Source organism: Mycolicibacter heraklionensis (assembly GCF_001021505.1).
Taxonomy (GTDB): domain Bacteria; phylum Actinomycetota; class Actinomycetes; order Mycobacteriales; family Mycobacteriaceae; genus Mycobacterium; species Mycobacterium heraklionense.
Map to the genome: position 1 here is coordinate 167634 of NZ_LDPO01000005.1, position 57671 is coordinate 225304.

General features: G+C 68.5%; 54 protein-coding genes (2 of these 54 cut by a window edge). 31 read left to right on the forward strand and 23 right to left on the reverse strand.

The window, feature by feature from the left end:
- Together ABW16_RS08910 and ABW16_RS08915 are read left to right on the forward strand one after the other, a co-directional pair.
- Positions 1-741 carry the 3' portion of a serine/threonine-protein kinase PknD gene (locus ABW16_RS08910; protein WP_047318789.1) on the forward strand. Its footprint begins 1251 nt before the window's first position, so 741 of the gene's 1992 nt are visible here — the last part of the coding sequence; the start codon falls outside the window, past its left edge; the stop codon is at positions 739-741.
- Positions 742-961: 220 nt separating this feature from the next.
- Complete coding sequence (locus tag ABW16_RS08915; protein ID WP_233424731.1) at positions 962-1543, forward strand: cation transporter; 582 nt, start codon at positions 962-964, stop codon at positions 1541-1543.
- Positions 1544-1629: 86 nt separating this feature from the next.
- Here ABW16_RS08915 and ctpC read toward each other — a convergent pair whose 3' ends face one another.
- The 5 genes from ctpC to ABW16_RS08940 form a co-directional block, all read right to left on the reverse strand.
- Positions 1630-3843, reverse strand: a complete 2214-nt coding sequence (ctpC, locus tag ABW16_RS08920; RefSeq protein WP_047318790.1) for a manganese-exporting P-type ATPase CtpC — start codon at positions 3841-3843, stop codon at positions 1630-1632.
- Positions 3844-3874: 31 nt separating this feature from the next.
- On the reverse strand, positions 3875-4156 hold the full coding sequence (locus ABW16_RS08925; protein WP_047318791.1) for a DUF1490 family protein: 282 nt from the start codon (positions 4154-4156) through the stop codon (positions 3875-3877).
- 116 nt (positions 4157-4272) lie between these two features.
- Complete coding sequence (locus ABW16_RS08930) at positions 4273-5694, reverse strand: PE-PPE domain-containing protein (protein ID WP_233424732.1); 1422 nt, start codon at positions 5692-5694, stop codon at positions 4273-4275.
- Positions 5695-5862: 168 nt separating this feature from the next.
- On the reverse strand, positions 5863-6585 hold the full coding sequence (locus ABW16_RS08935; protein WP_047318793.1) for a TIGR03089 family protein: 723 nt from the start codon (positions 6583-6585) through the stop codon (positions 5863-5865).
- Positions 6586-6595: 10 nt separating this feature from the next.
- On the reverse strand, positions 6596-8071 hold the full coding sequence (locus tag ABW16_RS08940; protein ID WP_233424728.1) for an LCP family protein: 1476 nt from the start codon (positions 8069-8071) through the stop codon (positions 6596-6598).
- A 132-nt stretch (positions 8072-8203) separates the two neighbouring features.
- On the opposite strand from ABW16_RS08940, the gene rfbD reads away from it, so the two are divergent.
- From rfbD to manB, 3 genes are read left to right on the forward strand one after another with little or no spacing between them, the layout of a single operon-like run.
- Positions 8204-9061 carry a dTDP-4-dehydrorhamnose reductase gene (rfbD, locus tag ABW16_RS08945; RefSeq protein WP_047318795.1) on the forward strand — a complete coding sequence of 286 codons (858 nt, stop codon included), beginning with the start codon at positions 8204-8206 and terminating at the stop codon, positions 9059-9061.
- 10 nt (positions 9062-9071) lie between these two features.
- A complete protein-coding gene (locus ABW16_RS08950) occupies positions 9072-9959 on the forward strand; it encodes a glycosyltransferase family 2 protein (RefSeq protein ID WP_047318796.1) in 888 nt (295 codons plus the stop codon).
- On the forward strand, positions 9956-11029 hold the full coding sequence (gene manB / locus ABW16_RS08955) for a mannose-1-phosphate guanylyltransferase (RefSeq protein ID WP_047318797.1): 1074 nt from the start codon (positions 9956-9958) through the stop codon (positions 11027-11029). Before ABW16_RS08950 ends, manB begins: the two co-directional genes overlap by 4 nt.
- A 104-nt stretch (positions 11030-11133) precedes the next feature.
- Here manB and ABW16_RS23840 read toward each other — a convergent pair whose 3' ends face one another.
- Together ABW16_RS23840 and ABW16_RS08965 are read right to left on the reverse strand one after the other, a co-directional pair.
- Positions 11134-11523 (reverse strand): type II toxin-antitoxin system VapC family toxin, encoded by a 390-nt coding sequence (locus tag ABW16_RS23840; RefSeq protein ID WP_052956820.1) that lies wholly within the window; start codon positions 11521-11523, stop codon positions 11134-11136.
- Positions 11508-11747: a hypothetical protein gene (locus tag ABW16_RS08965; protein WP_047318798.1), complete on the reverse strand. Its 240-nt coding sequence runs from the start codon at positions 11745-11747 to the stop codon at positions 11508-11510. The genes ABW16_RS23840 and ABW16_RS08965 overlap by 16 nt, the downstream gene beginning before the upstream one ends.
- A 112-nt stretch (positions 11748-11859) precedes the next feature.
- On the opposite strand from ABW16_RS08965, the gene ABW16_RS08970 reads away from it, so the two are divergent.
- Entirely contained in the window at positions 11860-12333 is a 474-nt protein-coding gene (locus ABW16_RS08970) for a hypothetical protein (protein WP_047318799.1), read from the forward strand.
- Positions 12334-12416: 83 nt separating this feature from the next.
- On the opposite strand, the gene ABW16_RS08975 is transcribed toward ABW16_RS08970, so the two are convergent.
- Genes ABW16_RS08975 through cofD form a run of 3 tightly spaced genes read right to left on the reverse strand, consistent with a single transcriptional unit; the run spans position 12417 to position 15294 of the window.
- Positions 12417-12956, reverse strand: coding sequence for an NUDIX hydrolase (locus ABW16_RS08975; protein ID WP_047318800.1), 540 nt, complete (start codon positions 12954-12956; stop codon positions 12417-12419).
- Positions 12953-14293: a coenzyme F420-0:L-glutamate ligase gene (locus tag ABW16_RS08980; protein ID WP_047318801.1), complete on the reverse strand. Its 1341-nt coding sequence runs from the start codon at positions 14291-14293 to the stop codon at positions 12953-12955. The genes ABW16_RS08975 and ABW16_RS08980 overlap by 4 nt, the downstream gene beginning before the upstream one ends.
- Complete coding sequence (cofD, locus tag ABW16_RS08985) at positions 14290-15294, reverse strand: 2-phospho-L-lactate transferase (protein ID WP_047318802.1); 1005 nt, start codon at positions 15292-15294, stop codon at positions 14290-14292. Before cofD ends, ABW16_RS08980 begins: the two co-directional genes overlap by 4 nt.
- Before the next feature lie 347 nt (positions 15295-15641).
- Between cofD and ABW16_RS08990 the strand changes: the two genes are divergently transcribed.
- On the forward strand, positions 15642-16028 hold the full coding sequence (locus tag ABW16_RS08990) for a WhiB family transcriptional regulator (protein WP_047318887.1): 387 nt from the start codon (positions 15642-15644) through the stop codon (positions 16026-16028).
- A 33-nt stretch (positions 16029-16061) separates the two neighbouring features.
- Here ABW16_RS08990 and ABW16_RS08995 read toward each other — a convergent pair whose 3' ends face one another.
- Positions 16062-16517 carry a metallopeptidase family protein gene (locus ABW16_RS08995; RefSeq protein WP_047318803.1) on the reverse strand — a complete coding sequence of 152 codons (456 nt, stop codon included), beginning with the start codon at positions 16515-16517 and terminating at the stop codon, positions 16062-16064.
- A 91-nt stretch (positions 16518-16608) separates the two neighbouring features.
- On the opposite strand from ABW16_RS08995, the gene ABW16_RS09000 reads away from it, so the two are divergent.
- Genes ABW16_RS09000 through ABW16_RS09025 form a run of 6 tightly spaced genes read left to right on the forward strand, consistent with a single transcriptional unit; the run spans position 16609 to position 22936 of the window.
- The gene (locus ABW16_RS09000) at positions 16609-17049 is read left to right on the forward strand and encodes a DUF3499 domain-containing protein (RefSeq protein WP_082134020.1); all 441 of its coding nucleotides are present in this window, start codon (positions 16609-16611) and stop codon (positions 17047-17049) included.
- Between the two features lie 58 nt (positions 17050-17107).
- Complete coding sequence (locus tag ABW16_RS09005; protein ID WP_047318805.1) at positions 17108-18523, forward strand: phosphomannomutase/phosphoglucomutase; 1416 nt, start codon at positions 17108-17110, stop codon at positions 18521-18523.
- Positions 18520-19653: a hypothetical protein gene (locus ABW16_RS09010; RefSeq protein ID WP_047318806.1), complete on the forward strand. Its 1134-nt coding sequence runs from the start codon at positions 18520-18522 to the stop codon at positions 19651-19653. The genes ABW16_RS09005 and ABW16_RS09010 overlap by 4 nt, the downstream gene beginning before the upstream one ends.
- An 8-nt stretch (positions 19654-19661) precedes the next feature.
- Positions 19662-20915 (forward strand): mannose-6-phosphate isomerase, class I, encoded by a 1254-nt coding sequence (gene manA / locus ABW16_RS09015; protein ID WP_047318807.1) that lies wholly within the window; start codon positions 19662-19664, stop codon positions 20913-20915.
- Complete coding sequence (locus tag ABW16_RS09020; protein WP_047318808.1) at positions 20916-21857, forward strand: cation diffusion facilitator family transporter; 942 nt, start codon at positions 20916-20918, stop codon at positions 21855-21857.
- A gap of 5 nt (positions 21858-21862) precedes the next feature.
- Positions 21863-22936, forward strand: a complete 1074-nt coding sequence (locus ABW16_RS09025; protein ID WP_047318809.1) for a type I-U CRISPR-associated protein Cas7 — start codon at positions 21863-21865, stop codon at positions 22934-22936.
- 56 nt (positions 22937-22992) lie between these two features.
- Here ABW16_RS09025 and ABW16_RS09030 read toward each other — a convergent pair whose 3' ends face one another.
- Genes ABW16_RS09030 through ABW16_RS09040 form a run of 3 tightly spaced genes read right to left on the reverse strand, consistent with a single transcriptional unit; the run spans position 22993 to position 25863 of the window.
- Complete coding sequence (locus tag ABW16_RS09030; RefSeq protein ID WP_047318810.1) at positions 22993-23388, reverse strand: PaaI family thioesterase; 396 nt, start codon at positions 23386-23388, stop codon at positions 22993-22995.
- Positions 23385-24305 carry an alpha/beta fold hydrolase gene (locus tag ABW16_RS09035; RefSeq protein WP_047318888.1) on the reverse strand — a complete coding sequence of 307 codons (921 nt, stop codon included), beginning with the start codon at positions 24303-24305 and terminating at the stop codon, positions 23385-23387. Before ABW16_RS09035 ends, ABW16_RS09030 begins: the two co-directional genes overlap by 4 nt.
- The gene (locus ABW16_RS09040; protein WP_082134021.1) at positions 24295-25863 is read right to left on the reverse strand and encodes an adenylate/guanylate cyclase domain-containing protein; all 1569 of its coding nucleotides are present in this window, start codon (positions 25861-25863) and stop codon (positions 24295-24297) included. Before ABW16_RS09040 ends, ABW16_RS09035 begins: the two co-directional genes overlap by 11 nt.
- A 167-nt stretch (positions 25864-26030) precedes the next feature.
- On the opposite strand from ABW16_RS09040, the gene ABW16_RS09045 reads away from it, so the two are divergent.
- The 7 genes from ABW16_RS09045 to lpqB all read left to right on the forward strand — a co-directional run bounded on the left by ABW16_RS09045 (position 26031) and on the right by lpqB (position 34404).
- Entirely contained in the window at positions 26031-27245 is a 1215-nt protein-coding gene (locus ABW16_RS09045; RefSeq protein ID WP_047318811.1) for an alkane 1-monooxygenase, read from the forward strand.
- A gap of 97 nt (positions 27246-27342) precedes the next feature.
- Complete coding sequence (alkX, locus tag ABW16_RS09050; protein ID WP_047318890.1) at positions 27343-27948, forward strand: TetR family transcriptional regulator AlkX; 606 nt, start codon at positions 27343-27345, stop codon at positions 27946-27948.
- Positions 27949-28021: 73 nt separating this feature from the next.
- Positions 28022-29482 (forward strand): adenosylhomocysteinase, encoded by a 1461-nt coding sequence (gene ahcY / locus ABW16_RS09055; RefSeq protein WP_109519533.1) that lies wholly within the window; start codon positions 28022-28024, stop codon positions 29480-29482.
- Positions 29483-29588: 106 nt separating this feature from the next.
- Positions 29589-30230 carry a dTMP kinase gene (locus tag ABW16_RS09060; RefSeq protein ID WP_047318813.1) on the forward strand — a complete coding sequence of 214 codons (642 nt, stop codon included), beginning with the start codon at positions 29589-29591 and terminating at the stop codon, positions 30228-30230.
- A gap of 52 nt (positions 30231-30282) precedes the next feature.
- On the forward strand, positions 30283-30969 hold the full coding sequence (gene mtrA, locus ABW16_RS09065; RefSeq protein ID WP_019737852.1) for a two-component system response regulator MtrA: 687 nt from the start codon (positions 30283-30285) through the stop codon (positions 30967-30969).
- 22 nt (positions 30970-30991) lie between these two features.
- Complete coding sequence (gene mtrB / locus ABW16_RS09070) at positions 30992-32641, forward strand: MtrAB system histidine kinase MtrB (RefSeq protein ID WP_047318814.1); 1650 nt, start codon at positions 30992-30994, stop codon at positions 32639-32641.
- Positions 32638-34404: an MtrAB system accessory lipoprotein LpqB gene (lpqB, locus tag ABW16_RS09075; RefSeq protein WP_047318815.1), complete on the forward strand. Its 1767-nt coding sequence runs from the start codon at positions 32638-32640 to the stop codon at positions 34402-34404. Before mtrB ends, lpqB begins: the two co-directional genes overlap by 4 nt.
- 18 nt (positions 34405-34422) lie before the next feature.
- Here lpqB and ABW16_RS09080 read toward each other — a convergent pair whose 3' ends face one another.
- On the reverse strand, positions 34423-35850 hold the full coding sequence (locus ABW16_RS09080) for a WS/DGAT/MGAT family O-acyltransferase (RefSeq protein WP_047318816.1): 1428 nt from the start codon (positions 35848-35850) through the stop codon (positions 34423-34425).
- Between the two features lie 205 nt (positions 35851-36055).
- Here ABW16_RS09080 and ABW16_RS09085 point away from each other — a divergent pair, with 205 nt between their 5' ends.
- Entirely contained in the window at positions 36056-37132 is a 1077-nt protein-coding gene (locus ABW16_RS09085; RefSeq protein ID WP_047318817.1) for an Acg family FMN-binding oxidoreductase, read from the forward strand.
- A gap of 15 nt (positions 37133-37147) precedes the next feature.
- Here ABW16_RS09085 and ABW16_RS09090 read toward each other — a convergent pair whose 3' ends face one another.
- Together ABW16_RS09090 and dosR are read right to left on the reverse strand one after the other, a co-directional pair.
- Positions 37148-38857, reverse strand: coding sequence for a GAF domain-containing sensor histidine kinase (locus ABW16_RS09090; protein ID WP_047318818.1), 1710 nt, complete (start codon positions 38855-38857; stop codon positions 37148-37150).
- Entirely contained in the window at positions 38850-39491 is a 642-nt protein-coding gene (gene dosR / locus ABW16_RS09095; RefSeq protein ID WP_047318819.1) for a hypoxia response regulator transcription factor DosR/DevR, read from the reverse strand. Before dosR ends, ABW16_RS09090 begins: the two co-directional genes overlap by 8 nt.
- Positions 39492-39635: 144 nt before the next feature.
- Here dosR and ABW16_RS09100 point away from each other — a divergent pair, with 144 nt between their 5' ends.
- On the forward strand, positions 39636-40406 hold the full coding sequence (locus tag ABW16_RS09100) for an SDR family NAD(P)-dependent oxidoreductase (protein ID WP_047318820.1): 771 nt from the start codon (positions 39636-39638) through the stop codon (positions 40404-40406).
- A 26-nt stretch (positions 40407-40432) separates the two neighbouring features.
- On the opposite strand, the gene ABW16_RS09105 is transcribed toward ABW16_RS09100, so the two are convergent.
- The 3 genes from ABW16_RS09105 to ABW16_RS09115 are packed head-to-tail and all read right to left on the reverse strand — an operon-like array spanning position 40433 to position 44201.
- Positions 40433-41209, reverse strand: a complete 777-nt coding sequence (locus ABW16_RS09105) for a slipin family protein (protein WP_396872779.1) — start codon at positions 41207-41209, stop codon at positions 40433-40435.
- Between the two features lie 8 nt (positions 41210-41217).
- On the reverse strand, positions 41218-41865 hold the full coding sequence (locus ABW16_RS09110; protein ID WP_047318821.1) for a hypothetical protein: 648 nt from the start codon (positions 41863-41865) through the stop codon (positions 41218-41220).
- 2 nt (positions 41866-41867) lie between these two features.
- Positions 41868-44201, reverse strand: a complete 2334-nt coding sequence (locus ABW16_RS09115; protein ID WP_109519534.1) for a nitric-oxide reductase large subunit — start codon at positions 44199-44201, stop codon at positions 41868-41870.
- A gap of 164 nt (positions 44202-44365) precedes the next feature.
- On the opposite strand from ABW16_RS09115, the gene ABW16_RS09120 reads away from it, so the two are divergent.
- The 4 genes from ABW16_RS09120 to secA all read left to right on the forward strand — a co-directional run bounded on the left by ABW16_RS09120 (position 44366) and on the right by secA (position 49449).
- Complete coding sequence (locus ABW16_RS09120) at positions 44366-45019, forward strand: carboxymuconolactone decarboxylase family protein (protein WP_047318892.1); 654 nt, start codon at positions 44366-44368, stop codon at positions 45017-45019.
- 47 nt (positions 45020-45066) lie between these two features.
- On the forward strand, positions 45067-45714 hold the full coding sequence (locus ABW16_RS09125) for a ComF family protein (RefSeq protein ID WP_047318822.1): 648 nt from the start codon (positions 45067-45069) through the stop codon (positions 45712-45714).
- A gap of 131 nt (positions 45715-45845) precedes the next feature.
- Positions 45846-46547 (forward strand): ribosome hibernation-promoting factor, HPF/YfiA family, encoded by a 702-nt coding sequence (hpf, locus tag ABW16_RS09130; RefSeq protein WP_047318823.1) that lies wholly within the window; start codon positions 45846-45848, stop codon positions 46545-46547.
- Between the two features lie 109 nt (positions 46548-46656).
- Positions 46657-49449: a preprotein translocase subunit SecA gene (gene secA, locus ABW16_RS09135; RefSeq protein WP_047318824.1), complete on the forward strand. Its 2793-nt coding sequence runs from the start codon at positions 46657-46659 to the stop codon at positions 49447-49449.
- 11 nt (positions 49450-49460) lie between these two features.
- Here the strand turns inward: secA and ABW16_RS27150 are convergent, their stop codons facing one another.
- Complete coding sequence (locus ABW16_RS27150; protein WP_233424729.1) at positions 49461-50003, reverse strand: Rv3235 family protein; 543 nt, start codon at positions 50001-50003, stop codon at positions 49461-49463.
- A gap of 206 nt (positions 50004-50209) precedes the next feature.
- On the opposite strand from ABW16_RS27150, the gene ABW16_RS09145 reads away from it, so the two are divergent.
- The 5 genes from ABW16_RS09145 (at position 50210) to ABW16_RS09165 (ending at position 55545) form a co-directional block, all read left to right on the forward strand.
- Positions 50210-51604 (forward strand): WS/DGAT/MGAT family O-acyltransferase, encoded by a 1395-nt coding sequence (locus ABW16_RS09145; protein ID WP_047318826.1) that lies wholly within the window; start codon positions 50210-50212, stop codon positions 51602-51604.
- Complete coding sequence (gene ppk2 / locus ABW16_RS09150; RefSeq protein ID WP_047318827.1) at positions 51601-52431, forward strand: polyphosphate kinase 2; 831 nt, start codon at positions 51601-51603, stop codon at positions 52429-52431. Before ABW16_RS09145 ends, ppk2 begins: the two co-directional genes overlap by 4 nt.
- Before the next feature lie 50 nt (positions 52432-52481).
- Entirely contained in the window at positions 52482-52991 is a 510-nt protein-coding gene (locus ABW16_RS09155; protein ID WP_047318828.1) for a DUF6912 family protein, read from the forward strand.
- Positions 52992-53057: 66 nt separating this feature from the next.
- Positions 53058-54203: a ferredoxin reductase gene (locus ABW16_RS09160; protein WP_047318829.1), complete on the forward strand. Its 1146-nt coding sequence runs from the start codon at positions 53058-53060 to the stop codon at positions 54201-54203.
- 82 nt (positions 54204-54285) lie between these two features.
- Complete coding sequence (locus tag ABW16_RS09165; RefSeq protein ID WP_047318830.1) at positions 54286-55545, forward strand: fatty acid desaturase family protein; 1260 nt, start codon at positions 54286-54288, stop codon at positions 55543-55545.
- 24 nt (positions 55546-55569) lie between these two features.
- On the opposite strand, the gene rsgA is transcribed toward ABW16_RS09165, so the two are convergent.
- Positions 55570-56559, reverse strand: a complete 990-nt coding sequence (rsgA, locus tag ABW16_RS09170; protein WP_047318831.1) for a ribosome small subunit-dependent GTPase A — start codon at positions 56557-56559, stop codon at positions 55570-55572.
- Positions 56556-57671, reverse strand: partial view of a 3-phosphoshikimate 1-carboxyvinyltransferase gene (gene aroA, locus ABW16_RS09175; RefSeq protein ID WP_047318832.1) — the 3' portion only. Its footprint extends 177 nt past the window's final position; only the last 1116 of its 1293 coding nucleotides appear in the window; its start codon lies off the right edge, out of view; it ends in the stop codon at positions 56556-56558. The genes rsgA and aroA overlap by 4 nt, the downstream gene beginning before the upstream one ends.

Consider the following 57671-nt stretch of genomic DNA (forward strand, 5'->3'; position numbering starts at 1 on the left):
CTGGACTACCGGCTCTCACCGGGCGGGGTGGCGCTGGACGGCGACGGCAATGTCTACGTCACCAGTGAGGGCATGCACGGGCGGGTGGTGCGACTGGCCGCCGACTCGACCGCCTCGACGGTGGTGCCCTTCAGCGACCAGTACCAGCCGCGCGGGGTGGTGGTCGACAGCATCGGCAACGTGTACTTCTCCGATGTCAACAGCCGGGTGGTCAAGCTCGGGGCGGAAGACGACACCCACACGGTGTTGCCGTTCGCCGGCCTGGACGACCCCGACGGGGTGGCGGTGGACTCCGACGGCGGCAACGTCTATGTCGCCGACCGCGGCAACGACGCGGTGTTGCGCCTGGACACGGTCACCAACGCCCAGACCACAGTGCCGTTCGTCGGCCTCAACAAGCCCGACGGGGTGGCGGTGGACTCCGCCGGCAATGTCTATGTCACCGACACCGGCAACAACCGGGTGCTCAAGCTGGTGGCCGCCACCAACGAACAGGTGGTGTTGCCCTTCACCGGGATCGTCGCGCCGTGGGGTATCGCGGTGGACGAGGCCGGCGACGTCTACGTCACCGAGCACAACCGCAACAAGGTCGTGAAACTGGCAGCCGGTGCCGCGATCCCGGTGGTGTTGCCGTTCACCGGTCTCAACGCCCCGTTGGACGTCGCAGTCGACAAGCACGGCAACGTCTATGTCGCCGACCGCGGCAACGACCGCGTCGTCAGGGTGGACGCGAACAGCTAAGGGCCGCCTGAGGGGCCGGCGCTGTGACGGCTGCCTCACCGAAACGCCAGGTAGCATTTTTTGGGTGGACAGCAGCGTCGTGGGCCCCGCAGCGGGCGTCACCGATCCGGTGACCGACGCCCCGGCCACGACCATCGGGCACCACGATCACGATCATGATCACGCTGGGCATACCCATCGCGTTCATGTCGTTCGCGACGGGGGTTGGCACCGCGCAGCGATCTGGGCTCGGCGGCTTGCCTGGGTGAGCCTGGTCCTGGTGGGAATCGAAGGAGTGGTGGGCCTGTGGCAGGGCCTGACCGCCGGTTCGATCGCCCTGACCGGCTGGGCGCTGGGCGCCATTCCCGAGGCGCTGGCCGGTGCCGTGGTGATCTGGCGGTTCACCGGCGCCCGCACGCTGTCCGAGACGGCGGAGCGGCGCGCTCAGATCGGCGTGGCGATCTCGTTCTGGATCAACGCCCCCTATATCGCCGCGGAGTCGGTACACCACTTCTTCGGCGACCAGCGCAGCGAAGGCACCGCCATCGGGATCGCGGTCACCGCCGCGGCCGCGCTGGTGATGCCGATTCTGGGCCGTGCCCAGCGACGGCTCGGCACCCGGCTCGGCTCGGCGGCGACCGTCGGTGAGGGAGTGCAGAACTATCTGTGTGCGATCCAGGCCACCGCGGTGCTCGTCGGGCTGACCCTCACCACGCAGTGGTCCGGCAGCTGGTGGCTGGACCCGCTGATCGGTCTGGGGGTGGCCGCCGTCTCGGTGTGGCAGGGCTTCCGTTCCTGGCGCGGCGAGGGCTGTGGCTGTTGACGGCCGTTGAAGGCTACCGACGCTAAGTCCCGACTGCCCTGGAGCTGGTGGTGGTGCTCGACAGGAACAGTCGGGACGTCGACAGATTACGGCACAGACGGCACGGACGCCATCGGCGTCGCCGCCTCGGCGCCCAGCCGGTAGCGAATCAAGCGTGAGCTGTTGGCGACGACGGCCACCGACGACGCGTTGTGCAGGATCGCCGCGAGCACCGGTGACAGCGCACCCCCGGCGCCGATCAACAGGCCGGCGGCGTTGACCGCGATCGACATGCCGTAGTTCTGCCGGATCACCTCGACGGCGCGCCCGCCCAGGTCCCGGACGTCGAGCAGCCGGCGCAGGTCGTCGTTGGCCAGGGCCACGTCGGCGGTCTCCACCGCAACGTCGGTGCCGGCCAGACCCATCGCGATCCCGATGTCAGCGGCGGCCAACGCCGGAGCATCGTTCACGCCGTCACCGACCATGCCCACCACGTAGCCCTCGTCCTGCAGCTCGCGGACCACCTGCAGCTTGTCCTCCGGCAGCACCTCGGCTCGCCATTCATCGATGCCGAGTTCGGTCGCCACCGCTGCCGCGGTCTCGGGGTGATCGCCGGTGAGCATGACGATGCGGCGAATACCTTTGGCACGCAATGCCTCAAGTACTTCGCGTGACTCTGGGCGTACCTCGTCGCGCAGGCTGATCAACCCGACCAGGGTGCCGTCGACCGCCAGCAGCAGCGGGGTCTCGGCCTGGGCCCGCAGTTTAGTGACCCAGGCCGCCGCCTTCTTGGAGATGCGGACCTTCTCCGAGCGCAGCAGGTTCGGGCTGCCCAGCAGCAGGGTGCGGCCGTCGGCCCAGGTGCGGATGCCCAGCCCCACCAGGACTTCGCACTCCTCGTGCGGCGGGATAACGATGTGGCGTTCCTCGGTGGACCGGATCACCGCTTCGGCCAGCGGGTGACGCGAGTGCAACTCCGAGCTGGCGGCGTAGGCAAGAACCTGCTCGGGCTGCCAATCCTTGTGGATGGCAACAATATTGGTCACCACGGGACGGCCCACGGTCAGCGTGCCGGTTTTGTCGAACACGATCGCGTCCACCCGGCCGGCCTGCTCCAGATGCGAGCCGCCCTTGATCAGGATGCCGCGCCGGGCGCCGTTGCCGATCGCCGCGCTGATCGCCGTCGGCGTGGCCAGCCCCACCGCGCATGGGCAGGCGATCAGCAGCATCGTCATCGCGCGACGGACATCGCCGGTGAGCACCAAGGTGATAGCCGACAGGATGAACGAGGCCGGCACGAAGCGGCCGGAGAAGTTCTCGCCGACGGTCTGGATCGGTGCCCGGTCGTGCTGCGCCTGCTCCACGCGGCTGATGATGCGGCCGATCACGGTCTGGTTTCCCACCGCGGTGGCCCGGACCACCACCCGGCCGCGCACCACCACCGAACCGGCATGCACGCGCGCCCCGGCGATCACGCTGACCGGCAGGGTTTCGCCGGTGATCGCGGACTGGTCGACGATGGCCTCCCCGTCGACGATCTCGCCGTCGACCGGGATCGCCACGTGGTCGTGGACGATCACCTCGTCGCCGATCTGCACCGTGTCGATCGGCACCTGAACCTCAGTACCGTCGGCCAACCGGACCCAGGCGGTGTCCTGGTTGCCGCGCAGCAGATCCGAGATGGCGCGGCGGGTGCGGCGCAGCGTCAGATCCTGCAGGTACTCACCGATGTTGAGCAACCACAGCACGGTCAGCGCGACCACGTTCTCCCGGAGCACCAGGCTGGCCACGGTCGCTGCCGTCACCAGTGCGTCGGTGCCGGCCTTGCCGGACCGGATCGAGCGCAGCGCGCCCCGCAGGAAGGGATAGCCCATGAAGACCGTGGCGCCGGTCGCGACGAGTTGGCCGCTGGGCCCGAGCAGCGGCGGCCGGGCCAAGACGTAGCGGCGCATGCCCAGCAGTGCCAGCGCCGCGCCGCCGATCACCATGCGCAGCACGTCGGTGTTGCTGACGTCGGCCGAGCGGGGCGTGCGGGCGGGGATCAGCTCGGCCGCGACGGTGGCCGCAGAACCGATTGCCGCGAGGATCTCCGCGGTGTCGCTTCGTTTGGGGGAGTACCAGACCACGACCGAGCCGGTGCGCGGATAGGCGTGCACGGTGCGTACGCCGTTGACGCGGCCGGCGGCCTCTTCGGCGGCCACCGCACGCCGTGAATCGCCACGGACCCACGGAACCTGCACCCGCATCCGGCCGGCCGCGTCGGAAACGACGGTCAAATCATCGTCGACGGGCACCGTTGCTATGGCGCCGCTGCTGTTCATCGCTGCGCTCCCCATCGTCGGCGCCGGGCGATCAGTGGTCGTGGTCGTGCTCGACGGCCGCTGCCGGCGGGGTGGCCTCCTCGCCGATACGCTCGCGAGCTTCGGCGACCACGTCGGCGACCTTCAGTCGCGCCGACTCGGCAACCTCCTCGGCTCGCCGGGTTCCGCGCAGACTCCACTCAGTGGCCGTCACCGCTGCCTCGTGCAGCGGAGCTTTCGCCAATGCCCGGCGCGCCACCTCGTAGGCGCTCACTCCGACCAGCCCGGTGAACACCGTCGACGCCGCTTTCGCCAGCAATCCCTGCACCGCCATGAGCCTCTCCTGTTCCTCTCGCTGCCACTCGCAGAAACATTAGCATATCCGCATATCAGCATGTATATGTCGAAGTGGCGGCAGAATCGGGCCGCCGTGGCGCGCCGAGCAGTGCCTCAGAAGAGCGGGAGCAGATCCGCTGGTTCACCGATGCCCAGAAGCGGGCTGATCGCTTGCAGGACGGCACCGATCTCGACCATGCCCGCCAGGCTGCCCAGGCCGACCGTGGCCGCGATCGGCAGACCGATGGCGTCGAGGAGGTCACCCGACATCAGTTCCTGCATGAACAGGCTGATGTCATAGGCTGGCAGGCTGGTCAGCAGCGCGTTGATGACGTCTGCGGTGGGCAGCAGGCCGGAATACGCCGACGAGAGCACGCCGGAGAACGTGTTGACGATATCGAGCAAGCTGGGTAGCGAATCCGTCGCGTTGCCGTTGGCGATCTCGTTCACGATGTTCGGCAGCGACAGCGACTCTAGGTCGTGAATGAAATCTTGGACGCCCTGTTGAGCGCCGTTGACCAGGGCGGTGAACACATCGGCCGGGTTGATATCGGTCGGAAACAGTGCGAACGGGGTGGACACATTCGCGGGCCCGTGGTCCCAGCCTTCATCGATGCTGCCGTAGCCCAGGTTGACCAGCACGCGTAAGGCCGGCTGCAGCAGGTCGGCAAGTGGGTCTCCCAGCACCGGGATGGCGCGCAGCGGTACCAGTAGCGGCAGATTCTCGGTGGGAATCATGAAGTATCGGGTGGCGCCGGTGTAATCGTCGGTTACCGGCAACTCGACGGTGGCCGCCAACTGCTCGGCGGTCAGCGAGCCGTAGGAAGTGTGCACAAAGGCGATGCCCAGGAGTGCGTTGATGTCCGACAGCAGGTTGATCGGGTAGCGCGGGAAGTCGGCGAAGCCGTCGTATTCGGCGGTGTAGATCGCGGTCGCCCAGGGTGTGTCGGCGGGCTCCGCTCCGCTGAAGGTGATCCCAAGGCTGGGGATGCTCAGCGGCGGCAGACTCGGATCGCCGAAACGTGACAGCAGGCCGCCGTTGGGATTGCTCTCGTTGCCGAGCAGGACGAACGACAGCTGGTCCGCGGTGGGCTGCTCGCCCAGCGGCAGTGCCAGCAGATCACGCATCTGAAGTGCGGAGATGACGGAGCTCTGCGAGACGCCCACCACGACCAGGTTGTTCCCGGCCGCGATCTGGCCCTTGATCGTGCTGTCCAGAATGGTGAGCCCCTGCGTCACCGACGGATCCAGTTCAAGGACCTTGATGCCGGTCAGCGGGTACAGGCCTTCGGGGGTGAACAGCGAGTGGGTGGCGTCCACGGGGAACTGTGGCTGACCGGCGAAAAACGGCGTCGCTGGATCGACGTAACGGTGCATCAGCGCCGCCATGCCACCCGCTGAGGGGATCGGGTCGCCGCTGCCGCCCATGATCCACGCCTCGGTGCTGAGCAGATCCGCTTCTGCCAGCACCGTTATCACCCCGGTAGCGGCCCCGGGGCTGATCGCCGCCGAGATGCCCACGGCGGTGGCGAGCATCGGTGCCACTACCTCAGGCCACCGAATTGCGCGACAGATCATTGCGGCCCCCTCGATATCTCAAGGACTCTTGGACTGGAATAAGTAAATGCTGTGACAAAAGCTACATAAAATTAATACCTGCTGAGCTGAACGTCAATCAGTTTCTACTGCCCGAAATCCGGCGGTTCAGTCGAACAGGCGGGTGACCTTCTCGCTGGCCCGGCGGCGCTCCTGTAGGCCGGGATCGGGGTTGGCGACCTGCACCAGTGACCCGCCCACGGCGAACACCGTCAACATGTTCTCGATCAGCTCGGTCGGGTTGTTCCAATCCCTGGTCGACCACACCCGATCCGACGACGTCAAACCCAGTGTCGCCGCGCACTTCTCGCACGACGCCAGCACGTCGTCGGCCGACGATCCGGCTAGGGCTGGGCCGGGGGCGCGTTCGGCGATGATCTGGTCGCCGTGCACCCGCACTGCGGTCGCATAGTCGGTGACGCCCACCGGCAGGTCGGGGGCCGGCTTGCCGAACGGGTCCAGCGACAGCACGACCACCTCGCCACCGGTGGCGGCCACCGCCGCGTCGGCCTCATCGAGTCGGTCGGCGGTGCACAGCGCGACGTCGGCGTCTGCGTCCGATCCGGTCAGCACTTCGGCACCGATCCACCACGCGCCGAACAGCACCGCCGCCGTCTGCCAATGCGCGGGCAACAACACCGCGATGCGACTTCCGGCGCCGGCTCCGAGCTCGTCTCGCAGCAGGTTGCCGGTCTTGGCGGCCCAGTTCGCCAGCGTCGCCGCGGACAGCTCGATACGTTCCCCGGTCGCGTCGTCGTAGTAGGTGATTCGTGGCCCCACCGGGTCGGCGCGCAGGAGAGGATCAAGGATCGCCGAGCTGAGGTTGATCACTGCAGCGACGTTAGTTCACGCACTGGGGGTCGTTGGAACCCGCGGTCAGAATCGGTGACGCAACGGGGATTTGGGGCGCCTCGCCGTCGTCGTAGCTGGAGATGCCGGCCACCTGCGCGCTGGCGCCCCCGGAGCCCATGCCCGATCCGGGCCCGGTGTAGTCGTTGGCCAGCACGACGCGCACCGAGCCTGTCGGGACCGACTCGACTGCCACCACCGGCAGTCCGCCGAGGTCCCTGGCCACCGCCTGTGCGCCGGGGTCGTCGGCCGAGGCGGCCTGCACCTGACTGGTGGGCACATGCTCGGACTCGTTGTTACCCACCGATCCGGTGCCGAATCCCTTGGCGTTGAGCACCCCCGAGACCGCGGCGGCCAGGCCGTTGATGTCGGTGTCGTTGAGCACGCTGGCGGTGGTCTGTTCCGGGTTGTAGGCCAGCAGCTCGGTCTTGCCCTCGTCCTGATCGTGCAGCAGCCCGGCCACCCACTCGGCCACCTGGCTGGGGTCGACGCGCACCACGCTCTGCATGCCGTCGTCGCTCCAGCCGGACTCTTCGAGCACCGGGATGGTGGCGAACGCCACCTTGCCCGCGGCCAGGTCTTGGGCCTTCGTGACGAAGTCGATCACGTCCCAGCCGGCCGAAAGCACCACCGACCGTTGTACTGCGGCCTGCAGCCGGGACAGGGTGCCCGGGCTGGACAGCGTCTTGCCGGAGATGACCTGGTGCGCAAGCGATGCCATCACCACCTGCTGGCGACGGACCCGGTCCAGGTCGCCGTGCGGGAGTTCGTGGCGCTGTCGCACGAAACTCAGCGCCTGGGAGCCGCCGAGCCGCTGCCAGCCGGCCGGGAAGTCCGCGCCGGAGAGCTCTTCGTACACCGGCTCCTTGAGGCAGACGTCGACGCCGCCGAGGGCATCGGTGATCAGCGCGAACCCGAGCAGTCCGATCTCGGCGTAGTGGTCGACGGTGACTCCGGTCAGGTCGGCCACCGTCTTGATCAGGGCCTCGCGGCCCGCTTCGGTACCGCGCGCCTGCGCCTGGATCGGATCCATCCCGGATTCCACGAGCGCGTCGGCGGTCTCCAGGCGGGTGGCCCCGTACACGCCGTTGATCTTGGTCTTGTCCAGGCCCGGTGCCGCCACGTAGGAGTCGCGGGGGATCGAGATCGCGGTGGCCGACTTCCCGTTGTTGGGGATCCGGACCAGGATGATCGTGTCGGTGTTGGTGGCCTCGTCGTCCCCAACGCGCAGAGAGGCCAGCTCTTCGGGGGTCAGCGGATTGCCGTGGGCATCGGTGCGGCTGTCCATCCCGACCAGCAGGATGTCGACCGCGCCGTCGGATCCGCCGTTGCCCAGCGCCAGCGACGAGACGTGGAAGATGCCGTCCTCGAAGGACCGGACCTGGCTCCAGGCCACTCCGGTACCCAGGACGATGGCGACGGCTGCCACCGTGGCAATCACACGAACCACACGTTGCGCAGGCATCACTTAAGATTACTTGCGTAACTGCTGTATCGGCGGTAGCCGAGTGCGGCGTGCCAGACCGCGTGCCAGACCGGCGGTTTTGCGAGCCTCGACGGAGGAGAGGCGACGCTGGAACCGCCGCATAAGCTCGAGCTCATGCGGATTGTGATCACCGGCGCCGGCGGCCAAGTCGGCACTTTCCTGGCGAAACGCGCCGCCGAGACCGGTTGTGACGTGCTGGCACTGTCCTCGGCGCAGTGCGACATCACCGATGCCGCCGCGGTGGACGCGGTGGACCTGCGGCCCGGTGACGTGCTGATCAACTGTGCGGCTTACACCCAAGTCGACGCCGCCGAGACCGACTCCGAGCGGGCCGATGCCGTCAACGCGGCCGGACCGGGCCACCTTGCGGCCGCCTGCGCACGGGCCGGCGCGCGCCTGATCCATATCTCCACCGACTACGTCTTCGACGGCGACTTCGGTGGCGGCCCGCCGCGCCCGTACGAACCCGGGGATGCCACCCGGCCGCTGTCCGTCTACGGCCGCACCAAACTGGCCGGTGAGAACGCGGTGCTGGCAGGCTCGCCGGACGCCCTGGTGGTGCGCACCGCCTGGGTTTACACCGGGGCCGTCGGTGGCTCCGACTTCGTCGCGGTGATGCGCGAGCGGGCCGCCAGCGATGCCGGTGTGGAGGTGGTCGACGACCAGATCGGATCCCCGACGTATGTCGGCGATCTCGTCGAGGCGCTGTTGGCGCTGGCTGCCTCACCGCCGAGCGCCCGGATGTTGCACGCCGCCAACGCCGGGGCGGCGAGCCGGTACGAACAGGCCCGCGCGGTGTTCGCCGCGGTCGGCGCCGACCCGGACCGGGTGCGGCCGGTCAGCAGTGCAGCGCATCCGCGCCCCGCGCCCCGGCCCGCCTACTCCGCGTTGTCGGGTGCCGAGTCGGCGCGGGCCGGCCTGGCACCGCTGCGCCGGTGGAGCGATGCACTGTCCGCGGCCTTGGCCAGATAACCTCTACGCCGTGAGTGAGGCCCTACCGGTGGTGACGGTGACCTATTCGCCGGGATGGCATTTGGACCGCTTCCTGGCATCGCTGTCGCTGGCGACCGATCGCCCGGTGCGGGTGGTGATGGCCGACAACGGTTCCACCGACGGTGCGCCCGAGGAAGCCGCGCAGCGCTATCCCAACGTGCAACTGCTGCATACCGGGGCCAACCTGGGCTACGGCGGCGCGGTGAACGCCGGGGTGGCCCTGCTCGACGCCGAGGACGGCGAGCGCAGTGAATTTCTCATCGTGGCCAACCCCGATGTCCAGTGGGGGCCGGGCAGCATCGAGGCGCTGTTGGATGCGGCGGCCCGGTGGCCGCGGGCGGCGACCCTGGGCCCGCTGATCCGGGAACCGGACGGCTCGGTGTATCCGTCGGCGCGCCACCTGCCCAGCCTGATCCGCGGCGGCATGCATGCCGTCGTCGGCCCGGTGTGGCCCAACAACCCCTGGACCCGGGCCTACCGGCAGGAACGGCTGGAACCCAGCGAGCGGCCGGTCGGGTGGCTCTCGGGCGCCTGCCTGCTGGTGCGCCGTGCGGCGTTCGACGCGGTCGGCGGCTTCGACGACCGCTACTTCCTCTATATGGAGGACGTCGACCTGGGCGACCGGCTGGCCAAGGCCGGCTGGCTCAACGTCTACGTGCCGTCGGCCGAGGTATTGCACCAGAAGGGCCACGCCACCGGCAAGGACCCCGCGCGCAACCTGGCCGCGCACCACCGCAGCACCTACACCTACCTCGCCGACCGGCACACCGGCTGGTGGCGGGCCCCGCTGCGCTGGAGCATGCGGGGTGCGCTGGCGGTGCGCTCACACTTGGCGGTGCGTAACGCCCGCCGCAAACTGACGAAGGGACAACCGTGACACTGAGCCAAGTCGACGCGGTCATCCTCGTCGGCGGCAAGGGGACCCGGCTGCGGCCACTCACCCTGTCGGCACCCAAGCCGATGCTGCCGACCGCGGGTCTGCCCTTCCTGACGCACCTGCTGTCGCGGATCGCCGCGGCCGGAATCGAGCACGTGATCCTCAGCACGTCGTATAAGCCGGAGGTGTTCGCCGAGGAGTTCGGCGACGGCTCCGCGCTGGGCCTGCAGATCGACTACGTGACCGAGGAGGAGCCGCTGGGCACCGGCGGCGGTATCGCCAACGTCGCCCCCAAGCTGCGCTATGACACCGCGATGGTGTTCAACGGTGACGTGCTGTCCGGGGCGGATCTGAGCGAGTTGTACGACTACCACCGCGAGCAGGCGGCCGAGGCGACGCTGCACCTGGTGCGGGTCGGTGACCCTCGTGCCTTCGGCTGCGTCCCCACCCAGGACGGGCGGGTCACCGCATTCCTGGAGAAGACCGAGGACCCGCCGACCGACCAGATCAACGCCGGCTGCTACGTGTTGTCCCGCGACGTCATCGACCGCATCCCGCGCGGACGCCCGGTGTCGGTGGAACGCGAGGTGTTCCCGGCGCTGCTGGCCGACGGTGTGAAGGTCTGCGGCTACGTCGACACCAGTTATTGGCGCGACATGGGAACCCCGGAGGACTTCGTACGCGGTTCGGCGGACCTGGTGCGCGGCATCGCGCCGTCGCCGGCGCTGGGCGGCCGGCGCGGCGAGGCGCTGGTGCACGACGGCGCCTCGGTGGCGCCGGGTGCGGTGCTGATCGGCGGGACCGTGGTGGGGCGGGGCGCGGAGATCGGCCCGGGTGCCCGGCTGGACGGGGCGGTCATCTTCGACGGCGTCAAAGTCGAGGCCGGCTGTGTGATCGAACGCTCGATCATCGGGTTCGGCGCCCGGATCGGGCCGCGGGCGCTGATCCGCGACGGGGTGATCGGCGACGGCGCCGACATCGGGGCCCGCTGCGAGTTGCTGCGCGGGGCCCGGGTGTGGCCCGGCGTGTCGATCCCCGACTGCGGGATCCGCTACTCCAGCGACGTGTGAGCCGGCTCTCGGCTGACTCTGCGCTCAGGGCGCATCCCTCTCGAACTTTTCCGCCGTACACGCAGTGTCAACGGCGGTTAGTCACGCGATCGAGCGACGTCTGGCTAGCCGACCTCGTGTAGCCGCAACCCGTCCACCCGTTCGAAGTGCTTGCGGTTGCGGGTGGCCAACGGCAGGTCGAAGGTCAAGCAGATGCCTGCCTGGAGGCAGTCGGCCAGCCCGATGTCTTGGCCACCCCGTCGTAGCGCGGCGGCCACATCGCCGGCGCGCAGTGCACATCGGGAATCGAGCGGAAAGGTTCGCGAGCGCACTAGCCGGAGGATATAGTCGCGGCGCGCCAAGAAGTCCATACCGACCCGCAGTTCGAATGCGGTTACCGCGGTGACACGCAGGCGATGGCCGGCAATTAACTCGCGGACCAACGACACGCCGGGGCCCTTGCCGCGCAGAAAATCGATGATCAGATCGGTGTCGACGACTACGACGCCCGCCACGTGGCTCTCGCCTCGTCGATGCGGGTTCGGACCTCGTGCGCCTCGGAGTCGGTAAGGGTGCCTTCGAGGCCCAGCAGCAGGTCGACCTCATCGGTGTTCAAATTTGCGAGGTAGCCGTCCAGCGCTTCCTGGACCAGGGCAGAAAATCCGCGCACACCGCGACGCTGTGCAATCGCGCTCAGGGCGCGGTGCTGTTCGTCGGTAATCTCCACCGTCGTGCGCATGCATGCATGCTAACACATGCCCTAGTGGCCACGGTCCGGATCAGCCGCGGCGAGCGGCTTCCTGGGGAACATCGTCGGCGGGGATGACGAAGCGAGAGAGATCACCGAAGGCATGCTGGCCCGTGTCGACAGCATCGACAATCCTTCGCTGAGATGCATCGCGTTGCTTGCGTACGGACTGGCGCACCGTGTGACGGATCCGCCGAGTGCTTTGGACGCCCTGCGTCGTGGCCTTGAAATCGCTCAACAGAGCGGCAATGAATGGGCCGAATCCCATCTGGCAGCCAGCCTGTCGAGGACTGCGGTCACCGGCGGCAAGTCCGCGGACGCCTTCGAATACCTCGAACTCGCCATTCGCAACTTCTCCGATGCGGGCAACTTCTCGTTGATGAACACTTCCTTGGCGATCCCCGCCGGCGTTCTCGACAAGCTCGGACACTACGAACCCGCCGCCACCATCAATGTGTGCGCCGCCTACCTTTGGACGCGTACCGCCAATCTCGAGATCAACACACGATCGACCATCTGCGCGGGGTACTCGGCGATCAGGCGTACGAAGTCCTCGCCGAGGCCGGCCGGCACATGACCGACGCCGACATGGCGGCATACGCGCTCGATCAGATCTAGCGGGCTCGTGCTCAGCTCAGCGGCTCGGAATGACCGCCGAGCTCAAAACCGATCCGTCGCCACGCCCACCAGATGCGCCACCGCGTCGTCGGCGTCCGGCGGTAGCGCATCCACCGGCCACCAGCGCAGGTCGTCCGATTCCTCGCTGATGCCGATCTGCGCACCCGCCGGCGCGTGCGCTACGAACTGCAGGTCCAAATGCCGGGTCGGCACACCCAGCGAGCACGTCACCGGATGCACGTGCACGGCTGCCAGCTGCGGATCCAACCGCAGATCGACGATGCCGGATTCCTCGGTGGCCTCACGCAGCGCGGCGGTGACGATGTCGGCGTCGGTGTCCTCGCAGTGCCCGCCGAGCTGCAGCCAGCGGCCCACCCGGGGGTGCAGCGTCAGCAGCGCGTGCTCACCGGTGTGGTCGAGCACCAGTGTCGAGGCGGTGATGTGGCCGGGAACGCATTCGCGCCGGCACGCGTCGGGGCGGGCAGCCAGAAACGCCAGCACCGCCTGCCGTAGCGAGTCCTGCGCGGAATCCGGTGCAGCCCAAGCGCTCAGTGCTGCGACGGCGGAGTCGTGCAGACTCATCGCCGCACCAGAAGGTCGCCGACTTCGGCCGGTGGGCGGGGTTCGGGCGGGTCGGTCGGATAGCCGATCGCGATCGCGCCCAAGGGTTCCCAGTCGGCTGGCAGATCCAGTTCGGTGCGGACCAAATCAGGGGTGAAGATGGTGGAGCCGATCCAGCAGCTGCCCACCCCACGTACCGCCAGGGCCACCAACAGGCCCTGGACGGCGGCGCCGACGGCAACCGTGAACATGGTGTGCTCGGCGGCCGTGCGGGTGGCGTCGGGGTAGTGGTGGGCGCCGTCGGGCACCATTATCGGGATGACGACTTCGGGTGCGTCATAAAGGATCTGGCCACGCGAAACCCGGGCCTCAATGGCCTCGGGGGACTTGCCGTCGCCGGTCAGGTCGGACCGCCACCGCTGGGCCATGGCATCGAGCAGCCGAGTGCGCGTGCTTGGCGTCTGCAGCCAGACGAACCGGACCGGGCGGGTGTGATGCGGCGCCGGGGCAGTCAGGGCCTCGGCCATGGCGTCGGTGATCAGTTGCCCCGGAACGGGTTCGCCGGCGAAGCTGCGCACCGAGCGGCGCAAAAGCTGCGCTTGGCCGCGTCCGACCTCGATGGCCTCGGCGGTGCCGAGCCAGAACAGGTCGTCAGGACCGGAACGCACCAATGCCGCTGCGGTGGAACCGTCGTCGGGGCTGGCAACACCACGCACGACGGCCACCGGAACATCGGTGAGCTTGCCCTTCACCAGGTCCGCGGCCGCGGCGAGTTCGTCGGCGACGGCGACTTCGGTGACCACCAACTCGTTGCCGTGCCGGTCGACGGACCCGGCATAGCCGTTGAGGACGGACAGCCCCGACGCCCCGATCGCGACGTCGATCTGGCCGTTGCGCCAGGCGCGGCCCATGGTGTCGGTGATCAGCACTGCCACGCTGACGCCGAGGTGCTCGGCCAGTCCGGCGCGCAACGCGGCGGCGCTGCCGTCGGGATCGACCGGCAGCAGCGCAAGTTCGTCGGAGCCGACGTTGGAGCCGTCCACACCGGCGGCGGCCTGCACCAGACCGAGGCGGTTCTCGGTGATCCAGGTGCGGCCCTTGCGGGCCAGCACACGCACCGCTTCGGCCTCGACCAGCTGGCGGCGCAGCGCATCACGCGCCTCGGCGTCGTGTGGCGCCGGCACGATGCGGCCCTCGCACTTGGACACCACCTTGCTGGTGACCACCACGATGTCGCCGTCGGTCAGCCAGGGGGCGGCTTGGGCCAGCGCGGCCGCGAGGTCGTCGCCCGGCCGGAATTCGCCCAAGCCGGTCACTGGCAAGATCTCGACCTTGGCGGCGCTGCCGTGCTCGGTCATCGCACGCCCGCGAGATCCAGCCCGGTGCGGACCATTTCGGCCGTGGTGGCCGGATCGGTCATCAGCAGCGGGGCAGCGCGTACGGTCACGCCGGCGATGTCGGAACCGTCGACGGACTCACCCTCATGCACCAGCCAGTAGTCCAGGATCCCGGTCCCGCTGCGTGCGCCGTAGTGCTCGCCGACCGCGCGGGAGGTGGAATCCAGGCCGATCACGCTCAGGCAAACGTCTGCCATGCCGCGCAACGGTTTTCCGGCGACGATCGGGGAGTAGCCGACAATCGGCGCCGCAGTGGAGCGCAGCGCCGCGCGAACACCCGGGACGGCCAGGATGGCACCGATGCTCACCACCGGATTGGAGGGGGCCAGCAGCACGATGTCGGCGCCGGTGATGGCGTCGACGACTTCCGGTGTGGCCGCGGCCTTCTCTGCGCCCACGAAACCGAAGCCGTGGGTGGGAACCTGGGCGCGGTAGCGCACCCACCATTCCTGGAAGTGGATTGCGCGCTGGGTGTCGTCGGCCGGATCGGTGATGACGACGTGGGTTTCGCAGCTGTCGTTGGTGACGGGAAGCAGCTTCGCTCCCGGCTGCCAGCGTTCGCACAGTGCCGAAGTCACCTCTGTCAGCGGATAGCCGGCCCGCAGCGACTGGGTGCGGACCAGGTGGGTGGCCAGATCCCGGTCGCCGAGGCCGAACCAGTCGGGCTGCATGCCGTAGCGGGCCAACTCCTCCATGGCGTGCCAGGTTTCGTCGCGGTGCCCCCAGCCGCGCTCGGCATCGACGCCGCCGCCCAGGGTGTACATGCAGGTGTCCAGGTCGGGGCAGATGCGGACCCCGTGCATCCAGGCGTCGTCGCCGACGTTGACGACTGCGGTCAGTTCGTGCGCGGCGGTCCCGTTGTCCGCTGCGGATTCGGCGAATTGGCCCAGACCCAGCAGTTTCTGGACGCCGAGCAGGAACCGGGCGCCGCCGACCCCCCCGACGAGAACGGTGACCTTCACAGCGCACGACAGTACCGTTGGCGCCGTTATGCTCGGCGTGGCGGACCGCCGTCACCGGTCGCGGCAGGGGCGCGGTAAGACACGCCGATAGGCGAGTGTGGGGTAGATGACAGGGACTCGCCGGTCTCGGACACGTTGGAAATCGATCACGAGATGGTAAGGAATTTGGCCATTCGGCTTGACCGGGCTGGTCAACCCGTGTCTAATCACACTAGTGTCATTTCCCGGTTGGCCAGCCGATTTCGGTGTCGCAGACCGAGATTCGATCACATGTTCGAATTGGGATGGTCAATATCTCGATATTCGGCCGACATATCAGGATCGCGCTACAGGTGAGGAGGCGGAGCATGTCCTATGAGCACCTTTGGGGCGTGATGGGCGGTGCATCGCACGCCGGTGCCGAATTGGTTACGCCGACCGGGCTCGAGGCGACGCCCAGCCGGCCGCATCTGAGTCTGGTTCCCGAACCCGAGGACTATGACGAGTTCGACCCGTTCGACCCGGCGACGGCCACCAACGAGCAATGGCAGGACCGTGCGCTGTGCTCGCAGACCGACCCGGAGGCGTTCTTCCCGGAGAAGGGCGGCTCGACCCGGGAGGCCAAGAAGATCTGCCAGCGGTGCTCGGTTCGCAGCGAGTGCCTGGAATACGCTCTGGCGCACGACGAGCGCTTCGGTATCTGGGGTGGGCTTTCCGAGCGTGAGCGCCGCCGCCTCAAGCGCGGCATCATCTGAGCGCGTCTTCCCCGACTGCGCTCTCTGCGGGGTCTAGTCGTCGATCGTCGGGTCGATGACGGCGGGCTCGACATCCAAGTAGGTGGCGACCTGGGCCACCAGAATCTCGTGCAATAAATCGCCGAGCTCTGTGCTGTCGTTCGCGCGTTGCTCGATCGGCTTGCGGAACAACAAAATTCGGGCACGCGTCGGATTTCCGCGGACATCCACCCCGGCCGGAATCAAGCGGGCCAGCGGAATTGGCCCGTCCGCGACCACTTCCGGGGGCCACTGCACGCTGTCGGGATCCTTGGCCGCGATCCGCGGGATCTCGTCGACCGCGACGTCGAGCGCGGTCAGCCGTTGCTTCCACCGTTGTTCGATGGGCTCGTAGGCCTCCAGCACCGCCATGTCGAAGCGTTCGGCACGGGTGCGCCAGCCCGGCACGGTCGGCGGCAACAGCGGCCCGCGGGTTTCACGGCCGCGCCTGCGGCGACGCGTGGCGGTCACGGAAGAAGATGGTAACGGTTGTGCATAGGGTGCCGGCCGATTGCGCGTGTCCGGCGCCGCCGGGGCGCGCGGCCACGATAGCCTCGACCGCGTGAACGTTCCCCGCCGTTGCTGCCGGCCAGGGTGTCCGCACTATGCGGTGGCGACGCTGACGTTCGTCTACTCGGACTCCACCGCCGTGGTCGGCCCGCTGGCGACCGCCGCCGAGCCGCATTCCTGGGATCTGTGCTTCAGCCACGCGGGCCGGATCACAGCCCCGCGCGGTTGGGAACTGGTCCGTCACCCCGGCCCCTGGGTGTCCCCCGAAGAGGATGACCTGATCGCGCTTGCCGAGGCGGTTCGCGAGCGCGAATCCGGGCGAGCGGCCCCGGCCAACGGGTGGTACCCACAGGCCAATCCGGTCGACTCCCCGACCCGGGGAGCGCCCAACGCTGGACCCGGTGGCGGTGTGCTGGCACCGCCCGGTCCGCCCGGCAAGACCAATGGTCGACGCCGTGGCCACCTGCGTGTGTTGCCAGACCCGTCGGACTGATCGCGGGTTCCGGGCTAGGCTTGAGCGTCAAGAGTCCACTGCGTCAGGAGCCCTGTCCATGTCTCGGCCCGCTGCGGCTGTCCACCGTGTGATCAAGGCGTACGACGTACGCGGCCTGGTCGGTTCGGAGATCGATGAATCCCTCGTCACCGAGGTCGGATCCTCGTTTGCTCGGCTGATGGCCGAGGAAGGCGCCCGGCAGGTGGTGATCGGCCACGACATGCGGGACAGTTCGCCAGTGCTGTCGGCGGCGTTCGCCGAGGGCGTGGTTGCCCGCGGCCTGGATGTGGTCCGGATCGGGCTGGCGTCGACCGACCAGCTCTATTTCGCCTCCGGGGCGCTGGACTGCCCGGGTGCGATGTTCACCGCCAGCCACAACCCGGCCGCCTACAACGGCATCAAGCTCTGCCGGGCGGGTGCCAAGCCGGTGGGCGCCGACACCGGCCTGGGCCGGATCCGCGATGAGCTGATCGCCGGTGTCGACCCGGCCGGCGACGGCCAGGGGTCGCGCGGCAGCGTCACCGACCGCGACGTGCTGGCCGACTATGCGGCGTTCCTGCACTCTCTGGTCGACATCTCCGGTCTGCGTCCGCTGCGCGTGGCTGTCGACGCCGGCAACGGAATGGCCGGCCACACCGCGCCGGCGGTGTTCGGATCGGTTGGCGCGATCACGCTGCTGCCGCTGTATTTCGAGCTGGACGGCAACTTCCCCAACCACGAGGCCAACCCGCTGGACCCGGCCAACCTCACCGATCTGCAGGCGTTCGTGCGCGAGCAGGGCGCCGACATCGGGCTGGCCTTCGACGGCGACGCCGACCGCTGCTTCGTGGTCGACGAGCGCGGCGAGCCGGTGTCCCCGTCGGCGGTGACCGGCTTGGTGGCCGCCCGCGAACTGGCCCGCGAGCCCGGCGCGACGGTGATCCACAACCTGATCACCTCGCATGCCGTGCCGGAACTGGTCACCGAGCGCGGCGGCACACCGCTGCGGTCGCGGGTCGGGCACTCCTACATCAAGGCGCTGATGGCCGAGACCGGGGCCATCTTCGGCGGGGAGCACTCGGCGCACTACTACTTCCGGGATTTCTGGGGCGCCGACTCGGGCATGCTGGCCGCCCTGCACGTGCTGGCGGCGCTCGGCGAACAGCAGCGGCCGCTCTCAGAGCTGACCGCCGACTACCAGCGTTACGCAGCGTCCGGCGAGATCAATTTCACGGTCTCCGATGCGCAGGCCTGTGTGGATGCGGTGGTCAGCTCGTTCGGTGACCAGGTGGCCGTCGACCACCTCGACGGCGTGACCGTCGACCTGGGTGCGGGCAGCTGGTTCAACCTGCGCAGCTCCAACACCGAGCCGCTGCTGCGGCTCAATGTCGAGGCGCCCGACGCCGCCGCGGTGGACGCGGTGGTGGCGCAAGTCTCCGAACAGATCGCCCGGCAGGGCCAAGCCGTCACCGCCGCGGAGAAGTCGCGTCCGTGACCGCGTTCTCCGGCTCTTTCTCCACCGTCGACCTCGATGACACCGAGGCCCTGTTGGCGGCTGACCACGACGGCGCGCTGTGGGCCGCGTCGATGGCCGGGGCGCAGGTGCGCGCCACCGCCGCAGCGGTCGACGAAGGCGCGTTGGATGCCGTGCGCAGCGAAAGCCGTGACTACCCGCCGCGGACCGTTATCTGGCTGTCCACCCGCGGTACCGCCGCCACGGCCGGGAGTCTGCTGGCCGCGACGCGCGGCGATTCGGCGCGCGCGCCGCTGGTGCTGGCCGCCGAGGCCCCGTCCTGGATCGGGTCGCTGGACGTACTGATCGTCGCCGGCGACGACCCGGGCGACCCGGCGCTGGTCGCTGCGGCTGCGGCCGGAGTACGTCGCGGAGCACGGGTGGTGGTGGTCGCGCCCTATGAGGGGCCGCTCCGGGACGCCACCGCCGGCCGCGTGGCTGTGCTGGAGCCGCGGATCGCCGTCGCGGCGGAGTTCGGCCTGCCGCGCTACCTGGCCGCTGGGCTGGCCGTCATGGACGCGCTGGAGGCCGACGGTGCGGCTGCACGGACCGACCTGGGCGCGCTGGCCGACGAACTCGACGCCGAGGCGCTGCGCAACAGTGCTGCGCGTGAGCTGTTCACCAACCCGGCGAAGATGTTGGCCGACCGCATCGTCGGCCGCGACGTCGCGTTGGCCGGCGATTGCGCGGCAACCCTGGCGCTGGCGCGGCACGGCTGCGCGGCGATGCTGCGGATCGGTCGGACCACGGTGGCGGCCACCGGGCTGGCTGACGCGGTGATCGCACTGCGGGCACGCTCCGCGGGTGGTCGCGACGTCCCCGACATCTTTCACGACGAACAGATCGACGGTCCGGCCGTCGACCGGTTGCGGGTGCTGGTCCTGACGCTGGCCGCCGAGCGTACCGTGGTGGCGGCCCGAATCAACGGCTTGCACGATGTCGACCTGGTCGCAGCCGGGGACGTACCGGTGGCAGCGGGCGCCTCGGAGGAAACCGCGGCCCCGACCCAGGGGCTGTCTCCGAGCGGCCCGGGCCGGGCCGAAGAGCAGCTTGCAGTGTTGGCCGTGCGGTTGGAGATGGCCGCCGCCTACGTGCGACTTTTGCGGGGTTGACGGGAACAGTGGAACAACTACGCGGTGCGATACGGACCTACGCCTGGGGCTCGAGGACAGCTATCGCCGAGTTCACCGGGCGCCCGGTGCCGGCGGCGCATCCGGAGGCCGAGCTGTGGTTGGGTGCACACCCGGGGGATCCGGCCTGCCTGGAGACCGATACCGGCGAGGTGTCGTTGCTCAGTGTTCTGACCCGAGACCCGGAGGGTCAGCTGGGCCCGGTGGCCCAGGCGCGGTTCGGTGACCGGCTGCCGTTTCTGGTCAAGGTGCTGGCCGCCGACGAGCCGCTGTCGCTGCAGGCCCACCCCAGTGCCATGCAGGCGATCGAGGGCTACGAGCGCGAAGAGCGGCTCGGGGTCCCGGTGTCCTCGCCGATCCGCAACTACCGCGACACCAGCCACAAGCCGGAACTGCTGGTGGCGCTGCAGCCGTTTGAGGCGCTGGCCGGGTTCCGGCCGGTGGCGCGCACCATCGAGCTGCTGAGGGCGCTGGCGGTATCCGACCTGGACCCGTTCATCGACCTGCTCGGCGGCCAGTCCGGTGACGGCCAGTCCGATGCGCAGTGCGACGCCGACGGGCTTCGGGCGCTGTTCACCACCTGGATCACCGCACCCCAACCTGATCTGGACGTGTTGGTGCCCGCGGTGCTCGAAGGGGCCATCCAGTACCTCAGCTCCGAGGCCGGCGAGTTCTCCGCGGAGGCCAAGACGGTGCTCGAACTGGGGGAGCGGTATCCCGGGGATGCCGGTGTGCTGGCCTCGCTGCTGCTCAACCGGGTCAGCCTGGCGCCAGGAGAGGCCATCTTCGTGTCGGCCGGCAACCTGCACACCTACCTGCATGGCGTGGGTCTTGAGGTGATGGCCAACTCCGACAACGTGTTGCGCGGCGGACTGACGCCCAAACACGTCGACGTTCCGGAGTTGCTGCGGGTGCTGGATTTCACCCCCACCACCGAGGAGGCGCTGCGGCCGGCCACCTACACCGACGGACTCGAGGTGGTCTACCAGACTCCCGCCGAGGAATTCGCGCTGTCGCGGCTGACGCTTGACGGCACTCACCTCGGCCACGAGGTGGATGCGCCGGCGCGCCACGACGGTCCGCAGATCCTGCTGTGCACCGAGGGCTCGATCACGGTGCACGCCAAGTCCAAGACCTTGACGCTGCACCGGGGCGAGTCGGCCTGGGTGCCCTGCGACGACGGGCCGATCCGGCTGCTCGCCCAGCAGCCAGCCGCCCTGTTCCGCGCCACGATAGGCCTGTGAGTGTCGTCCTCGGGTAGTACCAGGGCCATCGTCGCTGCGCTGGCGGCCAACGCCGGTATCGCGGTGGCGAAGTTCATCGGCTACCTGATCACCGGTAGCGCCGCCATGCTCGCCGAGGCGGTGCACTCGGTGGTCGACACCTCTAATCAGGCGCTGCTGCTGTTCGGCCAGCGCGCCGCCACCAAAGCGCCCGACGCGCTGCACCCGTTCGGGCACGGCCGCAGCCGCTACTTCTGGTCGTTCGTCGTAGCGCTGGTGCTGTTCAGCCTGGGCTCGATGTTCGCGCTGTACGAGGGCTACGAGAAGGTTCGCCACCCGGTCGAGCTGAGTTCGCCGGTGGTGGCGATCGCGATCCTGCTGGTGGCTATCGGGTTAGAGACCTACAGTTTTCGCACCGCGCTGCGCGAGTCGCGCCCGCTCAAGGGCGACGGCAGCTGGTGGCGGTTTCTGCGCACGTCCCGCAACCCCGAGCTTCCGGTGGTCCTGCTGGAGGACACCGCGGCGCTGATCGGTCTGGCACTGGCACTCATCGGGGTCGGGCTGAGCGTGGTCACCGGAAACCCGGTGTGGGACGGTGTGGGGACCCTGGGCATCAGTGCGCTGCTGGGGGCGGTCGCGGTCTTCCTGATGGTCGAGATGCACAGCCTGCTGATCGGCGAGGGCGCCACCGCCGCCGAAGATCAAGCCATTCGCGCGGCGCTGGAGGGAACCGAGAACGTCACGCGCCTGATCCATATCCGCACCCAGTACCTGGGCCCGGACGAGATGCTGGTGGGGGCCAAGATCGCGCTGGTTCCCCGGCTTGACCTGGCCGGCGTCGCGGCGACCATCGACGCCGCCGAAGCCAACATCCGCGCGGCTGTACCCGCGGCGCTGGTCATCTATCTCGAGCCGGACCTGGACCGGACGCCTGTGCCACACTCGGTGGAGCAGAAAGGTTGATCGCTTTGCCCAAACTTTCCTTCCCGCAGCTCACCGCGGCCTGCCAGGCCGGTGGCGGCAGCACGCTGACCGTGTCCACCGAGCTGGCACCCGCCGGTGGGCCGCACGCCGCGGTCAGCCCGGCTCCCCGCGCTGGGCGCTCCGCGTCGCCCGCCGAGACCCGCCTGATCGACGGCAAGCCGACCACGACGGTGCTCATCGACGACAACCAGAGCCAGGTCCAGCGCGTCGAAGCCGCGATCCTGCAGGGCATCCATGACCAGCACCCGATATTGAGCCGGGTGCCGCGCATGGAGGTCTCCTACGAGGGCGGCCGGTTGGTGTACACCGATCTTGAACTGCCGCAACGGATTTTCGACGGACACTTTCTCACCGGCTCCATCGACGCCAAGCCCGCTATCGCACACCCCGCCTACCGAATGGCCCGCGAGAGCACACCGGACAACGCCCGCGCACTCCTGGAATTGAGCCCCGGCAGTCTGGTCTTCGGTGCGATCGACGCCGCCCTCGGAACCGGCCAAAGCCGTTTCCGCGGTGTGCTGTCGGGCGAGATCATCGGTGTACTCGTCGATGGTGCACCAGCGGATTCCCGCGCGGTGTCGGACACCGGCGTGTGCTGCAGCCGGATTATCCGCACCCAGGTGCTCAGCTTCGCCGCGCTGCGGCAGCTGCGGTTCGACTGCGGTCCGGCCGGGGACGAGGCGGGCCGTGTCCTGCTGGCCTGCTATGCGCTGGCCGGGTTGGCGCGCTCCAACGCCGAATTGAGCATCCGGGCCAACTGCGACCTGGTGGAAACCGGTCCCACCACGCTCAAACTCGATGCCCGCGACGGAGAATTCGTCGAGTTGGCGGCGTTGTCGATCGCCGAGGCCGACGAGCTGCTGGAGCGGGCTCTGGTGGAGGCTTACCGGGAAGCCGACATCAGCTGGCGCGGCCAGGTGCTGCGCGTGGCCGGTAATTCCGCGGCCTACACCGCCGCCCAGAACGGCGGTGCACCCCAGGACATACCGGTGGTGCATGCGCCTCGGCGGTTCCGGTTGCCGCACTTCATCGAAAGCCGGCTGAGTACGCCGAACTGAGTCACCGCGATTCGGCGACGGATTCCAGAAGGATGTGAGAGCGGCCGCGCCGGCGATCAGCCAGGCAGCTCGATGGCGGCGAAGTTCACCGTCGCGGTGGCGGCGAGCTGATCGTCATTGCCGCGGTAGATGTCGACCTGGGCCACCACCGAACGCCGGCCGGTGCGCAAGATGGACGCGACCGCCCGGGCAGGCCCGATCGTGATCGGCCGTAGGTAGCGGATGAACAGATCCGTTGTGGCGATGCCGTTGCCGAATTGTGTGCTGCGGGCGGCGAGCTGGCCGGCCGCCACGTCGGCCATGGTGGCGATCAATCCGCCCTGCAGCCCGCCGGAGGTGTTGACCACCCGCTCGTCGACCGGCATCTCCAATGTCAGGGTGCCCTCGGCCGACGGCACCTCCTGCAGACCGAGTTGGGCGAACAACTCCCGGATCGATTGCGGCGCGGTCATGGCGTCGGCTCGTCCGCCTCGTCCCAGGCCTGAAGCAAGGTGCACAGAATCTCTTCGGCGCGGCCCAGTCCGGCCAGATGGCTCTCCCCGGGAATCGGGTAGAGCCGGGCGTCGGGCAGCAGCGCCACCGCGTGTTTGCCATGGGAGAACGGGACGATGTGATCGGCGTCGCCGTGCCACCAGTGCACCGGCACCTTCACGTCAACGAGCCGGAAGCCCCAGGGGCGGGCGAACAGGACGGCATCGGCGATCGGCGCGGCGAGCTGCTTGCGGGACCCGTTGAGCAGGTCATCGAGGAACATCGCCTTGAACTCCGGACGAGACAGCATCTCGCGGTCGCCCTCGGGCGAGAGCCTCGCGTAAAGCTCCAGCGCAGGCGAGGCCACCGGCCGGACCATCCGGATCAGTCCGGCGGCCAGCACGCTGATGGGGCGTCCGGCGCGGTCGAGCACCGGCTCGGCAAGTCGGGCCAGCCGCATCAGGTTGCTGTCGATAGCTTCGGGGCCCACTGCCGGGGCGACACCGCCCAGAATGCCGGCCGCCACCACCCGCTCGGGCATGGCCGCCGCGCACGCCAGCGTGTAGGGGCCGCCACCGGACAGCCCGATGACCGCCATCTTGTCGATCCCGAGGGTGTCGGCGACGGTGCGCAGGTCATCGGCGAACTGGGACACCGTCTCGTACTGGAAAGGGGTCGAGGAACCGATCCCGGGCCGGTCCACTCCGATCAGGCGGATGTTGGCTTCGGTGGCATACAGCCGTGCCTCGACGGGAATCTGCCGGCGGGCGCCGGGCGTGCCGTGCAGCCAGAACACCGCCCGGCCCTGCGGAGCGCCGAATTCGGCGAAGCCGAGCTGACGGTCCTCGCCGACGGCGATGTTCCCCTCCATCTGCGGGCGGGCGATGTCATAAGCCATCCTCGGAGTCTGGCACGTGCCCAGCAGCCAGGTCACCCCAGGTCGCGGGCTCGGTGATCGGCATCGACATTTCGGTGGGCTGCGCGCGGCCGCGCAATATCGCCGAGCCATGGTGCACCCAATGCGCCCGCTCGTCGTCGTCGGCGCGTTCCAGCGCGGTCGCCGAACACAACACCCGAGCCGTGACGGCCTTGGCGCGGTCGGCCAGCCGCGCGGCCTCGTTGACGGCATCGCCGACCACGGTGTACTCGTAGCGGTTTTCGCTGCCGATGTTGCCGGCGAACACCGGACCCGCCGAGACGCCGATCCCGAAGTCCACCAGCGGCAGCCGGCGAAGCCGGGCGATCAGGGTGCGGGCAGTGGCCAGTGCCGCCGTGGCCGCGTGAACGGACGGGACTGGAGCGCCGAACACCGCCAGCGCCGCATCGCCCTGAAACTTGTTGATCGAACCGCGCTGTGTGTCGACGGCATCCACCACGATGCGGAAGAAGTCGTTGAGCACCCCGGCGACCTCGTCGGGCGGGTGGGTGGCCGCCAACTCGGTTGACCCCACCAGGTCGATGAACAGGATCGCAACCTCTTGCACCGAGCCGGCAAGCGCGAGATCCTGCTCCACCGCCAGCCGGGCGACGTCGGAACCGACATGGCGGCCGAACAGGTCCTGGAGTCGGTCGCGTTCGGCCAGGCCGGCCACCATGCGATTGAATCCGGTTTGCAGCCGACCGATCTCGGATTGCTCGTAGACGCCGACCGACGTGGTCATCTCGCCGCGCTCGACCCGGGCCATGGCGTTGACCACCTCGCCGACCGGATCGGAGATCGAGCGCGACACCAGGATCATGGCACGGACGCCAAGCAGCACCGCCACCACGCACAGCACCAGCACCGGGATCTCCACCGACGAGTCCGGGTCGATGATCCAGCCCATCTGCCGGCAGACGATCAGCGCGATGATGGCCGCCGACGGCAGCGCACAGGTGACGAACCACATCGTCACCAGCCGGGCCAGCACGCCGGGGGCGGTCGCGCGGACGTCGGACCCCTGCCAGGCGGCGGCCACGATCGGGCGCAAGGTGCGCTGGGTGAACAGCATGCTGGTGCTCAGCGACGCGGTACCCCCGAACACGATGATCGAGCTGAGCAGCACTATCAGTCCCAAGTTGTGGGAGTGGATCGCGGCCATGCCGATCGCCCCGCCGATCAGCCAGGTCCCGAGCACGATCACCGACTGCCGGCGCAGGATGTTGATGGCTGCGCGGTGGTGTCCGCGGTCGGGCGGGGCTCCGGCGGTGTACCAGCGCACCGACGGCGCGATGCTGGCGCTGCCCGCGGCGACGACAGTCGCGGTGCCCAGCGTCACCAGTACCGCCACCAGCACCAGGTTCGGTACCGACAGCAAGGAGGAGTCGGTGAGTGGGGTCTCCCCGTTGAGCGACACCACCACCGCGATCGCCTCGGCGCTGGTCAGCAGGTGGGCGAAGGCCAGTCCGGCCGCGTAGTCGCGGATCCGGACGGCGGTACGCGGCCGCGCGCCTGCGCTCGAACCTGCCGTCGTCATCGCGGTCGTGCCCATCCCTGAGTGCGTTGTGCACCCAAAGTTATACGGATCTGCGGGACGCAGCGCACCATTTTCGTGTACAAATTGCCATCAAATGTCTAGACAACGTACGGACAGCCACGTAATGTCCAACCGCGACGGTGGCTGAACTCACAAGGAGGGCGTGCATGAGCATCCAGACCGCGGAGGTGTGGCGGGACAAGAAGCGATACCTCTGGTTGATGGGCTTGATCGCTCCGACCGTGATGTTCACCATGCTGCCGTTCATCTGGGCGATGAACCGGTTCGGCTGGCATCTGGCCGGGCAGGTGCCGTTCTGGATCGGGCCGATCCTGGTCTACGTGCTGCTGCCGGCGCTGGATCTGCGGTTCGGGGTTGACGGGCAGAACCCGCCCGACGAGCTGATGGCGCAGTTGGAGAACGACCGGTACTACCGCTACTGCACCTACGCCTACATTCCGTGCCAGTACGCCAGCCTCGTCCTGGGCGCCTACCTGTTCACCGCCACCGATCTGGGCTGGCTGGGAGTCGAGGGGTCTCTCAGCTGGTTCGCCAAGATCGGGCTGGCGCTGTCGGTGGGCACCCTGGGCGGCGTCGGCATCAACACCGCGCATGAGCTGGGGCACAAGAGGGATCGGCTCGAGCGCTGGCTGTCCAAGATCACCTTGGCGCAGGTCTGCTACGGGCACTTCTACGTCGAGCACAACCGCGGCCACCACGTGCGGGTGGCCACCCCCGAAGACCCGGCGTCGGGCCGGTTCGGTGAGACCTTCTGGGAGTTCCTGCCGCGCAGCGTCTTCGGTGGTCTGCGCTCGGCCTGGCAGCTGGAGGCCGCACGGTTGCGCCGGTTGGACAAGGGACCCTGGCGACTGTCCAACGACGTGCTCAACGCATGGCTGATGTCGGTGGTGCTCTGGGGAGTGCTGATCGCGGTGTTCGGCCCGGCGCTCATCCCGTTCGTCGTCATCCAGGCCGTCTACGGCTTCTCCCTGCTGGAGTCGGTCAACTACATCGAGCATTACGGCCTGCTGCGGCAGACCCGTGCGAACGGCCGTTATGAACGCTGCACGCCCGAACACAGTTGGAACTCCGACCATCTGGTGACCAACCTGTTCCTCTACCACCTGCAGCGACACAGCGACCACCACGCCAACCCCACCCGGCGTTACCAGACGCTGCGCAGCTTCTCCGATTCGCCGAACCTGCCCAGCGGATACGCGTCGCTGATCGGGCTCACCTACCTCCCGCCGCTGTGGCGCAGGCTGATGGACCACCGGGTGCTGGCGCACTACGGCGGCGACATCACCCGGGTCAACATCGACCCACGCCGGCGCGCGAAGATCCTGGCCCGTTATCGCGGGGCCGACGCGGCAGCGGTGTGATGGCCGCCCGATACCGCGGTCCGGACTGCGGCGCGGCCGCGGCCGATTTCGAGATGGTGGAAGTCTTCCGGCGGTGACAACAGCTAATCTCGCGGTGGTGAAACGCATCCCCTACGCCGAGGCATCCCGGGCGCTGCTGCGCGACTCGGTGCTCGATGCGATGCGGGAGCTGCTGACCCGCCGTGACTGGTCGTCGATCACACTGGCCGCGGTGGCCGAGGCGGCCGGGGTCAGTAGGCAGACCATCTACAACGAGTTCGGCTCGCGCCAGGGGTTGGCGCAGGGCTATGCGATCCGGCTGGCCGACCGCCTGGTCGACGCCGTGGACCGCGCCATGTCCAACAACGTCGGCGACATCCACGCGGCGTTCCTGGAGGGGTTCCGGGCCTTCTTCTCCGATTCGGCCGCCGACCCGCTGGTGATCTCGCTGCTGACCGGGGCCGCCAAGCCCGACCTGCTGCAGATCATCACCACCGACAGCGGCCCGATCATCACCCGCAGCTCAGCCCGGCTGACGTCGTCGTTCATGCACAGCTGGGTCAAGGTCAGCGAAGACGACGCCGGAATCCTGGCCCGTGCCGTGGTGCGGCTGGCCATGAGCTATGTCTCCATGCCGCCGGAAGCCGACCACGACGTGGCTGCCGACCTGGCCCGACTGTTCACCCCGGCGGCACAGACCTACGGCGTCGTCGACGCCGAATGACCCGGCCGAGCAGACTTCGGCCTGCGCCGGTAGCTTGTAGCGGAGCCAATTCACCGAACCTAACGGGGGCGTACTGATGAGTTTGACCGCGGACAGCCGCAACGGCATCGACTACAAGGTCGCTGACCTGTCGCTGGCCGAGTTCGGCCGCAAGGAGATCCGGCTGGCCGAGCACGAGATGCCGGGCCTGATGGCGTTGCGTCACGAGTACCACGGGGTCAACCCGCTCAAGGGCGCCCGGATCACCGGTTCGCTGCACATGACCATCCAGACCGCGGTGCTGATCGAGACCCTGGTCGACCTCGGCGCCGAGGTCCGCTGGGCGTCCTGCAACATCTTCTCCACCCAGGACCACGCCGCGGCCGCGGTCGTCGTCGGGCCGCACGGCACCGTCGAGGAGCCCAAGGGCACCCCGGTCTTCGCCTGGAAGGGCGAGACCCTGGAGGAATACTGGTGGTGCGCCGAGGAAGCCCTGACGTGGGACGGCGAACCGGCCAACATGATCCTCGACGACGGCGGCGACGCCACCATGATGGTGCTGCGCGGCGCTCAGTACGAGAAGGCCGGTGTGGTTCCGCCCGCCGAGGACGGCGACTCTCACGAGTGGAAGGTCTTCCTGGCCCGGCTGCGCGAGCGCTACGAGACCGACAAGACCAAGTGGACCAAGATCGCCGAGTCGGTCCAGGGTGTCACCGAGGAGACCACCACCGGCGTGCTGCGCCTGTACCAGCTGGCCGCCGCCGGTGAGCTGGTGTTCCCGGCGATCAACGTCAACGACTCGGTCACCAAGAGCAAGTTCGACAACAAGTACGGCTGCCGGCACTCCCTGATCGACGGCATCAACCGCGGCACCGACGCCCTGATCGGCGGCAAGAAGGCGCTGGTCTGCGGTTTCGGTGACGTCGGCAAGGGCAGCGCGGAGTCGCTGAAGGGCCAGGGCGCCCGGGTCACGGTCACCGAGATCGACCCGATCAACGCGCTGCAGGCACTGATGGAGGGCTACGACGTACAGACCGTCGAGCAGGCCATCGGCGACGCCGACATCGTCATCACCACCACCGGTAACAAGGACATCATCACCCTCGAGCACATGAAGGCGATGAAGAACCAGGCCATCCTGGGCAACATCGGCCACTTCGACAACGAGATCGACATGGCCGCGCTGGAGAGCTCCGGGGCCGTCCGCGACAACGTCAAGCCGCAGGTCGACGTGTGGACCTTCCCCGACACCGGCCGCTCGATCATCGTGCTGAGCGAGGGTCGGCTGCTCAACCTGGGCAACGCCACCGGCCACCCGTCGTTCGTGATGAGCAACAGCTTCTCCAACCAGGTGATCGCGCAGATCGAGCTGTGGACCAAGGGCGACGAGTACGACAACGAGGTCTACCGGCTGCCCAAGCACCTGGACGAGAAGGTGGCCCGCATCCACGTCGAGGCCCTGGGCGGCACGCTGACCAAGCTCACCAAGGAGCAGGCCGAGTACATCGGCGTCGACGTCGAAGGCCCGTACAAGCCGGACCACTACCGGTACTGATTCTCTCCGCGAGTCTTTCCCGCGAGCAGACGCAAAAGCCCCCATTCCGGCCTGGAAATGGGGGCTTTTGTGTCTGCTCGGCCCCGGGGTCGTTAGGCTTCCGGCCGTGCTGATCGCGATCGAAGGCGTTGACGGCGCCGGCAAGAACACCCTGGCCCAGGGATTGCGCACGGCCTTCGAAGGTGCCGGTCAGTCGGTGGCGACCCTGGCATTCCCGCGCTACGGCGTCTCGGTGACCGCGGATGTGGCCGCCGAGGCGCTGCGCGGCGCTCACGGTGACCTGGCGGATTCGGTGTACGGGATGGCGATGTTGTTCGCCCTGGATCGTGCCGGCGCCAAGGACCAGATCGGCGTTCTGCTCGGCGGCCACGACGTGGTGATCCTCGACCGGTACGTCGCCTCCAGCGCCGCCTACAGCGCGGCTCGGCTGCACCAGGACGCCGCCGGGGAGATGGTGGACTGGGTGCGGCAGCTGGAGTTCGGCCGGCTGGGGCTGCCCGCTCCGGACTGGCAGGTGCTGCTCGACGTGCCTTCCGAACTCGCCGCGCAGCGCGCCCGGCACCGCGAGGACCACGACTCCGCGCGCGCCCGGGACAGCTACGAGCGCGACGACGCTCTGCAGCGCCGCACCGGCGAGGTATACCGCGGGCTGGCCCGGGCCGGATTCGGCGGACGCTGGCAGGTAGTCGGCCCGACGGTCGACGCCGCGGCACTGGCGGCCGACCTGACTGCCCAAATGCGCGGGTAACTCCGCGAAACGCGCGTGTGATAGCAGGCTTTTGTCTCGATCTGGTGACACCATGTACGCCATGAGGCAAAGGATCCTTGTCGTCGATGACGACGCTTCGCTGGCCGAGATGCTCACCATCGTGTTACGTGGGGAGGGTTTCGACACCGCGGTCGTCGGTGACGGCACCCAGGCGCTCACCGCCGTGCACGAGCTGCGGCCCGACCTGGTGCTGCTGGACCTGATGCTGCCCGGCATGAACGGCATCGACGTGTGCCGGGTGCTGCGCAAGGACTCCGGTGTGCCGATCGTGATGCTCACCGCCAAGACCGACACCGTCGATGTGGTGCTCGGGCTGGAGTCGGGCGCCGATGACTACATCATGAAGCCGTTCAAGCCCAAGGAGCTGGTGGCCCGGGTGCGGGCCCGGCTGCGCCGTAACGACGACGAGCCGGCCGAGATGCTCTCGATCGCCGACATCGACATCGATGTGCCGGCGCACAAGGTGAGCCGGGCCGGTGAGCAGATCTCGCTGACGCCGCTGGAGTTCGACCTGCTGGTGGCGCTGGCACGCAAACCGCGGCAGGTGTTTACTCGTGAGGTGCTCCTCGAACAGGTCTGGGGATACCGTCATCCGGCCGACACCAGGCTGGTGAACGTGCACGTCCAGCGCCTACGGGCCAAAGTGGAGCAAGACCCGGAGAACCCGACTGTGGTGCTGACTGTTCGAGGAGTGGGTTACAAGGCCGGACCTCCGTGATCCCCGCCGGGGAGCAGCGCACGTGATCTTCAGCTCCAGACGGCGCCCCCGGCGGTCGGGTCCACTGCTGCTCGGTGTGAACACACTGCGCCGCGCGGTGCAGGTCGCCTGGCGCCGTTCCCTGCAACTGCGGGTCGTGGTGCTGACGCTCGGCATGTCGGCTGCGGTGATCCTCGGGCTCGGTTTCGTCTTGACCAGCCAGATCACCGACCGCGTGCTGGACGTCAAGGTACGGGCGGCCACCGAACAGATCGTGCGGGCGCGGGTCACCGCCGGTGGCATCGTCGGTGGTGAGGAGGCTCGTTCGCTGACGTCGAGCCTGCAACTGGCTCGCAACACGCTGATGTCCAAGACCGACCCGGCTGCCGGCAGTGGAACGGCGGGCGCGTTCGACGCGGTGTTGGTGGTGCCCGGCGAGGGGCCGCGCGCGGCGGCCAGCGCCGGACCGGTGGATCAGGTTCCGGCCGGGCTGCGGGAATTCGTCAAGGCCGGTCAGGTCAGCTACCAGTACGCCACCGTGCACGTCGAGGGTTTTGCCGGGCCGGCGCTGGTGATCGGTACACCGACGACGTCGCGGATCACCAACCTGGAGCTGTACCTGATCTATCCGCTGGGCACCGAACGCAACACGATCAGCATGGTGCGGGGCACGATCGCCACCGGCGGCCTGGTGCTGCTGGTGCTGCTGGCCGGCATCGCCCTGCTGGTATCGCGGCAGGTGGTGCTGCCGGTGCGGTCGGCTTCGCGGATCGCCGAGCGGTTCGCCGAGGGGCACCTGTCCGAACGGATGCCGGTGCGCGGTGAAGACGACATGGCCCGGCTGGCGGTGTCGTTCAACGACATGGCCGAGAGTCTGTCGCGCGAGATCACCCAGCTCGAGGAGTTCGGCAACCTGCAGCGCCGGTTCACCTCCGACGTCAGCCACGAACTGCGAACCCCGTTGACCACCGTGCGGATGGCCGCCGACTTGATCCACGACCACAGCGACGACCTCGAGCCCTCGCTGCGGCGCTCCACCGAACTGCTGGTCAGTGAGCTGGACCGGTTCGAGTCCCTGCTCAACGACTTGTTGGAGATCTCTCGCCACGACGCCGGTGTGGCCGAATTGTCCGTGGAGTCGGTGGACCTGCGCTCGACGGTCAACAGCGCCCTGGAGAACGTGGGGCACCTGGCGGCCGACGCCGGCGTCCAACTCAAGGTGGACATGCCCGGTGACCCGGTGATCGCCGAGGTCGATCCGCGCCGGGTGGAACGCATTCTGCGTAACCTGATCGCCAATGCCCTCGACCACGCCGAGCACAAGCCGGTGGTGATTCGGATGGCAGCCGACGAAGACACGGTGGCTGTCACGGTGCGTGACCACGGAGTGGGGTTGCGACCGGGTGAGGAGAAGCTGGTGTTCAGCCGGTTCTGGCGCGCTGACCCGTCCCGGGTGCGGCGCTCCGGCGGTACCGGGCTGGGCCTGGCGATCAGTGTGGAGGACGCCCGCCTGCACCAGGGCCGGCTGGAGGCCTGGGGCGAGCCGGGTAAGGGGGCATGCTTCCGGCTGACCCTGCCGCTGGTGCGCGGACACAAGGTCACCACCAGCCCGCTGCCGATGAAGCCGGTGAGCGCCGCCGAGCGTCGGGAGCGCCGTCAGCGGGCCCGCGAGCACGCCGAGAGGATCGGATGATGCGCCGCCGGAGGTTCGCGACGCCGATACTGGCCGTGGCGGTACTGGTCGGCGCGTTGGCGGGGTGCGCCGGGGTGCCCAGCACGTCGGCGCCGCAGGCGATCGGCACGGTGGAGGCGCCGCCGCCGTCGGTGCTGCCCAAGCCCACCCCGGGGATGGACCCCGATGTGCTGCTGCGGGAATTCCTCAAGGCGACCGCCGATCCGGCCAACCGGCACCGGGCGGCCCGGCAGTTTCTCACCCAGGAGGCCTCCGACTCCTGGGACGATGCCGGCAGCGCGCTGCTGATCGACAACGTGGTGTTCGTCGAGACGCGCAGCGCCGGCCGGGTTGCGGTCACGATGCGCGCCGACATGCTGGGGTCGCTGTCGGACATGGGGGTGTTCGAGACCGCCGAGGGCGCGCTACCGGCCCCGGAGCCGATCGAACTGCTCAAGACTTCCGACGGCTGGCGTATCGACCGGCTGCCCAACGGGGTGTTCCTGGACTGGCAGCAGTTCCAGGCCACCTACAAGCGCAACACGCTCTACTTCGTCGACCCGACCGGCAAGACGGTGGTTCCCGATCCCCGCTACGTGGCGGTGTCCGATCCCGACCAGTTGGCGACCGAACTGGTGTCCAAGCTGATCGCCGGGCCCCGCCCGGAGATGGCCGGCGTGCGCAACCTGTTGGCGCCGCCGCTGCGACTGCGCGGACCGGTGACCCGCGCCGACGGTGGCAAGAGCGGCGTGGGCCGGGGCTACGGCGGCGCGAAGATCGATCTGGACAGTGTGTCGGCCACCGACCCGAACACCAGGAAATTGCTTGCCGCGCAACTCATCTGGACGCTGTCCCGAGCAGACATCAAGGGTCCCTATGTGATTGATGCCGACGGAGCGGCACTCGATGACAGGTTCCCCGACGGCTGGACCACCTCCGATGTGGCCACCACCGATCCGGGTGCCTCCGATGGGGCCGGGGCCGGGATACACGCGCTGGTGGGCGGATCGCTGCTGGTGCTGGACGGGCAGCAGGCCAACCGGGTGCCGGGTGCGTTCGGTAGGGAGCCCGACCAGGAGTCGTGCGCGCTGTCGCGCAATGGGCGCCAGGTCGCGTCGGTGGTGGTGCACCCCGGTGACCCGGAATCCACCCTGTGGATCGGCGACCTCGGCGGCGAGGCCGTGCAGGCGGCCGAGGGGCACACCCTGTCGCGGCCCAGCTGGTCGCTGGATGAGGCCGTGTGGGTGGTGGTCGACGGCAACAACGTGCTGCGGGCCATCCAGGAAGTCGCGACGGGTCGCCCGGCCCGGATCCCGGTGGACTCCGGGGCGGTCTCCGCGCGGTTCCCCGGACCGATCAGCGAGCTGCAACTGTCCCGCGACGGCACCCGGGCGGCCATGGTGATCGGCGGGCAGGTGATCCTGGCCGGTGTCGAGCAGATGCCGGGTGGCCAGTTCGTGCTGCACTATCCCCGCCGGCTGGGCTTCGGGCTCGGCTCCTCGGTGGTGTCGCTGAGCTGGCGCACCGGCGACGACATCGTGGTGAGCCGGTCCGACCCGAAACATCCGGTGTCCTACGTCAACATCGACGGGGTCAACTCCGATGCGCCCAACGGCAACCTGCAGCTGCCGGTGTCGACGATCGTCGCCGACCCGTCCACGGTGTATGTGGCCGACCCGCGCGGCGTGCTCTCGCTGTCGTCCGCGGCGGCCGAGGACGAGCAGAGCTGGTCGCCGCTGGGGCCGTTCATGGTCAGCGGCGCGCTGCCGGTGCTGCCGGGCTGAGCGCGGGGGGACCTTCGCTCAGCCGGTGCCGACCAGCGGGCGCCTATTCTTGCTGTTCTTGCGCCGCTTGGCGCTGGACACCAGGCGGGCCACCGCGGCTTCAATGCTGTGCGCGAATTCGTCGATGTCGGGCATGGTGTCGTAGTCGGCCAGGATGCCGAAGGACAGACTCTCGGCGTAGCTGAGCATCGCCACCCCGGTGCGCAGCTGCAGCGCTATTGGCGGCACCGGCAAAATCTGGGCAACCCGCCGGCCCAGGATGTGCAGGGGCTGCGACGGTCCGGGCACATTGGTGGCGACGGTGGCGACGCTGTGCTGCGGCAGGCGGGTCAACAGCCGAACCGCCCACGCGGTCAGCGGAAACGGCAGACGGTTGGTCGCCGCGACCAGGGCGCTGCCGGCCTGATGTTGCCCGGCGCCCTTGGTTCGGCGCAGCCGCGCGTGCACCAGGTGCAGCCGCCGCACCGGGTTCGCCTCTTCGACCGGCAAGAAGGGCAGCATCAGCGAGACCCGGTTGTCGGTCCGGCCGGAGGCATCTCCCGAGCGGGTGGACACCGGTACCAGGGTGCGCAGCGTCTCGGCGTCCGGGTGTTCGCCGCGGCGGTCCAGCATGCCGCGGTAGGCCTCGGTCAGGGCGGCCAGTGCGACATCGTTGACGGTCACGTCGAACGCCCGGCAGATCCGGTTGACGTCGTCGAGGGACACCGTGGCGGCGCTGTACCGCCGCAGCGCGCTCATCGGCCCGTTCAACGAGGTGGTGCTGCCCGGGCGCAGCAGCCCCGCCGACAGTTCGACGGTGCCGCGCGCGGCCCGCATCGCGGCGGCGCCGATAGAGGTCGAGACATGCCATAGTCCAGAAGCCCAGCTCACCGGGTTGAGGCTGACCCCGTGGAGTCCGGATTGGCCGGGGGCCGAGACAGTTTCGTCGGCGCCGGGAAGATGGTCGGCAAAACTGGCGACGCCTTCGCCGGCGTCGCCGCATTCGTCGCACAATCCGGTGAGCAGGTGCGATGTGGCGATCCCGTCGCCGACGCAGTGGTGGACCTGGATCAGCATCGCCCACCGGTCGTCGGTCAGTCCCTCAATGACCCAGATATGCCACAGCGGCCGATCCCGGTCCAGTCGGCGGGCCATCTGGTCGGCGACGAAGCAGAACAGTTCGGCGTCGCCACCCGGATGCGGCAGGGCGATGTGCCCGACGTGGTGCGCCATGTCGAAGTCGGGGTCGTCCACCCAGTGTGGCGGTGCCAGGTCGAGCGGGTGCGGCTGCAGCTTCTGGGCGAACCGCCGGCAGCCGCTGATTCGCGCGCCCAGGGTGGAGAACAGCGTGGCGTAGTCCGGTGCCGGGCCCTCCAGGACGGCCAGGGCGCCCAGGGCCAGGCTGGCGTGGCGGTCGGAGTCCTCGGCCTGAAGGAACCCCGCGTCCAGAGTGGTCAGTTGCTCCACGATCCGTCCTCCTGCCCGCGCCCCGCTCTCATGGTCCGCCCGCACGGGAAAGGTAGGCAGGGCCAGAAGTCCCGAGTCAGCCGCGAAGGTGCGGGTCTTCGTGCCCTGTTCGGACCGACGGGCCGCGGAGGATCGTGAAAGGGCAGGTCCTGAGGGCTCGGCGGGAATTCGGGTCGGGACCGCGAGGGAAGAAAGGGGCCGGACCGTGGATGAACAGCTCGCGGGCTACCCGGACGCCGCGGCGGTCCGGGAGACCATCCGAACCGCGTTACTGCTGGCGGCCCGTGCGCCTTCGGTGCACAACTCCCAACCGTGGCGGTGGCGGGTGGACCCGGCGCCGTCGGCGCCCCGGCTGGACCTGTATGTGGAACCCGATCTGCAGCTGCGCAGCGTCGACCCCGACGGCCGGGGCATGATCTTGAGTTGCGGAGCGGCATTGCACCACTGTGTGGTTGCGTTCGCCGCGTTGGGTCAGCAGGTCAAGGTCCATCGGCTGCCCGACCCGACCCACCCCGACCACCTGGCGTCAATCGAGCTCTGTCCGCCGGGCCCGGAACAGGACCTCTCGCAGGTCGACGTTGCGCTGGCGGCGGCGATCCCGCGGCGACGCACCGACCGTCGCTACTTCAGCGGCTGGCCGGTGGCCGCCGCCGACATCGCCTTGATGGGCGCGCGTGCCGCGCGGGCGGGAGTGATGCTGCGCCAAGTCGACGCCCTGGACCGGCTGAACGCGGTGGTGGCTCGCGCGGTGTTCGAGCACCGCACCGACTACGACTACCTTGCCGAGCTGACCACCTGGAGCGGGCGCTACGGGTCGGTGGCCGGCGTTCCGGCGGAGAGTGTTCCGGCGCCGGATGCCGGTGCTGCGATACCCGGCCGGTTCTTCGCAGGGCCGGCACTGGCCCAGCCGCCGGGTGCCGTCCCGGCCGAGGACCGCGCGGTAATGCTGGCGCTGGGAACCGAGACCGACGACCGGCTGGCGCAGCTGCGCTCCGGCGAGGCCACCAGCGTGGTGCTGCTGACCGCGACGGCATTGGGGCTGGCCAGCTGCCCGGTCACCGAGCCACTGGAGATCGCCGAAACCCGTGCCGCGGTGCGCCGCGACGTCTTCGGCACCAGCGGTTATCCGCAGATGCTGCTGCGGGTGGGCTGGGCGCCGATCAATGCCGACCCGCTGCCGGCGACCCCGCGGCGCTTCCTCAACGACACCGTCCAATGGCTGATCGCCGACACCCGGGAGGCCGATCCGGGGGAAGCCCGGGGGCTGGCGGTCTACGCCTGACGCGCGCCGGGGCCGTTACGACACCAGCGGAGCCGACCAGTGCAGCACGGTCCCGCCCTCGGGCGCCGATGCGACGCTGAAGGTTCCGCCGGCCTGCTCGGCGCGCCGACCCAGGTTGGCCAGGCCGCTGCGGTGGATCGCCTTGGGCATCCCGCGGCCGTTGTCGGTCACCTCGATGCTCAAGTCGTCTTCGACTTTGATCTGCACGGTCAGCGCGGTGGCGCCCGAATGCCGGACCGCATTGCTGACCGCCTCGGAGACCACCGCCTCGGCGTGATCGGCCAGACCCGGCTCCACCACCGACAGCGGGCCGACGAACTGGACGGTGGTGTGCAGCCCCGACCCGGAGAATTGGGCCACCGCGTTGTCCAGTCGCTGCCGCAAGGGTGTCGCCGCGGAAGCGACGCCGTGCAGGTCGAAGATCGTGGTGCGGATCTCGCCGATGATCGCCTGCAGGTCGTCGACCGCATCGGAGAGCCGGCGCTGCACCACGGCATCCCGGCTCCGTGGAATGGTGCCCTGCAACGACAACCCGACGGCGAAAAGCCGTTGAATCACGTGGTCGTGCAGGTCGCGTGCGATTCGGTCCCGGTCGGTGACCACGTCGAGTTCGTGGATGCGGCGCTGCGTGGTGGCCAGCTGCCAGGCCAGCGCGGCCTGGTCGGCGAACGCAGCCATCATGTCGAGTTGCTCGATGCTGAACGGGGCCGTGGTGCTGTGTCGCATCACCACGACCACACCGGCCACCGCGTCGGCGGCGCGCAGCGGCAGTATCAGGGCCGGCCCGGCAGCGCCGACACCGGACAACCGCAGCCGGTCGACCCGGTGCGGTTCCCGCTTCGAGAAGGCCTCGCCGACGGGCGAGCCGGCCACGGGGATCGTTTCCCCGGACAGCGAAGCCATTGTCGGCCCGATGGTTTCGACCACCAAGAGTTCGCTGATCTCGGCTTCGGGAGCGTCCTCGTCGAGCGGGATGGCCACCAGTGCCGACTCGGCGCCGGTGAGCTTGCTGGCCTCGTCGGCGATCAACCTGAACACCGTGGTGGGGTCGGTTCCGGACAGCAGTTCGGTCGCGATGTCACGGGTGGATTCGATCCAGGACTGCCGCGCTTTGGCCTGGGCATACAACCGGGCGTTGGCGATCGCGATCCCGGCGGCAGCCGCCAGCGCCTGCACCAGCACTTCGTCGTCTTCGCTGAACGGCTGTCCGTTGGCCTTTTCGGTGAGGTACAGGTTGCCGACGACCTCGCCGCGCACGCCCACCGGTACGCCGAGGAACGTCCGCATCGGGGGATGGTTTGGTGGAAACCCCACCGAGGCAGGGTGTTCGGAGACGTCGTCCAGTCGCAGGGGGTGGGGGTCGTCGATCAGCAGGCCGACGATGCCCAAGCCCTCGGGTAGCCGCCCAATCCGCGCGAACGTCTCGGCGTCGATGCCTTCGTAGACGAAGTGCAGCATCCGGCGGTCGCGGTCGTGCACTTCCAGCGCACCGTATTTGGCCTCGACCAGGTTGGTGGCGGTCTGCACGATGGTGCGCAGGGTCTCGTCGAGTTCCAAACCCGAGGTGACTGCCAGCATCGCCGCCAGCAGTCCGTCGAGACGGTCGCGTCCTTCCACGATCTGCTGGACCCGGTCTTGCACGCCTACCAGCAGTTCGCGCAGCTGCAAATGAGAAAGTTTGTCGCGCAGGGGGTTCGGGCCGTCCTCAAGTGCGTCGTCAGTCATTCCGCGCGCGCTCGAGTTTGGTGGCGAAGACCGCGGCCTGGGTGCGACGCTCCATGCCCAGTTTGGCCAGCAGCCGTGACACGTAGTTCTTGACGGTTTTCTCCGCCAGGAACATCCGGTCGGCGATCTGCTTGTTGGTCAGGCCCTCGGCGAGCAGGCTCAGCAGTGTCCGCTCCTGTTCGGACAGTCCGGACAGCGGGTCGGGTTTGGCGGCGGCGCCGCGCAGCTTGGCCATCAGGGCGGCTGCGGCGCGGTTGTCCAGCAGCGACCGTCCAGCACCGACTTCCTTGACCGCGCGGGCCAGCTCCATGCCCTTGATGTCCTTGACGATGTAGCCGCTGGCACCGGCCAGGATGGCATCCAGCATCGCCTCGTCGGAGGTGAAGGAGGTCAGGATCAGGCACCGCAGCTCGGGCATCCGGGAGAGCAGGTCACGGCAGAGTTCGATGCCGTTGCCGTCCGGCAGCCGGACGTCGAGCACCGCGACGTCCGGGCTCAGCGCGGGTATGCGGGCGAGGGCTTCGGCCACCGAGCCGGCTTCGCCGACCACGTCCAGTTCGGGATCGGCGCCGAGCAGGTCGATCAGGCCGCGCCGTACCACCTCGTGATCGTCTACCAGAAAGACTGTGATCACATCGCGTCCTCTCCGCTGAGCCACTGACCACGGTAGCGGCGTGACCCGCGGATTCACAGAGTACTAAGCCCCGAACCGCCGGATGGGCGCTCGTCGGGCGTGAATTACGCTTCATGCGCTTCGGCCAAGACAGAGGAGATTCCAATGGACAGGCCCGTCCTCAACGCGTTGTTCGACCTGACCGGACGCACCGCGATCGTGACAGGCGGCACTCGTGGTATCGGGTTGTCGCTCGCGCACGGACTGGCCGCTGCCGGCGCCAACGTGGCGGTGGCCAGCCGCAAGAGCGAGGCTTGTGAGCGTGCCGCGGAGCAACTGCGAGAGGCCGGCGCCGAAGCCATCGGTGTGCCCACCCACCTCGGTGATGTCGATGCGATCCAGCATCTGGTCGACGCCACGGTCGAGCGGTTCGGCGGGGTGGACATCGTCATCAACAACGCTGCCAATGCGCTCGCGCTGCCGTTGGCCGAGATCACCCCGGAGGCGTTGAGCAAGTCTTTCGCGGTCAATCTGCAGGGACCGGTTTTCCTGGTTCAGGCGGCGTTGCCGCATCTTCGCAAGAGCGAGCATGCCGCAATCGTGAACGTGGTGTCGGCCGGCGCCTTCATCTATTCACCGGCGACGGCGATGTACTCGGCTGCCAAGGCCGCACTGGTGTCCTTCACCCGCTCCATGGCGGCTGAGCTGGCGTCGTCGCGGATCCGGGTCAACGCGATCGCCCCCGGACCGGTGAACACGGACATGGTGCGCAACAACCCGCCGGAGTTCATCGCAGCGTTGCGGGCTTCCACGCTGCAACAGCGCATTGCCGAGCCCGACGAAATGGTCGGTCCGGTACTGCTTCTCGTGTCCGATGCGGGCAGCTACATCACCGGCCAGACCATCCATGCCGACGGCGGGATGGTGGCGCGGTAGTTGATGTCGCGGCGTACGCCGGTCTGCTACGTGTTCCGCTTGGCGGCGCGCAGCGCCTCGGCCGCGCCGCCCAGGAACGGGGTGATGATGTCCACCGGCAGCGGGAAGACCACGGTGGAGTTCTGGTCGGCCCCGAGCTCCAACAGGGTTTGCAGGTAACGCAGTTGCAGCGAGGCCGGGTTCTGCGAGAGCCGCTCGGCGGCCTGGCTGAGTTCCTCGGAGGCCTGTAGCTCGCCGCGGGCGTTGATCACCTTCGCCCGGCGCTCGCGTTCGGCCTCGGCCTCGCGGGCCATCGCCCGTTGCATCGACTCGGGGATCTCCACGTCCTTGATCTCGACCACCCGCACCTGCACGCCCCACGGCTCGGTCTGCTTGTCGATGATCGTGCGCAGGTCGGCGTTGAGATCGTCGCGGTGCGCCAGCAACGTGTCCAGATCCGCGCGCCCCAACAGGGAACGCAGCGTGGTCTGGGCGATCTGCGAGGTGGCCACGGCGTAGTTCTCCACCTCCATGATCGCCTTGAGCGGGTCGGTGACCTGGAACATCACCACGGCGTTCACCCGGGCCGGGACATTGTCACGGGTGATCACCTCCTGCGGGGGGATGGTCAGGGTCACTACCCGCTGGTCGACCCGAATCATCTTGTCCACCAAGGGGAACAGAAACTTCAGGCCGGGTTGGTAGAGCGGGCGCGCATGACCCATCCGGAACACCACGCCGCGTTCGTACTCGCGCACCACGTTCAGCGCGAAATATGCCAGCACGGCCAGTGCGACGATGGCCAGCGCCAAAACGGTGATCAGACCTTCGCTCACTTGAGCTGCTGCCTCCTGGTCGATGCGTCGTCGGAAAAGCCGCCCCACCGGGTGGAGTACCGGTCGATCGCGGCTTCGACCTTCAAAGCCTGCTCTTCGGCCACGGATCGGTGTGGCCGGTCGTCCGGGGCGTTGCTCGGGGTGTTCCACAGGTGCCGCAGCAGGGGAATGCTACCGGCGCCCACCGCCAGGATCGTCGCCGCCAACACCAACACGTCGGCGGAAGAGTGGTTCACGAACAACGTGGCCGCCGGCAGCACGATCCCGAAACCTGCTACCGCACAGGCGATGCCACGGTGGAAGCGGCCCGTCTCGGAGTGCGGCCAGGGGTCGACCGCCCGGGTGATCTCCCGGCCGTGGCTGGACGTGGTGCAGGTGTCCTTGACCGGGCACGAGTTGCAGACCGATGGCGTGGCCCGGTACCGCATCACCCGATTCTCCGGGTCGAACGACTTCGGCCAGAGCCACTGATCCTCCGGGCATTTCCACGCGTCATGGTCTTCGTGGTAGACGAACTTGCCGGTGCGCCACTGGGCGGCGCGCTCGGAGGTCCGCTTGGCCATGTGGTCGAAACCCCAGGCGAACGAGAGCAGCAGCAGCGCGTAGCCGGCAACCAGCCATACCCATGTCGCCGGCCCGCTCATGCTCAGTCCTTGCTCGCGGCCGCGGAATCCGCGGCGACCTCGGTGTAGAGCGGGTGCTCCGGCAACTCGTCGACCGTCTCGCCGGAGCGGAAGTTGCGCAGCGCGATCCACGCGATCCAGACGAAGGGCAGCACGCCGCCGACGATCAGGATCGCGTCGCCGGGCAGTCGCATCCACTCCAGCAGCGCGTTGCCGGGCTTGGTGATGTACCCCAGTGAGCGTGCCTCGAAGTAGCCGGCGTTGACCGAGTGGAACAGCTGCAGCACACCCAGCGGCAGCAGCGTGACGAAGACCATCCACGCCAGGCCGATGTTCATGCTCCAGAAGGAGATTCGGGCCAGCTTGTTCGGCCACTTCTCCGCCGGGATCACGTACCGGAAGGCGAACATCGCCAGTGCCACCGCGAGCATGCCGTAGACCCCGAACATCGCCGCGTGGGCGTGGTTGGCGGTCAGCGCCGTGCCGATCTCGTAGTAGGACACCACCGGCAGGTTGATCAGGAACCCGAAGATGCCTGCGCCCAGGAAGTTCCAGAACCCGACGGCGACCAGGAACATCACCGCCCAGCGAGCCGGGAAGTTGTTCTCGCCGCCGGCCTCCTGGCGAGCGCCCAGCTGCAGGAAGGCCCAGGCCTCCACGGTCAGGAAGGTCAGCGGGATGACCTCGGCGGCCGAGAAGAAGGCGCCCATCGCCATGTGCTCCACCGGGGTGCCGGAGAAGTACAGGTGGTGCATGGTGCCGATCACGCCGCCGGCGGAGTACAGGATGATGTCGAGGAAGATGACCAGCAGCGCGACGCGTTCGCGCACCACCCCGAGCTGGACGAACATGTAGGCCACCATCGCGGTGGTGAACAGCTCCAGGAAGTCCTCCACCCACAGGTGCACCATCCAGAACCGCCAGAAATCGGCGACCGAGAAGTGTGCCTCACTGCCGGCCAGCAGGCTGGCCGCGTAGAACGTCGGAATGGCCAGCCCGGTGAAGAAGAACATCCAGGGCAGGTTCATCTTCGAGGTGGTCGCCAGCTTCGCGCGCATGCCGCGCCAGATGATGACGATCCACAAGAACAGGCCGACGATCAGCAGCACCTGGAACAACCGCGGCAGGTCCAGGAACTCCCACTGCTGAGAGAACACGGTGCCCGGCTTGATCACCCCGAAGATCGAGAGTGCCTCGAACGTCAGGGAACCGAAGACCACCACCGCCAGCGCGCCGAGCAGTCCGTAGACCAGTACCGACTGCTTACTGGGTTCGCGGCGGGTGATGAACGGCACCAAGAAGATCCCGCCGGCCAGGAACGCCGCCGCGGTCCAGAACAGCGACAGCTGCAGGTGCCAGGTCCGGGCCAGGTTGTAGGGGAGGATCTTCGCCAGGTCGATCCCGTAGAACTCCGACAGATCGGCGCGATAGTGCTCGACGGCCCCGCCGAGCAGGACCTGGGCCAGGAACAGCACCGCGACGACGGCGAAGATCCAGATCGCGGCACGCTGCGAGCGGGTCAGCGGCACCTCGCCGGGCTGGCGGAACTCCAGCTTGGTCATCTCGGTGCCGTGCCAGCCGATGTTCTGGCTCCAGCGGCCGTAGACGGTGAACATGACTCCGATGCCGCCGAGCAGCATGATCAGCGACAGCACCGACCACACCACGACCGACCCAGTCGGGCCGTTGTCGACGCGCGGCTCCGAGGGCCAGTTGTTGGTGTAGCTGTAGTTGTGGCCGGGCCGATCCGCGGCCGCGGCCCACGCGGTCCAGGCGAAGAACGAGGTCAGGTCCCGGATCTCGCCGGGGTCGGTGATCATGTGCGGCAGCAGGCCGTACTTGGTGGAGGCTTCGCCGAAGTAGTCGGCGTAGTGCTTCTCGATGTCGTTGAACGCCCGGACCTGCTTGTCGGTGAACACCAAGGTCTTGGTGTCGGCGTTATAGCGGTTGGTCCGGAACTCGGCGACCACGTCGTCATGCGGGTTCGCCACGCCCTGTGCCTTGAACTGATCGGCGACGTCTTCGGTGGCCAGCCGCAGATATTCGGCGGTGTAGTCGGGCCCCAGATAGGCGCCGTGGCCCAGCACCGAGCCGTACTGCATGAGGCCGCGGGCCTGATACAGCTGCTGGCCGCGGGTGATGTCGGCACCGGAGAACAGCTCCTGGCCGGATTCGGTGACAACCCTGTCGGGCATCGGCATCGATGCCGTGTAGGTGCGGTAGGCCAGGATGCCCATCACCAGGAAACCGAAGATCATGACCAGGGCCACGCCCTGGGCCCAACCCTTGCCGATCAGTGCCTCGGCACGGCCGGATTTGCCGGCGGGCGTGCCCACTTGTGTCACATCGGTGCTCATGGACGGGGACGCTAACAGTATCGAGGATGAAAATTCGCGAAACTGTTAGTGCCCTCACGAATTTGGGGTCTGGCGTTAGTTTCTCTGTGGACTAAATGCCCCTTGACACCAAAGTACGACATGCCGTAGTAGCGGCCCGTTTGCGGGCCGGAAAGGACACCGCCATGCCCCGACTCCGCGAGATCCCGCGCGCCGAAGTGACCGACGAGCAGATCTTGTTCTTCTACGACCGGCTGTTCGGGGCCGACGTAGACCCCGCCGCTCCGGCCGGCCCCGGCGGCCACCGCACCATCCACGGCACGCCCGGGGACTGGTGGACGGTTTTCGCCCAGGCACCGCAGGTGTTCTCCCACGCCGTGCGCGGATTCGCCCTGTATCGCAACGCCTCGCTGGACCCGCTGCTGCGCGAGCTCGGCCAGGCCCGTGCCGGCTATGCGCGCGGCAGCCAGTTCGTCTTCTCCCAGCACTGCAAACAGATGCGTTCGCTGGGCATGCCGGAGGAGAAGATCGCCGCGTTGCCGTCCTGGCAGGTCAGCGACGTCTTCTCGGGGATCGAGCGGGCGGTGCTGGCCTACACCGATGCCCTGGTCTACGACGGCGGGCGGGTGCCCGACGAGATCTTCGCGGTGCTGCAGGCGCACCTGTCCGACCGCGAAATCATGGAGTTGACCTACATCACCTGCATGTATGACATGCACGCCACCATCTGCCGTGCGCTGCGCCTGGAGTTCGACGATCGCCCCGAGCCGATCGTGGAGGTCCAGGTGCCCGAGGGCCTGGCGGTGGCCGACCTGTCGGCCGACCTGGCCGGGGATTAGGCCCGGCTTGGCCCCACTTGTCACACCCCAGGGGCAGCATCTCCGGTGTGCTTGACGTGGTGCTTCCCCTGCAGTGCGGGGGCTGCGGTGCACCCGGGAGCCGATGGTGCGCCGTCTGCGCCGCGCAGCTGGCCGTCGGGCCGGACGAACCACGGGTGATCACCCCGCGGCTGGATCCGCAGGTACCGGTGTTCGCACTGGGCCGTTACGCCGGTGCCCGTCGGCAGGCGATCGTCGCGGCCAAGGAACGGGGACGCAGCGACCTCATCGCTCCGCTGGCATCGGCGTTGGGGGTAGCGCTGCAGCGGCTGCTGTGCTGGCAGATGGTGGACCTGCCGCTGACGATCATCCCGGCGCCCACCCGCCGCAGCGCCGCCCGACGGCGCGGAGGCGATCCGATCGCGCGGATCGCGGCGTCGGTGGCAGGTCACCAGTACGGCGTGACGGTCGTGCCGGCGTTGCGGATGCGGGAGCTGACCCGTGACTCGGTCGGCCTGGGCAGCGGCGCTCGGGAACGCAACGTCGCCGGTCGAGTACTGCTGCGTCGGCGTGGGCTGTCGGATCTCTCCGGAGCGGGCGATGTCCTGGTCGTCGACGACGTCGTGACCACCGGGGCCACCCTGGCCGAGTCCGTGCGGGTGCTACGTCGCGCCCGAGTGCCGGTATCTGCCGCGCTTGTGATCGCTTCGGTATGAGACGGGTGTCAAATGGCTGCCCCAAACCGGTGGCACGTATCCGGCGGCATGGCTACGGTCGTCATCATGAGGTCCGGCTGGACCGTAGAACCGCAGCAGTACGTGGTCGAGGCGACAGGAGAGTGTCGAGCATGGCAAATCAATTTGTGGAAACCAGCGCGACGTCGGTCGATGTGGACGAGCAGCCCGATCAGTCGGGCGCGGAGATCGTGGTCAAGGGCCGCAATGTCGAGATTCCAGACCATTTCCGGGTTTACGTCGCGCAGAAGCTGGCCCGCGTAGAGCGGTTGGACCGCTCGATCCGCCTGTTCGACGTCGAGCTCAAGCACGCCAACAACCGACGCCAGCGAAAATCCTGCCAGCAGATCGACATCACCGCGCACGGCCGCGGCCCGGTGGTCAGGGGTGAAGCGCGCGCCGACAGTTTCTATGCCGCGTTCGAGGCTGCCATCGACCGACTGGAGAGCCGGTTGCGCCGTGACAAGGGCCGCCGCAACGTCTCCTACGGTGACAAGACTCCCGTGTCGGTGGCTGAGGCCACCGGTGCCACCCATTTGGACCCGGAGTTCCTGGCCGCCGCCTTTGACCGGGACGGTACCGCCGAACCCGACCACCGCGAGGCGGCCGGGCACGGCGGGGGCCACGAGCACGAGCCCGGCCAGATCGTGCGCACCAAGGAACACGCCGCCACGCCCATGTCGGTCGACGACGCGCTCTATGAGATGGAGCTCGTCGGCCATGATTTCTTCCTGTTCCAGGACAAGGAGACCGACCAACCGTCGGTGGTCTACCGTCGGCACGCCTACGACTACGGCTTGATCCGGTTGGTCTGAGGCCACGGCCTTCAGAAGCTGCGTTGGCGGCGCATTGCCGCCCCTGGCAACGGTGTCACCTACCATGGGTGACGCTCGTAATGCCGAAGACTGAGTAGGGGACATAGCCGTGCTGTCCAAGTTGCTGCGTTTTGGTGAAGGCCGCATGGTCAAACGGCTCCGGAAGGTCGCGGACTACATCGACACCCTGTCCGGGGACGTCGAAGCGCTCACCGACGCGGAGCTGCGGGCCAAGACCGATGAGTTCCGCCAGCGGCACGCCGACGGCGAATCCCTCGACGACCTGCTGCCCGAGGCATTCGCGGTGGCCCGTGAGGCGGCCTGGCGGGTGCTGAGCCAGCGGCCGTTCCACGTGCAGCTGATGGGTGGCGCCGCCCTGCACTACGGCAACGTCGCCGAGATGAAGACCGGTGAGGGCAAGACCCTGACCTGTGTGCTGCCGGCCTACCTCAACGCGATCGCCGGCAAAGGCGTGCATGTCGTCACCGTCAACGACTACCTGGCCAAGCGCGACAGCGAGTGGATGGGCCGCGTGCACCGGTTCCTCGGCCTGGAGGTCGGGGTGATCTTGTCGCAGATGAGCCCGGACGAGCGGCGCGTCGCCTACAACGCCGACGTCACCTACGGGACCAACAACGAGTTCGGCTTCGACTACCTGCGCGACAACATGGCGCATTCGCTGGAACAGCTGGTGCAGCGCCCGCACAACTTCGCCATCGTCGACGAGGTCGACTCCATCCTGATCGACGAGGCCCGCACCCCGCTGATCATCTCCGGGCCGGCCGACGGCAGCTCCAACTGGTACTCCGAGTTCGCCCGGATCGTGCCGCTGATGGAGAAGGACGTCCACTACGAAGTGGACCTGCGCAAGCGCACCATCGGCGTGCACGAGCTCGGGGTGGAGTTCGTCGAGGACCAGCTCGGCATCGAGAACCTCTACGAGGCCGCCAACTCGCCGCTGGTCAGCTACCTCAACAACGCCCTGAAGGCCAAGGAGCTGTTCAACCGGGACAAGGACTACATCGTCCGCAACGGCGAGGTCTTCATCGTCGACGAGTTCACCGGCCGCGTGCTGGTGGGCCGGCGTTACAACGAGGGCATGCACCAGGCCATCGAGGCCAAGGAGCGGGTGGAGATCAAGGCCGAGAACCAGACCCTGGCCACCATCACCCTGCAGAACTACTTCCGGCTCTACGACAAGCTCGCCGGCATGACCGGCACCGCCGAGACCGAAGCCGCCGAGCTGCACGAGATTTACAAGCTGGGCGTGGTGCCGATCCCGACCAACAAGCCGATGGCGCGCCTCGACCAGATCGACCTCATCTACAAGACCGAGGAGGCCAAGTTCCTCGCGGTCGTCGACGATGTCGCCGAGCGCTACGAGAAGGGCCAGCCGGTGCTGATCGGCACCACCAGCGTGGAGCGCTCGGAGTACCTGTCCAAGCAGCTGACCAAGCGTCGGGTCCCGCACAACGTGCTCAACGCCAAGCAGCATGAGCGCGAGGCGCACATCATCGCCGAGGCCGGCCGGCGCGGTGCGATCACCGTGGCGACCAACATGGCCGGCCGCGGCACCGACATCGTGCTGGGCGGCAACGTCGACTTCCTGGCCGACCAGCGGCTGCGCAGCCAGGGTCTGGACCCGGTGGAGACTCCGGACGAGTACGAGGCCGCCTGGGATGCCACGCTGCGTGAGATCAAGGCGGTCGCGGCCGCCGAGGCCGAGGAAGTGATCGCGGCCGGCGGTCTGTACGTGCTGGGCACCGAGCGGCACGAGTCGCGGCGTATCGACAACCAGCTGCGCGGCCGGTCCGGCCGCCAAGGTGACCCGGGCGAATCGCGGTTCTACCTGTCGTTGGGTGACGAGCTGATGCGCCGGTTCAACGGTGCGGCGCTGGAGTCGTTGCTGACCCGGCTGAACCTGCCCGACGACGTGCCGATCGAGGCCAAGATGGTCACCCGGGCGATCAAGAGCGCCCAGACCCAGGTCGAGCAGCAGAACTTCGAGATCCGCAAGAACGTCCTCAAGTACGACGAGGTGATGAACCAGCAGCGCAAGGTGATCTACGCCGAGCGTCGCCGCATCCTCGACGGCGAGAACCTGGCCGAGCAGGCCCACGACATGCTCGTCGACGTGATCACCGCCTACGTCGACGGTGCGACCGCCGAGGGGTATGCGGAGGACTGGGACCTCGAGCAGCTGTGGACGGCGCTGAAGACCCTGTACCCGGTCGGGATCGACTATCACGAACTGCTGCACGCCGACGACATCGGCGAGGCCGATGACCTGACTCGCGAAGAACTGCTCGAGGCGCTGCTGGCCGACGCCGAGAACGCCTACGCGGCGCGTGAGGCCCAGGTCGACGGAACCGCCGGGCCCGGCGCCATGCGAGAGCTGGAACGCGGTGTGCTGCTGAGCGTTCTCGACCGCAAATGGCGCGAGCACCTCTATGAGATGGACTACCTCAAGGAGGGCATCGGTCTGCGGGCAATGGCGCAGCGTGACCCACTGGTCGAATACCAGCGGGAAGGCTTCGACATGTTCCGCGGCATGCTCGACGGTCTTAAGGAGGAGTCGGTCGGCTTCCTGTTCAACGTCGCCGTCGAGGCTGTCCCGAAGCAGACGGTGGCGCCGGTGGACGCCCCCGAGGGGTTGGCAGAGTTCGGTTTGCGCGCCAAGGGAATCGACGGCGCCAACGGGGCCGACGGGGCCGACGGCGCCGACGGCGCGGCGGGGCTGACCTATTCGGGTCCCGACGAGGACGGCTCCGCGCAGGTGCGGCGCGCCCGTGACCTGCAACCCGCGGGAGCCAGCAATCCCCAGTCTCGCCGCGAGCGTCGCGAAGCGGCCCGCCGCGAAGGCCGGGGGGCCCGGTTGCCGAAGGCGCCGCGCAAGAGCTGAGGCGCTTAGCCTCAGCCGATGTGCAGGGCGACGATCTGCCAGGCGGTGCTGTTTGCGCCGGCGCCGCGCCGGGGGATCGACTCGATGCGGCCGGCCAGTGCATGCGTGCGCCGTCCGCGCCGGTAGGTGCCGAAAACCTCCACCGCGCTGGCAGGTTCGCCCGAACCGGCCGATTGCACGCGGACCCGCTGCAGGGTGGCCGGCTCGACCCGGCCCGCCGCCGTCGCCAGGCGAGCCGACGCCACCGAGTCGGCCAGCCCGGCCGCGAGCAGCGGATGCAGGTGCGTCGACGGCCGGCGCCCGTCCACCACTTCCAGGACGCGGCGCAGCGCCGCGTCGGCGAACACCGCGGCCGACTGCAGCGCCGCCGGTAACACGTTGCGGGCGGGCCGATCGGCCCGTGTTCTCGGGGGATGCCCGCGGCGGGTCCGGGCCGACGGCGAGGAGGTGGGCGAGTGCGTGGGCCGGCACGGCATGGTCGGGCGAGCAGGCGGTTCGTAGTCGAGCATCGGTGCGACGGCCGAGTGCGGTGGTGGGGTGGGTTCGATGGGCACGGCAACTCTCCAGGGTCGGTCCGGGCGGGCGGGCCTGCTGGAGAGTGGCAGGGCGTTTGCGGCGATCATCGCACAATCGCGGCTGCGGCGTATCCGCGTGCGGCGCTGCCCGGCGGCGGGCTACCGTGAGCGGCAGTGTTTTTCTCCGATCCGGGGCTGGTGCAGTGCCCGGCCGGATCGAGCCAGCAGGGAGGACGGGTGCCACGATGGTGAACCGGCTATCGGCGTCGGAAGCCTCTTTCTACCGGCTGGAGAACACCACGACGCCGATGTATGTGCAGTCGCTGTTCATTCTGCGTAACCCGCGGGGTGGGCTGGGCTACGACAAACTGCTGGAGACCATCGAGCAGCGGTTGCCGCAGATCCCGCGCTACCGGCAGAAGATCCGCGAAGTCGCCATGAGCCTGGCCCGCCCGGTGTGGGTGGACGACCACGAGTTCGACATCACTTATCACGTACGGCATCTCGCGGTGCCGTCCCCCGGCAGCGATCGCCAGCTGCACGAGCTGATCGCGCGGTTGGGCCAACAACCGCTGGATCGGTCCCGGCCGCTGTGGGCGGTCTATCTGATCGAGGGGCTGGCCGACAATCGGATCGCCATCTACATCAAGTCGCACCAGGCGCTGGTCCACGGCATGGCGGCGCCGGCGATGGGGCACGTCCTGGTCGACCGGACCCAGCGTCCGCCGCCGTTCGACGAAGACATCTGGGTGCCGCGCGACGAGCCCGGCGCCGTGGAGTTGGTGCTCGGTGCGGTCGGGGACTGGGTGGCGGCTCCGCGGACCCAACTGCAGGCGGTGGGGTCGACGGTCGGCAGCCCGCTGACCTGGGCGGGCCGCAAGGCGTTCGATGCGGTCCGCGCCATCGCGCGTGGCGCCGCCCCGCAGAGCCCGCTCAACACCCAGGTGTCGCAGAACCGCTTGTTCACGGTGGCTCGCGGTTCGCTGGAGGATTACCGAACGGTGCGGGCCCGCTATGACTGCGCCATCAACGACGTGGTGCTCGCGGTGATCACCGGAGCGCTGCGGAACTGGCTGCTGTCCCGTGGCGAACCGGTCGGATCGACGCGGACCGTGCGGGCCATGGCGCCGTTGTCGGTGTACCCGGACCACGAATTCGACTCCCCGGGCCAGCCCATCGGCGCTGTCACGCCGTTTCTGGTGGATCTTCCTGTTGGAGAACCGAATCCGGTGGTGCGGCTCTCTCAGATCGCCTATGCGACGGAATCGCATCCCACCTCGACCGGGCTGGTGGATGCCCGCACCATCTTGACTGTGGCGGGCTTCGCCCCGCCGACCCTGCACGCGATGGGTGTTCGGGTTGCGACCGCGTTCGCCGGGTTCTCCGGGCGGGTGTTCAACCTGCTGATCACCAATGCGCCGGGCGCTCAGCGGCAGCTCTACGTCTGCGGCGCGAAGCTGCTCGAGACCTACAGCGTGCCTCCGCTGCTGCCGAACAAGGCGTTGACGATCGGGGTGACGTCCTACAACGGCACGCTGTATTTCGGGGTCAATGCCGACCGCAAGGCGATGAGTGACGTAGGAATGGTCTCGGCACTGCTGGATGAGGCGCTGGCCGAACTACTGGAGGCAGCACAGTGAGCGACGACGAATTCGAGGCCGCCCGGCGGCGGCTCGCCGACGATGTGTATGAGAAGGAATTGCTGCGTCTGCAAAGCGAATTCGTCAAACTCCAGGAATGGGTCCGCGACACCGGCACCCGGGTGGTGGTGATCTTCGAGGGTCGCGACGCTGCCGGCAAGGGCGGCGTTATCAAGCGGATCACCGAATACCTGAGCCCGCGCACGGTGCGGATCGCGGCGCTTCCCGCCCCCACCGAGCGTGAGCGAGGGGAGTGGTACTTCCAGCGCTACGTCGCGCACTTGCCGGCGCGTGGGGAGATCACGCTCTTCGACCGGTCCTGGTACAACCGGGCCGGGGTGGAGAAGGTGATGGGATTCTGTACGCCCGAGGAGCATGCGCAATTCCTCAGGCAGGCGCCGGTTTTCGAGCAGCTGTTGATCGACGACGGAATCCTGTTGCGCAAGTATTGGTTCTCGGTCTCCCAGGCCGAGCAGCTGCGCCGGTTCCGTAAGCGGCGCAACGACCCGCTGCGGCAGTGGAAACTGTCGCCGATGGATCTTGAGGCGCTGCGTCGCTGGGAGGACTATTCCCGCGCCCGCGACGAGATGATGTCCCACACCGATACGGCGTCCAGCCCCTGGTATGTGGTCGAGTCGGAGGTGAAGACCCACGCGCGGCTGAACATGATGGCGCACCTGCTGGGGTCGATTCCGTACCGGGAGGTGGAGCGCCAGCGCGTGAATCTGCCGAAAAAGCCCGTCGTCACCGGCTTTTACCAGCGTCCCGACCGCAGCCTCTACCGCTATGTGGACGACTACGCCGCCACGCTGCTGGACGATGCGTAACGGCTGCGCCCCGCTTCGTTGCGCTAGCGATCGCGGCTAAGGTCTGGCACATGCGGGTCTACATCCCGGCGACGCTGGCCATGCTGGCCCAACTGGTCGCCGACGGTTCATTGCTTCCGGTCAGCGGGACGGCGTTCGCGGTGACTCCGGCGTTGCGCGAGTCCTACGCCCACGGCGACGACGACGAGCTGGCCGAGGTCGCACTCGGTGAGGCGGCACTGGCCTCGCTGCGGTTGCTCGGTGGTGCCGACGCCGCTCCGGCCGGCGAGAAGTTGCCCACCCGCCGGGCGGTACTGGTCGCCGAGGTCGAGGGGGCTACCGTCCGCCCCGATCTGGATGCCGCCGTGGTGCGGCTGGCGGGGCCAGTCTCGATCACTGACGTGGTCGCGGCGTATGTGGACACCGCGGCGGCCGAGCCGGCCGTGCTCGCGGCGCTGGCGGTGATCGATGACGCCGACCTCGGTGACGAGGACGCCGAGCTGACTGTCGGTGACGCCCAGGATCACGACCTGGCCTGGTACGCCACCCAGGAGCTGCCGTTCCTGCTCGACCTGCTCTGATGCCGTTCGGGGAAGGTTACGGTACCGTAGGTTCATCACCCCCCGGTAGCGAGCAGGAAAGTTTTCGTGAGCAAGAAGCACTCGGCGATCGTCGCCCATATCGGTGACACCAAGCGGCCGACTGCCGCCGGCGCCGACCGTCATCCGGTCTGGAATGCTGTGCGCCGCATCGCAACACAAATCACCACACCACTTCTGCCCGACGACTATCTGCGGTTGGCCAACCCGTTGTGGTCGGCCCGCGAACTGCGCGGCCGGGTGGTGGAGGTCCGGCGTGAGACCGCGGATTCGGCAACGCTGATCATCAGGCCCGGCTGGGGTTTTCAGTTCGATTATCGGGCCGGTCAGTACATCGGCATCGGCCTGCTGGTCGACGGTCGATGGCGCTGGCGTTCCTACTCGCTGACGTCTCCGCCGGTGACCGGGGCCCGCACCATCTCCATCACCGTCAAGGCGATGCCCGAAGGTTTCCTGTCCAGCCACCTGGTGGACGGCGTCGCTGCGGGAACCGTCGTGCGGCTGGCCGCGCCGCAGGGGGAGTTCGTGTTGCCCGACCCGGCGCCGGCCGCGGTGCTGTTCGTCACCGCCGGATCCGGGATCACGCCGATTATGGCGATGTTGCGCTCGCTGGCCCGCCGGGGCGCCATCGCCGACGTCGTCCACCTGCATTCGGCGCCCACGGCTGCCGACACGTTGTTCGCCGATGAGCTGGCCGCCTTGGCGCGTGACCATCCCGGTTACCGGCTGCTGTTGCGCACCACTAGAGACCAGGGCCGCCTGGAGCTGCGTGGACCCGAAACCCTCGACGCCGAGGTGCCCGACTGGCGTGAGCGCCAGACCTGGGCGTGCGGACCGGCGGCGATGCTGGGCGACGCCGAGCGGGTCTGGGCCGCCGCCGGGATCGCCGACCAGCTGCACGTCGAGCGATTCACGGTGGCGCGCACCGCGGCGGCCGAGGGGGGCGGCACCGTCACCTTCGCGGCCAGCGGCAAGAGTGTGCTGGCGGATGCGGCAACCACCCTGCTCGAGGCCGGGGAGAGCGTCGGGGTTTCGATGCCGTTCGGATGCCGTATGGGCATCTGTCAGTCGTGCGTGGTGACGCTGCTGGACGGACACGTTCGCGATCTGCGGACCGGCGCCGACCACGAGCCGGGCACTCGGGTGCAGACGTGCATCAGCACGGCAGCCGGCGATTGCGAACTCGACGTCTGATGATTACCCGCTGGTAACCTACGGGATCGTAGGTTACGATAGCGTAGGTGCAAACGGTCATGCGTTTCCGAAAGGCGGTCTGATGGCGGTAACCGACGTCGAGGTGTTTGCGCACCTCAGCGACGCCGACGTGGCGAACCTCGCCGCAGAACTGGATGCCATCCGCCGGGACGTCGAGGCCACTCGCGGGGAGCGCGACGCCCGGTACATTCACCGCACCATCGCCGCCCAACGGGCGCTCGAGGTGACCGGCCGGGTGCTGCTGGCGGCGGGTAACCGGCGCTGGGCGCGCTGGGCCGGCACGGCGACCCTGGGCGTGGCCAAGATCGTCGAGAACATGGAGATCGGCCACAACGTCATGCACGGTCAGTGGGACTGGATGAACGACCCGGAGATCCACTCGACCGGCTGGGAGTGGGACATGGCCGGCGTCTCCAAGCACTGGCGCTTCACCCACAACTTCGCTCACCACAAGTACACCAACATCCTCGGGATGGACGACGATGTGGGTTACGGGGTAATCCGGGTCACTCGCGACACGCCCTGGCAGCGCTTCAACGTGCTCAACCTGTTCTACAACGCCATGTTGTCGATCGGGTTCGAGTGGGGAGTCGCGTTGCAGCACTTGGAGATCGGCAAGATCTTCAAAGGCCGCAGCAACCGTGAGGCGACCTTTGCACGGCTGCGGGAGTTCGGCGGCAAGGCCGGCCGGCAGGTGTTCAAGGACTACGTCGCCTTTCCGGCGCTGACCTCGCTGTCGCCCGGCGCGACATTCGCCTCGACGGTGAAGGCCAACGCGATCGCCAACGTGATCCGCAACGTGTGGGCCAATGCGATCATCTTCTGCGGTCACTTTCCCGACGGCGCAGAGAAGTTCACCAAGACCGACATGGTCGGCGAGTCGCAGGGTCAGTGGTACCTACGACAATTGCTGGGCAGCGCCAACATCGATGCCGGGCAGCCGATGCGGTTTATGAGCGGAAGCCTGTCGCATCAGATCGAACACCACCTGTTCCCCGATCTGCCGAGCAACCGCTACCCCGAGATCGCGGTGCGGGTGCGTGCCGTGTGCGAGAAGTACGACCTGCCCTACACCTCCGGGCCGTTCCTGGTGCAGTACGCCAAGACCTGGCGCACCATCGCCAAACTGTCACTGCCGGACCGCTTCCTGCGTGACACCGCCGATGACGCGCCGGAGACTCGCAGCGAGAAGATGTTCGCCGAGCTGGGACCGGGGTTGCCTCGCATCGACCCGGTGACCGGTCGTCGGCGTGGTCTCAAGTCCGCCATCGCGGCGGTGCGGGGCTGGCGTCGCGACAAGAAGCTCGACCTGGCCGCCTGATCGGCGGCCCTGCGGAGGACCGGATCAGCCCTCGCGCAGCACCGTGAGCAGCCGGCGCGCCGCTTCCACACGTCGCTGCGCTGCGCCGGTCAGGTTGTCCAGCGCACATTCCGGGTCGGCCGGCGGACCCAGATGGCCGCAGCCGCGGGGACAGTCGGCGATCGCCTCGGCAAGGTCGGAGAACGCCAGCAGCACGTCGTCGGGCGCGATGTGGGCCAGACCGAACGAGCGGATCCCCGGGGTGTCGATCACCCAGCCCGATCCCGCCAGCCGCAGTGCCACCGACTGGGTGGACGTGTGCCGGCCCCGGCCGATGTCGGTGACCCGCCCGACGGCCCGGTCAGCTTCCGGGACAAGGCGATTCACCAAGGTTGATTTGCCGACCCCGGAGTGCCCCAGCAGCACCGTCACCCGGGATTCCAGCAGCGGAGCGACGGCGTCCAGCGGGTCGTCGCGGCCCGCGGTGACCACCGTGAGATCCAGATCGGCGAACTGGCCGGCGAACGGCTCCGGATCCGCCAGGTCCGTCTTGGTCAGGCACAGAATCGGCGCCAGCCCGCCGGCGTAGGCGGCGATCAGCGCCCGATCGACCAGACCGGTCCGCGGCGGGGGATCGGCCAGCGCGACCACGATGAGCAGCTGGTCGGCGTTGGCGACCACCACCCGCTCGGTGGGGTCGGTGTCATCGGCGGTGCGCCGCAACACGGTTCGCCGCGGTCTGCGCCGGACGATCCGGGCCAGGGTGTCGGGCCGGCCGGACAGGTCGCCGACCACGTCGACATGGTCGCCGACCACGATCGGTGTGCGCCCCAGCTCGCGGGCGCGCATCGCGGTGACCTGGACGTCAGCCGGGCCGTCTGGGCCGTCTAAGACGCAACCCCAGCGTCCGCGGTCGACGCTGACCACCATGGCTGATTGGGCGTCGGCGTGCCCGGGGCGGATTTTGGTGCGCGGCCGCGAGCCGCGGCCGGAGCGGACTTTGACGTCGGATTCGTCGTAGTCCTGCGGTTTCAAGCGCCGGCCCCCGCGTCGGCCAGCATGTCGGCCCACATCCGGGGGAATGCCGGCAGGGTCTTGGCCGTGGTCTCGATGTCCTCGACCTCGACGCCGGGAACCCGCAGCCCGATGATCGCACCGGCGGTGGCCATCCGATGGTCGGCGTAGGAGTGCCAGGTTCCGCCGTGCAGCGGGGTCGCGGTGATCACCAGGCCGTCGGCGGTCTCGACGCTGTCACCGCCCAGCAGGTTGATCTCGGTCGTCAGCGCCGCCAGCCGGTCGGTCTCGTGCCCGCGCAGATGCGCGATGCCGCTCAGCCGCGACACCGACCCCGGGGCCGCCAGTGCCGCCAGTGCGGCCACCGTCGGGGTGAGCTCGCCGACCGCGCGCAGATCCACGTCGAAGCCGCCGTAGCTGCCCGGGCCCTGTACCTGCAGGTGTGCCGCGGTGTGGCTTACCCGGGCACCGGTAGCGCCGAAGATCTCGGTGATGGCTTCGCTGGGCTGTACGCCGACGGCCGGCCAGCCGGCGATGCGCACCCGGCCTCCGGTGACCACCGCGGCCGCCAGAAATGGCGTGGCGTTGGACAGGTCCGGTTCGATTTCCCAGTTCCGGGCCGTCGTCGTCGCGGGTTTGACCCGCCAGCGGTTCGGGGTGGCGTCGTCGACGTCGATTCCGGCCTGGCGCAGCATCGCCACCGTCATCGCGATGTGCGGGGCCGACGGCAGTGTCGCCCCGGTGTGCACCACGGTCAGTCCGTCGTCGAACGCCGCGGCGGCCAGCAACAAGCCGGAGACGAACTGCGACGACGCGGAGGCGTCGATCGCCACGGTGCCGCCGGCGACGGATCCGGTGCCGTGGATCGCGAACGGCAGCCCGTCGCCCTCGACCACGATGCCCAGGCTGCGCATCGCATCCAGCAGTGGTGCGATCGGCCGGACCCGCGCCTGCTCGTCGCCGTCGAACGTGACGGTGACGGTGCCCAGCGCGGCCAGCGGCGGCACGAACCGCAGCACGGTGCCGGCGAGGCCGCAGTTCAGCCGGATGTTTGGCTCCGGGTCGATCTTGCCGCTGACCGTCACGTGGTGGGCCACTGCCTCGACCCGCAGGCCCAGCGCCCGCAGCGCGTC

Coding starts and splice junctions, on each gene's coding strand:
- ABW16_RS08965 (WP_047318798.1), bottom strand. CDS start 11,747: ATGCGCACGACGGTGGAGATTACCGACGAACAGCACCGCGCCCTGAGC.
- ABW16_RS09030 (WP_047318810.1), bottom strand. CDS start 23,388: ATGACCGCGCCGCAATCGATCCGGGAGTTGTTCGCCCAACTCGGTCTG.
- ABW16_RS08980 (WP_047318801.1), bottom strand. CDS start 14,293: ATGACCGAGCACGGCAGCGCCGCCAAGGTCGAGATCTTGCCAGTGACC.
- ABW16_RS09165 (WP_047318830.1), top strand. CDS start 54,286: ATGGCGGTAACCGACGTCGAGGTGTTTGCGCACCTCAGCGACGCCGAC.
- ABW16_RS08975 (WP_047318800.1), bottom strand. CDS start 12,956: ATGAGTCTGCACGACTCCGCCGTCGCAGCACTGAGCGCTTGGGCTGCA.
- ABW16_RS09120 (WP_047318892.1), top strand. CDS start 44,366: ATGCCCCGACTCCGCGAGATCCCGCGCGCCGAAGTGACCGACGAGCAG.
- ABW16_RS08970 (WP_047318799.1), top strand. CDS start 11,860: ATGCTGGCCCGTGTCGACAGCATCGACAATCCTTCGCTGAGATGCATC.
- ABW16_RS08925 (WP_047318791.1), bottom strand. CDS start 4,156: ATGGCGGTGCAGGGATTGCTGGCGAAAGCGGCGTCGACGGTGTTCACC.
- ABW16_RS09045 (WP_047318811.1), top strand. CDS start 26,031: ATGAGCATCCAGACCGCGGAGGTGTGGCGGGACAAGAAGCGATACCTC.
- rfbD (WP_047318795.1), top strand. CDS start 8,204: ATGCGGATTGTGATCACCGGCGCCGGCGGCCAAGTCGGCACTTTCCTG.
- ABW16_RS09110 (WP_047318821.1), bottom strand. CDS start 41,865: ATGAGCGGGCCGGCGACATGGGTATGGCTGGTTGCCGGCTACGCGCTG.
- ABW16_RS09115 (WP_109519534.1), bottom strand. CDS start 44,201: ATGAGCACCGATGTGACACAAGTGGGCACGCCCGCCGGCAAATCCGGC.
- ABW16_RS09035 (WP_047318888.1), bottom strand. CDS start 24,305: ATGGCTTATGACATCGCCCGCCCGCAGATGGAGGGGAACATCGCCGTC.
- ABW16_RS09155 (WP_047318828.1), top strand. CDS start 52,482: ATGCGGGTCTACATCCCGGCGACGCTGGCCATGCTGGCCCAACTGGTC.
- ABW16_RS09100 (WP_047318820.1), top strand. CDS start 39,636: ATGGACAGGCCCGTCCTCAACGCGTTGTTCGACCTGACCGGACGCACC.
- ABW16_RS08930 (WP_233424732.1), bottom strand. CDS start 5,694: ATGCTCGCCACCGCCGTGGGCATCTCGGCGGCGATCAGCCCCGGGGCC.
- hpf (WP_047318823.1), top strand. CDS start 45,846: ATGGCAAATCAATTTGTGGAAACCAGCGCGACGTCGGTCGATGTGGAC.
- ABW16_RS09090 (WP_047318818.1), bottom strand. CDS start 38,857: ATGACTGACGACGCACTTGAGGACGGCCCGAACCCCCTGCGCGACAAA.
- ABW16_RS09005 (WP_047318805.1), top strand. CDS start 17,108: ATGTCTCGGCCCGCTGCGGCTGTCCACCGTGTGATCAAGGCGTACGAC.
- mtrA (WP_019737852.1), top strand. CDS start 30,283: ATGTACGCCATGAGGCAAAGGATCCTTGTCGTCGATGACGACGCTTCG.
- lpqB (WP_047318815.1), top strand. CDS start 32,638: ATGATGCGCCGCCGGAGGTTCGCGACGCCGATACTGGCCGTGGCGGTA.
- ABW16_RS09040 (WP_082134021.1), bottom strand. CDS start 25,863: ATGACGACGGCAGGTTCGAGCGCAGGCGCGCGGCCGCGTACCGCCGTC.
- ABW16_RS08990 (WP_047318887.1), top strand. CDS start 15,642: ATGTCCTATGAGCACCTTTGGGGCGTGATGGGCGGTGCATCGCACGCC.
- ctpC (WP_047318790.1), bottom strand. CDS start 3,843: ATGAACAGCAGCGGCGCCATAGCAACGGTGCCCGTCGACGATGATTTG.
- ABW16_RS09145 (WP_047318826.1), top strand. CDS start 50,210: ATGGTGAACCGGCTATCGGCGTCGGAAGCCTCTTTCTACCGGCTGGAG.